This is a genomic window from Vibrio sp. T13N, assembly GCF_032970445.1.
Lineage (GTDB): Bacteria > Pseudomonadota > Gammaproteobacteria > Enterobacterales > Vibrionaceae > Vibrio > Vibrio diabolicus.
In genome coordinates, this window is the sequence record NZ_JAWJYE010000010.1 from 1 (window position 1) to 57,671 (window position 57,671).

49 protein-coding genes, 5 tRNA genes and 1 rRNA gene (1 of these 55 running past the window's edge) are annotated in these 57,671 nt (G+C 46.6%); 32 read left to right on the forward strand and 23 right to left on the reverse strand.

Annotation, left to right across the window (positions count from 1 at the left end; translation table 11 throughout):
- The first annotated feature begins 6 nt into the window (after positions 1-6).
- Positions 7-123: ribosomal RNA gene (gene rrf, locus R2S67_RS16275) — 5S ribosomal RNA — on the forward strand.
- Between the two features lie 94 nt (positions 124-217).
- Here rrf and ilvY read toward each other — a convergent pair.
- Complete coding sequence (gene ilvY / locus R2S67_RS16280) at positions 218-1,108, reverse strand: HTH-type transcriptional activator IlvY (RefSeq protein WP_134647525.1); 891 nt, start codon at positions 1,106-1,108, stop codon at positions 218-220.
- A 143-nt stretch (positions 1,109-1,251) separates the two neighbouring features.
- Here ilvY and ilvC point away from each other — a divergent pair, with 143 nt between their 5' ends.
- On the forward strand, positions 1,252-2,736 hold the full coding sequence (gene ilvC, locus R2S67_RS16285; RefSeq protein ID WP_005398179.1) for a ketol-acid reductoisomerase: 1,485 nt from the start codon (positions 1,252-1,254) through the stop codon (positions 2,734-2,736).
- 278 nt (positions 2,737-3,014) lie between these two features.
- Here ilvC and ubiK read toward each other — a convergent pair whose 3' ends face one another.
- The 4 genes from ubiK to R2S67_RS16305 form a co-directional block, all read right to left on the reverse strand.
- On the reverse strand, positions 3,015-3,266 hold the full coding sequence (gene ubiK / locus R2S67_RS16290; RefSeq protein ID WP_005398178.1) for a ubiquinone biosynthesis accessory factor UbiK: 252 nt from the start codon (positions 3,264-3,266) through the stop codon (positions 3,015-3,017).
- A gap of 131 nt (positions 3,267-3,397) precedes the next feature.
- Entirely contained in the window at positions 3,398-6,520 is a 3,123-nt protein-coding gene (vmeD, locus tag R2S67_RS16295) for a multidrug efflux RND transporter permease subunit VmeD (protein WP_048624578.1), read from the reverse strand.
- A 12-nt stretch (positions 6,521-6,532) separates the two neighbouring features.
- Positions 6,533-7,639, reverse strand: coding sequence for a multidrug efflux RND transporter periplasmic adaptor subunit VmeC (vmeC, locus tag R2S67_RS16300; RefSeq protein ID WP_005398173.1), 1,107 nt, complete (start codon positions 7,637-7,639; stop codon positions 6,533-6,535).
- 18 nt (positions 7,640-7,657) lie between these two features.
- Positions 7,658-8,239 (reverse strand): TetR/AcrR family transcriptional regulator, encoded by a 582-nt coding sequence (locus R2S67_RS16305; protein WP_005398171.1) that lies wholly within the window; start codon positions 8,237-8,239, stop codon positions 7,658-7,660.
- A 168-nt stretch (positions 8,240-8,407) separates the two neighbouring features.
- Between R2S67_RS16305 and rep the strand changes: the two genes are divergently transcribed.
- Entirely contained in the window at positions 8,408-10,423 is a 2,016-nt protein-coding gene (gene rep / locus R2S67_RS16310) for a DNA helicase Rep (RefSeq protein ID WP_005398170.1), read from the forward strand.
- 73 nt (positions 10,424-10,496) lie between these two features.
- Here rep and R2S67_RS16315 read toward each other — a convergent pair whose 3' ends face one another.
- Positions 10,497-10,910 carry a c-type cytochrome gene (locus tag R2S67_RS16315; protein WP_012841248.1) on the reverse strand — a complete coding sequence of 138 codons (414 nt, stop codon included), beginning with the start codon at positions 10,908-10,910 and terminating at the stop codon, positions 10,497-10,499.
- 335 nt (positions 10,911-11,245) lie between these two features.
- On the opposite strand from R2S67_RS16315, the gene R2S67_RS16320 reads away from it, so the two are divergent.
- The 5 genes from R2S67_RS16320 (at position 11,246) to R2S67_RS16340 (ending at position 11,801) form a co-directional block, all read left to right on the forward strand.
- A tRNA-Arg gene (locus R2S67_RS16320) sits at positions 11,246-11,322 on the forward strand.
- A gap of 34 nt (positions 11,323-11,356) precedes the next feature.
- Positions 11,357-11,432: transfer RNA gene (locus tag R2S67_RS16325), tRNA-His, on the forward strand.
- A gap of 69 nt (positions 11,433-11,501) precedes the next feature.
- Positions 11,502-11,578: transfer RNA gene (locus tag R2S67_RS16330), tRNA-Pro, on the forward strand.
- Positions 11,579-11,624: 46 nt separating this feature from the next.
- Positions 11,625-11,700: transfer RNA gene (locus R2S67_RS16335), tRNA-His, on the forward strand.
- A 24-nt stretch (positions 11,701-11,724) separates the two neighbouring features.
- Positions 11,725-11,801: transfer RNA gene (locus R2S67_RS16340), tRNA-Pro, on the forward strand.
- Positions 11,802-12,140: 339 nt separating this feature from the next.
- Here R2S67_RS16340 and R2S67_RS16345 read toward each other — a convergent pair.
- Positions 12,141-12,866 (reverse strand): HAD family hydrolase, encoded by a 726-nt coding sequence (locus R2S67_RS16345; protein WP_005394354.1) that lies wholly within the window; start codon positions 12,864-12,866, stop codon positions 12,141-12,143.
- A gap of 662 nt (positions 12,867-13,528) precedes the next feature.
- On the opposite strand from R2S67_RS16345, the gene R2S67_RS16350 reads away from it, so the two are divergent.
- The 5 genes from R2S67_RS16350 (at position 13,529) to R2S67_RS16370 (ending at position 20,144) form a co-directional block, all read left to right on the forward strand.
- Positions 13,529-15,244 carry an ABC transporter ATP-binding protein gene (locus R2S67_RS16350; protein ID WP_317345732.1) on the forward strand — a complete coding sequence of 572 codons (1,716 nt, stop codon included), beginning with the start codon at positions 13,529-13,531 and terminating at the stop codon, positions 15,242-15,244.
- Positions 15,245-15,336: 92 nt separating this feature from the next.
- Entirely contained in the window at positions 15,337-16,890 is a 1,554-nt protein-coding gene (locus R2S67_RS16355) for an ABC transporter substrate-binding protein (protein ID WP_005394355.1), read from the forward strand.
- Between the two features lie 146 nt (positions 16,891-17,036).
- Entirely contained in the window at positions 17,037-18,014 is a 978-nt protein-coding gene (locus R2S67_RS16360; protein WP_031780394.1) for an ABC transporter permease, read from the forward strand.
- Between the two features lie 2 nt (positions 18,015-18,016).
- Positions 18,017-18,973, forward strand: a complete 957-nt coding sequence (locus tag R2S67_RS16365; protein ID WP_005394358.1) for an ABC transporter permease — start codon at positions 18,017-18,019, stop codon at positions 18,971-18,973.
- Between the two features lie 157 nt (positions 18,974-19,130).
- On the forward strand, positions 19,131-20,144 hold the full coding sequence (locus R2S67_RS16370) for an SPOR domain-containing protein (protein WP_258686875.1): 1,014 nt from the start codon (positions 19,131-19,133) through the stop codon (positions 20,142-20,144).
- 75 nt (positions 20,145-20,219) lie between these two features.
- Here R2S67_RS16370 and R2S67_RS16375 read toward each other — a convergent pair whose 3' ends face one another.
- The 6 genes from R2S67_RS16375 to R2S67_RS16400 form a co-directional block, all read right to left on the reverse strand.
- Positions 20,220-20,363 carry a hypothetical protein gene (locus R2S67_RS16375; protein ID WP_012841245.1) on the reverse strand — a complete coding sequence of 48 codons (144 nt, stop codon included), beginning with the start codon at positions 20,361-20,363 and terminating at the stop codon, positions 20,220-20,222.
- Positions 20,353-22,674 (reverse strand): acid phosphatase, encoded by a 2,322-nt coding sequence (locus R2S67_RS16380; protein ID WP_317345737.1) that lies wholly within the window; start codon positions 22,672-22,674, stop codon positions 20,353-20,355. The genes R2S67_RS16375 and R2S67_RS16380 overlap by 11 nt, the downstream gene beginning before the upstream one ends.
- A 262-nt stretch (positions 22,675-22,936) precedes the next feature.
- Positions 22,937-24,499 carry a hypothetical protein gene (locus R2S67_RS16385; protein WP_317345739.1) on the reverse strand — a complete coding sequence of 521 codons (1,563 nt, stop codon included), beginning with the start codon at positions 24,497-24,499 and terminating at the stop codon, positions 22,937-22,939.
- Positions 24,499-25,071, reverse strand: coding sequence for a sigma-70 family RNA polymerase sigma factor (locus R2S67_RS16390; protein ID WP_005394366.1), 573 nt, complete (start codon positions 25,069-25,071; stop codon positions 24,499-24,501). Before R2S67_RS16390 ends, R2S67_RS16385 begins: the two co-directional genes overlap by 1 nt.
- 2 nt (positions 25,072-25,073) lie before the next feature.
- Complete coding sequence (locus R2S67_RS16395) at positions 25,074-26,546, reverse strand: chromosome partitioning protein ParA (protein WP_317345742.1); 1,473 nt, start codon at positions 26,544-26,546, stop codon at positions 25,074-25,076.
- 13 nt (positions 26,547-26,559) lie between these two features.
- Positions 26,560-27,912 carry a serine/threonine-protein kinase gene (locus tag R2S67_RS16400; protein WP_047009360.1) on the reverse strand — a complete coding sequence of 451 codons (1,353 nt, stop codon included), beginning with the start codon at positions 27,910-27,912 and terminating at the stop codon, positions 26,560-26,562.
- 219 nt (positions 27,913-28,131) lie between these two features.
- Here R2S67_RS16400 and R2S67_RS16405 point away from each other — a divergent pair, with 219 nt between their 5' ends.
- The 4 genes from R2S67_RS16405 to R2S67_RS16420 all read left to right on the forward strand — a co-directional run bounded on the left by R2S67_RS16405 (position 28,132) and on the right by R2S67_RS16420 (position 31,132).
- Complete coding sequence (locus tag R2S67_RS16405; protein ID WP_256954510.1) at positions 28,132-29,139, forward strand: LacI family DNA-binding transcriptional regulator; 1,008 nt, start codon at positions 28,132-28,134, stop codon at positions 29,137-29,139.
- A 55-nt stretch (positions 29,140-29,194) separates the two neighbouring features.
- Entirely contained in the window at positions 29,195-30,130 is a 936-nt protein-coding gene (locus R2S67_RS16410; RefSeq protein ID WP_301605205.1) for a LysR family transcriptional regulator, read from the forward strand.
- 271 nt (positions 30,131-30,401) lie between these two features.
- A complete protein-coding gene (locus tag R2S67_RS16415; protein ID WP_256964885.1) occupies positions 30,402-30,806 on the forward strand; it encodes an SMR family transporter in 405 nt (134 codons plus the stop codon).
- A complete protein-coding gene (locus R2S67_RS16420; protein ID WP_317345746.1) occupies positions 30,803-31,132 on the forward strand; it encodes an SMR family transporter in 330 nt (109 codons plus the stop codon). The genes R2S67_RS16415 and R2S67_RS16420 overlap by 4 nt, the downstream gene beginning before the upstream one ends.
- Positions 31,133-31,206: 74 nt before the next feature.
- On the opposite strand, the gene edd is transcribed toward R2S67_RS16420, so the two are convergent.
- Both edd and R2S67_RS16430 read right to left on the reverse strand, forming a co-directional pair.
- Complete coding sequence (edd, locus tag R2S67_RS16425; protein ID WP_226421425.1) at positions 31,207-33,003, reverse strand: phosphogluconate dehydratase; 1,797 nt, start codon at positions 33,001-33,003, stop codon at positions 31,207-31,209.
- Complete coding sequence (locus R2S67_RS16430) at positions 33,003-33,527, reverse strand: gluconokinase (protein WP_317345748.1); 525 nt, start codon at positions 33,525-33,527, stop codon at positions 33,003-33,005. Before R2S67_RS16430 ends, edd begins: the two co-directional genes overlap by 1 nt.
- Positions 33,528-33,680: 153 nt before the next feature.
- On the opposite strand from R2S67_RS16430, the gene R2S67_RS16435 reads away from it, so the two are divergent.
- Both R2S67_RS16435 and R2S67_RS16440 read left to right on the forward strand, forming a co-directional pair.
- On the forward strand, positions 33,681-35,057 hold the full coding sequence (locus R2S67_RS16435) for a GntP family permease (protein ID WP_012841240.1): 1,377 nt from the start codon (positions 33,681-33,683) through the stop codon (positions 35,055-35,057).
- 8 nt (positions 35,058-35,065) lie between these two features.
- Entirely contained in the window at positions 35,066-35,677 is a 612-nt protein-coding gene (locus tag R2S67_RS16440; RefSeq protein WP_317345755.1) for a bifunctional 4-hydroxy-2-oxoglutarate aldolase/2-dehydro-3-deoxy-phosphogluconate aldolase, read from the forward strand.
- A gap of 105 nt (positions 35,678-35,782) precedes the next feature.
- Here the strand turns inward: R2S67_RS16440 and xapA are convergent, their stop codons facing one another.
- Complete coding sequence (gene xapA, locus R2S67_RS16445; RefSeq protein WP_317345757.1) at positions 35,783-36,607, reverse strand: xanthosine phosphorylase; 825 nt, start codon at positions 36,605-36,607, stop codon at positions 35,783-35,785.
- A gap of 121 nt (positions 36,608-36,728) precedes the next feature.
- Here xapA and R2S67_RS16450 point away from each other — a divergent pair, with 121 nt between their 5' ends.
- On the forward strand, positions 36,729-37,634 hold the full coding sequence (locus R2S67_RS16450) for a LysR family transcriptional regulator (protein ID WP_005379156.1): 906 nt from the start codon (positions 36,729-36,731) through the stop codon (positions 37,632-37,634).
- An 81-nt stretch (positions 37,635-37,715) separates the two neighbouring features.
- Here R2S67_RS16450 and gorA read toward each other — a convergent pair whose 3' ends face one another.
- Together gorA and R2S67_RS16460 are read right to left on the reverse strand one after the other, a co-directional pair.
- On the reverse strand, positions 37,716-39,071 hold the full coding sequence (gene gorA, locus R2S67_RS16455; RefSeq protein WP_317345766.1) for a glutathione-disulfide reductase: 1,356 nt from the start codon (positions 39,069-39,071) through the stop codon (positions 37,716-37,718).
- A gap of 258 nt (positions 39,072-39,329) precedes the next feature.
- Positions 39,330-40,169, reverse strand: a complete 840-nt coding sequence (locus R2S67_RS16460) for a 23S rRNA (adenine(2030)-N(6))-methyltransferase RlmJ (RefSeq protein ID WP_005394390.1) — start codon at positions 40,167-40,169, stop codon at positions 39,330-39,332.
- Positions 40,170-40,564: 395 nt separating this feature from the next.
- Between R2S67_RS16460 and prlC the strand changes: the two genes are divergently transcribed.
- On the forward strand, positions 40,565-42,607 hold the full coding sequence (prlC, locus tag R2S67_RS16465; protein ID WP_317345768.1) for an oligopeptidase A: 2,043 nt from the start codon (positions 40,565-40,567) through the stop codon (positions 42,605-42,607).
- 74 nt (positions 42,608-42,681) lie between these two features.
- On the opposite strand, the gene asnC is transcribed toward prlC, so the two are convergent.
- Positions 42,682-43,146 carry a transcriptional regulator AsnC gene (asnC, locus tag R2S67_RS16470; protein WP_005394393.1) on the reverse strand — a complete coding sequence of 155 codons (465 nt, stop codon included), beginning with the start codon at positions 43,144-43,146 and terminating at the stop codon, positions 42,682-42,684.
- 113 nt (positions 43,147-43,259) lie between these two features.
- Between asnC and R2S67_RS16475 the strand changes: the two genes are divergently transcribed.
- From R2S67_RS16475 to R2S67_RS16485, 3 genes are all read left to right on the forward strand, one after another.
- A complete protein-coding gene (locus R2S67_RS16475) occupies positions 43,260-46,385 on the forward strand; it encodes an EAL domain-containing protein (RefSeq protein ID WP_317345770.1) in 3,126 nt (1,041 codons plus the stop codon).
- Between the two features lie 90 nt (positions 46,386-46,475).
- A complete protein-coding gene (locus R2S67_RS16480) occupies positions 46,476-47,255 on the forward strand; it encodes a class I SAM-dependent methyltransferase (protein ID WP_317345771.1) in 780 nt (259 codons plus the stop codon).
- Positions 47,256-47,441: 186 nt separating this feature from the next.
- Positions 47,442-48,014 (forward strand): hypothetical protein, encoded by a 573-nt coding sequence (locus R2S67_RS16485; RefSeq protein WP_317345772.1) that lies wholly within the window; start codon positions 47,442-47,444, stop codon positions 48,012-48,014.
- Between the two features lie 71 nt (positions 48,015-48,085).
- Here R2S67_RS16485 and R2S67_RS16490 read toward each other — a convergent pair whose 3' ends face one another.
- Positions 48,086-48,964 (reverse strand): carboxylate/amino acid/amine transporter, encoded by an 879-nt coding sequence (locus R2S67_RS16490; RefSeq protein ID WP_006741764.1) that lies wholly within the window; start codon positions 48,962-48,964, stop codon positions 48,086-48,088.
- 64 nt (positions 48,965-49,028) lie between these two features.
- Positions 49,029-49,454, reverse strand: a complete 426-nt coding sequence (uspA, locus tag R2S67_RS16495) for a universal stress protein UspA (protein ID WP_005379165.1) — start codon at positions 49,452-49,454, stop codon at positions 49,029-49,031.
- 281 nt (positions 49,455-49,735) lie between these two features.
- Here uspA and ftnA point away from each other — a divergent pair, with 281 nt between their 5' ends.
- The 3 genes from ftnA to R2S67_RS16510 all read left to right on the forward strand — a co-directional run bounded on the left by ftnA (position 49,736) and on the right by R2S67_RS16510 (position 52,052).
- Positions 49,736-50,263: a non-heme ferritin gene (ftnA, locus tag R2S67_RS16500; RefSeq protein WP_005379167.1), complete on the forward strand. Its 528-nt coding sequence runs from the start codon at positions 49,736-49,738 to the stop codon at positions 50,261-50,263.
- Positions 50,264-50,354: 91 nt separating this feature from the next.
- Positions 50,355-50,678: a universal stress protein UspB gene (gene uspB / locus R2S67_RS16505; RefSeq protein ID WP_005394407.1), complete on the forward strand. Its 324-nt coding sequence runs from the start codon at positions 50,355-50,357 to the stop codon at positions 50,676-50,678.
- Between the two features lie 180 nt (positions 50,679-50,858).
- Positions 50,859-52,052, forward strand: a complete 1,194-nt coding sequence (locus R2S67_RS16510; protein WP_317345803.1) for an NAD(P)/FAD-dependent oxidoreductase — start codon at positions 50,859-50,861, stop codon at positions 52,050-52,052.
- A 96-nt stretch (positions 52,053-52,148) separates the two neighbouring features.
- Here the strand turns inward: R2S67_RS16510 and R2S67_RS16515 are convergent, their stop codons facing one another.
- The gene (locus R2S67_RS16515) at positions 52,149-53,492 is read right to left on the reverse strand and encodes a sigma-54 interaction domain-containing protein (RefSeq protein ID WP_048624593.1); all 1,344 of its coding nucleotides are present in this window, start codon (positions 53,490-53,492) and stop codon (positions 52,149-52,151) included.
- A 435-nt stretch (positions 53,493-53,927) separates the two neighbouring features.
- On the opposite strand from R2S67_RS16515, the gene R2S67_RS16520 reads away from it, so the two are divergent.
- The 5 genes from R2S67_RS16520 to R2S67_RS16540 all read left to right on the forward strand — a co-directional run bounded on the left by R2S67_RS16520 (position 53,928) and on the right by R2S67_RS16540 (position 57,243).
- A complete protein-coding gene (locus R2S67_RS16520) occupies positions 53,928-54,479 on the forward strand; it encodes a BON domain-containing protein (protein ID WP_012841234.1) in 552 nt (183 codons plus the stop codon).
- A 45-nt stretch (positions 54,480-54,524) separates the two neighbouring features.
- The gene (locus tag R2S67_RS16525; RefSeq protein WP_012841233.1) at positions 54,525-54,701 is read left to right on the forward strand and encodes a DUF1328 family protein; all 177 of its coding nucleotides are present in this window, start codon (positions 54,525-54,527) and stop codon (positions 54,699-54,701) included.
- Between the two features lie 8 nt (positions 54,702-54,709).
- Complete coding sequence (locus R2S67_RS16530) at positions 54,710-54,907, forward strand: hypothetical protein (protein ID WP_048624594.1); 198 nt, start codon at positions 54,710-54,712, stop codon at positions 54,905-54,907.
- A 103-nt stretch (positions 54,908-55,010) separates the two neighbouring features.
- Positions 55,011-55,442 carry a hemerythrin domain-containing protein gene (locus tag R2S67_RS16535; RefSeq protein ID WP_193448006.1) on the forward strand — a complete coding sequence of 144 codons (432 nt, stop codon included), beginning with the start codon at positions 55,011-55,013 and terminating at the stop codon, positions 55,440-55,442.
- A gap of 142 nt (positions 55,443-55,584) precedes the next feature.
- Positions 55,585-57,243 carry a diacylglycerol kinase family protein gene (locus R2S67_RS16540; protein WP_317345808.1) on the forward strand — a complete coding sequence of 553 codons (1,659 nt, stop codon included), beginning with the start codon at positions 55,585-55,587 and terminating at the stop codon, positions 57,241-57,243.
- A gap of 222 nt (positions 57,244-57,465) precedes the next feature.
- Here R2S67_RS16540 and R2S67_RS16545 read toward each other — a convergent pair whose 3' ends face one another.
- On the reverse strand, positions 57,466-57,671 hold the 3' portion of the coding sequence (locus tag R2S67_RS16545) for a hypothetical protein (protein WP_005379193.1). 193 nt of this gene lie beyond the right edge of the window; the window shows 206 of its 399 coding nt (coding positions 194-399); the start codon falls outside the window, past its right edge — the gene reads right to left on this strand; it ends in the stop codon at positions 57,466-57,468.

Consider the following 57,671-nt stretch of genomic DNA (forward strand, 5'->3'; position numbering starts at 1 on the left):
TTGCTGCTTGGCGACCATAGCGTTTTGGACCCACCTGACTTCCATGCCGAACTCAGAAGTGAAACGAAATAGCGCCGATGGTAGTGTGGGGCTTCCCCATGTGAGAGTAGGACATCGCCAGGCTTTAAATTTGAAAAAGCCCACTCGAAAGAGTGGGCTTTTTTACGTTTCTGGGTTCTGAAAATTACCTAAGCACTCAGAACTCAAACATCTATCGTTAAGGTGTAATGTATTTACTTTCCGCTACTTTCCAAAAAGCCTTCACTAAAGGATTCTCTAACTGATTTTTGGTACAGCAGACACCAAGTTCAAACGGCTTAATTGGTAACACTTTTAAGCGATTTATCTTCTCTCTCACCGGGCTATTGTTGATCACGACATCAGGTGCGATACCCACACCGCATCCTAGTGCAACCATACTTACGATGGCTTCATGCCCTGACGTTTGCGCGTAGATATTCGGCTTTATTTTCATTTGTTTGAGCCAAGTATTGGCTCTATCTCTTGCTGTCCCTGCTTCTGGGAGAATGAATGGAATGACTGACCAGTTTGGTCTTTCTTTTTGTAGCTCTTCCGCAAATGAACTCACGCCGACAGGAGCGATGACAGAAAGCGGTATTTCACTGATCGTTTCAAATGCGATTTTGCTTGGCATCTGCTCAGATTTGGCTGAGATGGCAATATCTGCTTCATCTGCTAAAATTTTGTCGATCGCTTGAGCTGGATCGCCGGTTGATAGCTTAAATTCGATAAAAGGATGCTGCAGACGAAAATCAGAGATTAACTCTGGCAGGTGGCTGTAGCTTGCAGTAACCGAACAAAAGAGACGGATTTCGCCTTTCAATTCGTCCTCTGCTCCCTTTAGGTGACTTTGGTACTGCTGCCATTCGCCAAGAATTTTTAAGGCGACAGGAACCAGTTTTTTGCCTTGGCTCGTTAAATCAACGCTGCGATTGTCCCGCAAAAATAATTGTTGGCTAGTTTCTTCCTCTAGCTTTTGTATTTGTCTGCTCAAGGCTGAAGGACTCACATGCATCGCTGCTGCGGTCTTAGCGAAACTTTTACTCTCACACAGATGAATAAAAAGTTGCAGGCTTTTGATATTCATTAAATCTTCATTTCCATGTTGCACAAATTGCAATAACTAATTGTGAATATATCACTTTAAGCAATTTAATGTCTGTTTTAGTATGAAGTTATTCGGTAAGGCAATTACCGACCTCAATGGAAGAATCTCAAAGGAGCACCCAGATGGCTAATTATTTCAATACCTTAAACTTGCGCGAGCAGTTGGACCAATTAGGTCGTTGTCGCTTTATGGATCGTAGTGAATTTGCTTCAGAAGCGGATTACTTAAAAGGCAAGAAAGTGGTCATCGTAGGTTGTGGTGCTCAAGGTCTTAACCAAGGTCTGAATATGCGTGACTCTGGCCTAGACGTTGCTTATGCGCTTCGCCAAGCAGCGATTGATGAGCAACGCCAGTCATTCAAAAACGCAAAAGACAACGGTTTTGAGGTTGGTAGCTACGAAACGCTAATTCCACAAGCTGACTTAGTAGTAAACCTTACTCCTGATAAGCAGCACACAAACGTTGTTGAGACGATAATGCCGTTAATGAAAGAAGGCGCAGCACTGGGTTACTCTCACGGTTTCAACGTTGTTGAAGAAGGCATGCAAATCCGTAAAGACCTAACGGTAGTAATGGTTGCACCTAAATGTCCGGGCACGGAAGTTCGTGAAGAGTACAAGCGTGGTTTCGGTGTTCCAACTCTTATCGCTGTTCACCCAGAGAACGACCCTAAAGGTGAAGGTTGGGATATCGCGAAAGCTTGGGCTGCAGCAACGGGTGGTCACCGTGCTGGCTGTCTAGAGTCTTCTTTTGTTGCTGAGGTGAAATCTGACCTAATGGGTGAGCAAACTATCCTTTGTGGCATGTTGCAGGCTGGTTCTATCGTATGTTACGAGAAGATGATTGCTGACGGTATCGAACCTGGCTACGCAGGCAAGCTTCTTCAATACGGCTGGGAAACGATCACGGAAGCTCTGAAGTTTGGTGGTATCACTCATATGATGGATCGCCTAACTAACCCTGCGAAAGTAAAAGCATTTGAACTTTCTGAAGAGCTAAAAGAGCTGATGCGTCCGCTATACAACAAGCACATGGATGACATCATCACAGGTCACTTCTCTAGCACGATGATGGCTGACTGGGCAAACGACGATGCAAACCTACTAGGCTGGCGTGCAGAAACGGGTGAAACTGCTTTCGAAAACTACCCAGAAACTGACGTAGAAATTTCTGAGCAGGAGTACTTCGATAACGGTATCCTGATGGTTGCTATGGTTCGTGCGGGTGTTGAGCTAGCATTTGAAGCGATGACCGCTTCTGGCATCATCGATGAGTCTGCTTACTACGAGTCTCTACACGAGCTGCCACTTATCGCAAACACTATCGCACGTAAGCGTTTATACGAGATGAACGTGGTTATCTCTGATACGGCTGAATATGGTAACTACCTATTTGCTAATGTAGCAACGCCGCTACTGCGTGAAAAATTCATGCCTTCTGTTAGTACAGACGTCATTGGTAAAGGTCTAGGTGAAACTTCTAACCAAGTGGATAACGCGACTCTTATCGCTGTGAATGAAACAATCCGAAACCACCCTGTAGAATATATCGGTGAAGAACTACGTGGTTACATGACTGATATGAAGCGTATCGCGGTGGGCGGCTAAATTACTGGCCTTAAGGTTCCATTTCGGTGTCGAAGGTGCTCGTTTACTATCGTAAAGTCCGCGCCTTCTCCTAGAAATGAAACCTTAATACTGCGTAATTTACTTAGTCTCAAGTAACGCAGTAGATAAACTCCAGGCAGACTGGAGTGATAAATACAAAATAAAACACAACATCTAATCAAAAGGCTTGGTCGCCGTTGACCAAGCCTTTTTGTTTTTAGCCGATTTATCTGCGCGCCGATAAGAAAAACGCTCCTTTGTGAGGAGCGTTTTAACACTTATTTTTCTGCAAGCTTCTCTTCAAGCTCCGCCAATTTCTGTTCCATTTCTGTCAGCTTTTGACGCGTGCGCAGTAAAACTTGAGTTTGAACATCAAACTCTTCGCGGCTTACTACATCTAGCTTATTCAGTTGGCCTTGGATTACTTGGCGAACCTTCTGATCAACATCAGAGCCTAACTCTTTTACAGGTTGAGGCATTGAGTCGTGAATCTGTTTAGCAATTTGCTCTAATTTCTTTGGGTCAAACATAGTGGCTAAAACTCCTTTTGATTTGTCCTCATTTTAAGTAAATGATACGTGAAAGTCGCCATTTAGATGGCAAAAAAGAGAGCGGCAATAAAAAAGGTCACCGAAGTGACCTTTTTGAATGCCTTAAAAGCTTATCTGTTATCCGCTAATTCACGGTGGGCTGCTTTCGCTTCATCAACTCGTGCCAATTTCTCCAAGTCTTTGTCTTCAACAAATACTGGCAGTGGTTTGTGTTTTTCTGCTAGGTAGCTGTAAATCACAGGTAGTACGAATAGTGTGAACAATGTACCAATTGCTAGACCAGCAACGATGACGATACCGATACTGAAACGTTGCGCGGCACCTGCACCTGTTGCGTACATCAGCGGGATAAGACCTGCGATCATCGCTGCGGTTGTCATTAGGATAGGGCGAAGACGCACTTTCGCAGCCTCCATCACCGCATCGATACGAGACAGTTTATTATGTAACTGCTCTTCTTTGGCTACTTCACAGATCAAGATACCGTGCTTGGTGATTAGGCCGACCAGCGTGATCAAACCAACTTGCGAGTAGATGTTCATTGAGGCCGTACCCCACGCCAACGCGATCAAGGCACCACATATTGCTAGCGGTACAGATACCATGATGACAATAGGGTCGCGGAGTGATTCAAATTGAATCGCCAGAACGAGGAAGATGATCGCAAGTGCAAGACCAAAGGTTGCATACAAGGCACTACCTTCCGTTACAAACTGACGAGATTCGCCCATGTAATCGTGGTTATAGCCTGCAGGCAGTTTGGTTTGTGCGATGTCTTCAAACCAGTTAATTGCATCACCCATAGCAACGTTAGGCGATGGCACCGCACCTACCGTCGCGGAGTTTAACTGGTTGAAGTGTGGCAAAGAGCGAGGCTCTGCTATCACATCAATCGTAATCAAGCTGCTTAGTGGGACGGCTTTACCATCAACAGAACGCACATAGTAGTTCTTCATCGACTCTGGGTTTAGACGCCATTTACGTTCAACTTGAGGAATCACTTCATATGAGCGGCCGTTAAGGTCGATACGGTTAACGTAACCATCAGCCATCATGGTGCTGAGAGTGATACCAATATCTTGCATGGTCACACCGTAGGCACCCGCTTTGTCTTTATCGATCTTAATCTTCATGGTTGCTGAATCGTAGTTCAGGTCTAGATCGGAATAGACAAACATTGGACTACTTGCAACATCGGTCAGGATATCGCTAGCGATAGTAAACAAGCTTTCGAAGCTATTTGGTGTCGTAATTACAAACTGGACAGGTAGGCCTGAGCCCGCACCAGGCAGTTCTGGCATTTGGAACGCAGTGACAGACATACCTGGGACACTTGAAACTAGGCCTCCCACACGTTTTGTGATTTCAGATTGACTTGCTTCTCGTTCACTCCATGGCTTCAATGTTGCTAGACCAAACGCTTGGTTTGAGTTCGGCACACCGTTAAATACCTGAGCGTATTCTACTTCTGGCTGATCAGAGAGAATCTTATTCACGTCATCCATGGTGTTTTGGATGTAGTCCAAGTTCGCGTTTGATGGTGCGGTACCCATCAGAACAACTACACCTTTATCTTCGGATGGCGCCAGCTCACTAGGAATAAACTTAAACAGAATCGGTAAGCTCGCAAATACAATTATCGCAAATGCAATTACAACAGGACGGTGAGCCATGACTGCTGTAAGCATTTTCTCATAGCGATTGGTCATGCCATCAAGGATATGATGAACTTTTTGCTCAAACTTGCTCGGCTTTTCGTTCGCCTTCAGCATCTTTGAACACATCATAGGTGATAGCGTTAAAGCGATGATACCGGACACAAATACCGAACCTGCTAGCGTTAAAGCGAACTCTTTGAACAACGAGCCCGTAATACCGCCCATCAACGCGATTGGTGCGTATACCGCACCTAGCGTTAATGTCATCGCAATAACTGGCACAGCAATTTCGCGCGTACCAATGATTGCTGCACGGAATGGTGACTCGCCTTCTTTGATATGACGGTCCACGTTTTCTAGCACCACGATCGCGTCATCCACCACCAGGCCGATGGCAAGTACCATCGCTAGTAGTGTCATTAAGTTCCAAGAGAAGCCCATTGCCTGCATAACCATCGCCACACCAATCAAAGAGAGTGGAATAGTGACGATAGGAATGATGACCGCACGGAACGAACCTAGGAACAGTGTGATCACTACAAGTACGATAATTGCCGCTTCAAGAATCGTTTTCACTACTTCGTGAATTGACTCGTTGATCGCAATGGTAGAGTCGTACATCACGTTCATTTTGATGTTACTTGGTAAGTTGCGCTCAAGTTGAGGTAATAATTCAAGCACATCAGCAGCGATGTTGATTGGGTTGGCACTTGGCGCGGCGTTGATTGCAGCAACCACTGCTTCTTGGCCGTTTGCACTCGCACGGTAAACGTCGTGACTCTTCTCAAGTGTTACCTTCGCGATATCACCTAAGCGAATAACGTCCCCTTCACCCGTTTTTACGACCAACGCTTCAAGCTCAGCGACGTTTGATACCTGAGTATCCGCGCTGCCGTTATAAAGCACGAACTCACCCGTCGCTTGACCCGTCGCAGATTGGTAGTTGTTGGCGTTAAGAACGCTCATCACATCCGTTGCAGTCAGCTTTAATGCGCCCATTTTTGCTGGATCTAGCCATACGCGCAGCGCGTATTTCATACCACCGTAAAGGTCGACTTTTGATACACCATTTACAGTGAATAGCTGTGGGTTGATTACACGCTCAAGGTAGTCGGTGATCTGGCTGGAAGACAACTCGTCACTGGTAAAACCAATATACAATACCGCGGTAGTTGAACCAGTCGACATCGTTACAGTCGGGTCTTCAGCTTCTTTTGGAAGCTGGGAACGTACCGAGTTGGTTTTCGCTAAGATGTCAGCCAATGCCGCGTTCGGGTCGGTATTCAACTTCATGTTGACGGTAATGGTTGATTTACCTAACACCGATTGCGAGGTCATATAATCAATATTATCGGCTTGCGCCACCGCTTGCTCCAAGGGCTGAGTAATAAAGCCCTGGATCAAGTTGGCACTTGCACCGTAGTAACTGGTGGTCACGGTGACTACTGTATTCGTCATTTCAGGGTATTCACGAACTTGCATTTTGAACACGGCTTGCAAACCAAGCAATGCAATCAAAAAACTGATCGATACCGCTAAAACTGGACGTTTTATAAAAACATCTGTAAAGCGCATGATGCCTCCAACTTAAAGCATTGGTGTTTCAGCAGGTGGGGTAGTTGCATCGCTTTCAACAATGCTTACTTTTGCGTGGTTACTTAAACGGACTTGACCCGATGTCACCACTACATCACCTGGCTTCACGCCTTCTAGAATGTGTGCGATATCTTTAGAGCGTTCGCCAACTTTTACCACATGCTGCTTAACGCGTTTCTCGCCATCTTCTTCCGTTACTATGTAAACATTGTCGCCGTATAGCGTAAACGTGATCGCAGTTTGAGGCAGAGTGACCTGATTTTCTAATTTAGGCAGAATGATGTTTGCACGAGCGAACATACCACTACGCAGTTTGCCATCACTGTTAGGGATATCTGCTTGAACCTGAATCAAGCCACTTTGTACGTTAACCGCAGGCTCAATCGCAGAAATTGAACCTTTGAAAGGCTGATCTGGGTAGGCATCCACGAAGATATCCACTTCTTGGTCGATATTGATACGTGAAATATCGGTTTGCGGCACGGTAAAGCGTAAGCGCATCACGCTGGTGTCTTCCAGGCGAACAATATCGGTACCCGCTTGTAGGTACTGACCTAGGTACACGTTACGAATACCTACTACACCATCAAATGGCGCTTTGATCTCGCGTCGGTCGATGGTCGCTTTCAAGCTTTCAATGTCCGCTTTTAAGGAGAAGTAGTTCGCTTCTGCTTCGTCATACGCTTCTTTAGAAATAGAGCCTTTTTTAAATAGCCCTTGGTAGCGTTTGTATTTCGCTTCTGCTGCTGGCAACTTGGCTTGCGAGCTCTTTAAATTCGCTTTCTCAACGTCAGAGTCAAGCAGTACTAATGGTTGACCTGCTTTGACTTGAGTGCCGGAATCAAATGCGATTTTGTCGATAACACCACTGGTTTCGTTTGCGACCGTCACACCTTGGTTTGGTTCGATAAAACCGATAGCCTCGATCACTGGTACCCAATCAACCGCTTGTACTTCCGTCACGGTTACTGGGAACTCAGGTTCAGGACGGTTTGCCATGTATTCAGCAATCTTTTGTTGCTTAAATAAATTGAAACCTATCACGCTGCCGAACAAGAGAACGGCGATAAGTAACATAAAGAAAGTCCACTTTTTCATTCTATTAAGAACTCCAAGTTAGTGTTTAATAATTGCATCCCAACTGGCTTCAATAGCAGCTTCTAATGCCGCCTTATCCAGTTGATAAAATCCCAAAGCGTGTTTCCTAGCAAGTGCAACACTTGCCTCAAAACTCAACCCAGAAAGCACTTCGTTATCGAGAGGCTTGAATACGCCCTCTTCTTTCCCCTGATTAAAAAGAAGATCTACTTGGGCAAACATTTGTCTTTCAAGTTCCCGAGCTTTGCTACTATTTGAACAGGGTAGAGACTCATATTGAACTCGATTGCTGAGCGCATTTAAATTCGAGCTCGCTAGATTCCAAATATTGAGCCACATGGTTCGATATCGCTGTTTTAAAGGCATCTCTTCACTCACGCCCAGTTGCACAGCCGTAGCGACGCGCTTTGCAACGTTAAGGCGTAACTCCTCCAAAAGATGTTCTTTATCTGAGAAATAACGATAAATCGTTCCTGCTGCGACACCTGCTTCATTGGCGAGCTTTTGCATGGAAAGCCCTTGAAAGCCCGATTCAGCAATGAGTTGCTCTGCAGCGACTAAGATTTGTTCTCGCTTATCTACAGCAGGGTTATCCTTCATAATCCTACCACTAGTGAATGAACGTTCATTCATTATAGCTCAAATACCCGCCTTTTATGCAACAGAATGTTGCGCTTGTTGGTATGAAAATTACAAGAAATCAGCGTAGCTTTCACGAGGCCACCCCTTTATCATAGGCGCCACATTTATCACCCGCAGAGAATTTCTATGAAGCTGAACCCTAGTCAAGATGAAGCCGTGAAATACGTGTCTGGTCCATGCCTAGTGCTAGCTGGTGCTGGCTCGGGCAAAACTCGTGTTATTACCAATAAAATCGCTTATCTGGTTCAGCAATGTGGCTACAAAGCGCGTAATATTGCAGCGGTGACGTTTACCAACAAAGCGGCGCGTGAAATGAAAGAACGTGTCGGCCAAACGTTGGGGAAAGCTGAGTCTAAAGGTTTGATGGTATCAACGTTCCACACCTTGGGATTAAACATCATCAAACGCGAATACAAGCATTTAGGATTGAAAGCGGGCTTTTCACTGTTTGATGACCAAGACCAACTGGCGCTACTCAAGGAACTTACCGAAAAGCAGCTTGATGGTGATAAAGACCTGCTACGTCAGCTTCTGAGTTGTATTTCCAATTGGAAAAACGACATGTTGACGCCAGAGCAAGCCAAAGCGCGTGCGCAAGGTGAGCAGCAACAATTGTTTGCGTTCTGCTTTGATATGTACCAAAAGCAAATGAAAGCCTATAACGCGCTCGATTTTGATGACCTAATTTTGATGCCCGTCTTACTCTTGCGCAATCATGAAGACGTTCGTCAACGTTGGCAGAACCGTATCCGCTATCTGTTGGTCGATGAGTACCAAGATACCAACACGAGCCAATATGAGTTGGTGAAATTAATCGTCGGTGAACGTGGGCGATTGACGGTCGTAGGAGATGATGACCAGTCCATTTATTCATGGCGTGGTGCGAAGCCTCAGAACCTAGTCTTGCTGGGTGAAGATTACCCGAATTTGCGATTGATTAAGTTGGAGCAAAACTACCGCTCTACGAGTCGAATCCTGCGTGCGGCCAACATTTTGATAGCCAACAACCCTCACGTCTATGAGAAGTCCTTATTTTCAGAAATTCCTGACGGTGAAAAACTCAAAGTGTTGTTGGCTAAAAATGAAGAGCACGAGGCTGAGCGTGTCACGGGGGAGTTGATTGCACACAAATTCTTGAATCGAACCGACTATCGTGATTACGCAATTTTGTACCGTGGTAACCACCAATCGCGCTTAATTGAAAAGTCTCTGATGCAAAACCGTGTGCCTTATAAAATTTCTGGCGGCACCTCGTTTTTTGCACGCGCAGAAATTAAAGACATCATGGCGTATTTGCGTGTTTTGGTTAATCCAGATGACGACAATGCATTCTTACGTATTGTGAATACACCACGACGTGAAATTGGCCCAGTAACGTTAGAAAAGCTAGGCAGTTATGCCAATATGCGTGGGAAGAGCCTGTTTGAGTCGAGTTTTGAAATGGGGCTCGAACAGCACTTAACGGGACGCGGCCTGGAAAACTTACGTCGTTTCACCCAATGGTTAGTGGCGATTGCTGACCAAGCTGAGCGTGGCGATACCGTCGAAGCGGTTCGCTCCTTGGTTCGCGATATCCATTACGAAGATTGGTTATACGAAACTTCAGCGAGCCCGAAAGCCGCTGAAATGCGAATGAAGAACGTTTCAGATCTTTACTCCTGGATAGTGGCGGACCTAGAAGGTGACAACTACGATCAAGAAGAGAAAACGTTAAAAGAAGTCGTTCAACGTTTGACCTTGCGTGACATGATGGAACGTGGCGAAGAAGATGAAGACAGCGATGCAGTACAACTGATGACGCTGCATGCATCAAAAGGCCTTGAGTTCCCATATGTATACTTAATTGGGTCTGAAGAAGGTATTTTACCGCACCAAACCAGTATTGATGAAGACAACGTCGAAGAAGAGCGTCGTCTGATGTATGTTGGCATTACCCGTGCGCAGCGTGAACTGACTTTCACTATGTGCAAAGAGCGTCGACAGTTCGGCGAGTTGATCAAACCGACGCAAAGCCGCTTTTTGGATGAGTTGCCATTTGATGATGTTGAATGGGAAGTAAACAAAAAGCCAGTATCAGCAGAAGAGCGTATGGCGAAAGGTCAGGCACACATTGCCAATATTCGAGCAATGTTTAAGAAGTAGAGTAACCTTGTTCTCACTGACTGAAAACAAAAAGGCTTGCCARYTGGCAAGCCTTTTTCGTTGATGTCTTTACTTATAGACCTTCAATCATGTGGTCGATTGCTGCGATGATTTCATCGTCAGAACAGTCCATACAGGTTCCTTTGGCAGGCATCGCATTGAAGCCTTCTAACGCGTGCTTCACTAACGTCTCTTTGCCTTGTGCAATACGCGGTGCCCAGTCATCGGCATTACCTGTTTTAGGTGCGCCGTTTACGCCAGATGCGTGACAAGCAATACAAAAAGTACCATAAACTGTGGCGCCATCACGTGGACCGGTTGGTTCTTCTTTCACTGGCTCAGAACCCGCTAGATAAACATCACCGACAGGTTGGATGCGTTCTGCGATCGCATCGTATTCAGTTTGGCTGATGTCAGAAGCTAAAGCTGCCGTAGAAAACGTTAAGGCAGCGAACAAAACGCTAATCATTTGTCGAGACATATCCATTAAACCCACTTCACATTCCCGAGGTAAGTGACTTACCTATTTATATAGTTAGAGTATTAATGCCGAGCAGAGAAATCACTAAATTCCACTGAATGGCATAGAATGATTAGACAACTTGGTTGCAGCTGTTAAATCAATGTAAATAATGGGTGATTATATCCCGATAACTTGTTGCAATAAACAACAAGTTATCCATGACAGGGCGTGAATCACATCAAAAATTCAGTTTAAAGGAAGATAACTGTCGAAAAAGAGACCAAACGATAAAAAAAGTAAAAAAAGTACTAGACGGCATAGTGTGATATCCGTATTATTCCACTCCGCCGATAGGGCATGCGCCCGTAGCTCAGTTGGATAGAGCGTTGGCCTCCGGAGCCAAAGGTCGAAGGTTCGAATCCTTTCGGGCGTACCATTGCCTCGGAGGATACATCGGTAAAAAATCAGTGGTGGCTATAGCTCAGTTGGTAGAGCCCCGGATTGTGATTCCGGTTGTCGCGAGTTCAAGTCTCGTTAGCCACCCCATTCTTTCTTTTTTAGATTGAATGCGGTAGCATTGCTCCCAATCTTGATTAAATCAAGATAAAACATCGTCGGTGAATAGCGCAGTTTGGTAGCGCATCTGGTTTGGGACCAGAGGGTCGGGGGTTCGAATCCCTCTTCACCGACCACTATTTAGTTTATGGCTGAGATAGCGGTAAACATGACAATTTGATGGTGGCTATAGCTCAGTTGGTAGAGCCCCGGATTGTGATTCCGGTTGTCGCGAGTTCAAGTCTCGTTAGCCACCCCATTCTTTATTTAAAGAATACATGCTCGGTGAATAGCGCAGTTTGGTAGCGCATCTGGTTTGGGACCAGAGGGTCGGGGGTTCGAATCCCTCTTCACCGACCACTATTAGAAAGCCTGCTTTTTAGCAGGCTTTCGTCGTTTTAGAGTTTATGATCTCGCTTGGACTGTATTAGTCGGCAACGTATCAATGGATTTGAACCCAAGTGGGGTTCGCCTGAAGTTAGAATTCGGCTCTTCACCGACCGCTATTTAGAGCCCCAGTCGAAAGACTGGGGCTTTTTTGCATCTATCCTCTTAAAAGCATCTGCATTCGATTTCAATTTCACCAAAAGTGTACAGCTCTAGGGGCTTTTGACCACCTATGATCCAAATGCTTTTCGAGCTGACAAAATAAACCCCAGAACGACGTCTGGGGTTTTGTGTTTTTCTAATCCGCTATTTTTATTGGGCGAGTGTTTTAAGGATTTCTCTCAGCTCTACCGTTTCTTGGATTTCAAAATTTGGCGTTATATCTGTTGAGTTACTTGCGCCTGTCGCATTTACCCACACACTCAAAATGCCCATATTGTTAGCGCCTGCTATATCTGCTGGTAAAGAGTCGCCAATGTGTAGAGCTTCTTCTGGTTTTACTTCGACCAAGTCGAGCGCTTTTTGGAAAATACTCGCAGCAGGCTTTTCCTCAGGCTCTTCTCCCCCCACAATAATATGGTCCACCCAGTCGCTCATCTGTGTCGCGCTGAGTTTTGGGTGTTGAGAAAAAATCGGGCCGTTAGTGATCACGACGAGTTTATAATGCTGACGAAGATCGCTGAGCATTTCTTTTACACCAGGGAAGAAAGTGAACGCGCCCATACGTGCAGAGTCAAAGTAGTCTTGAGCTTGTTGAGCCTCTTCGGCATTAATGCTGACTCCGTGCTCCGCCAATATGTTTTGGATCAGGCCACAACGGAACGCGTTTTCATCAGGTAGCAGAGCCACAAGGTGAGGGAATTCCGCATTCAGCTTCTTGTACACACCCTGTAAGTAGCGCTGTAAAAAAGCTTGTGGTTCGGTAACTTGCGGGTAGGTCTTATGAATCCAAGTCGTAAACTTTTGCCCTGCAACTTTATCGGCTTGTGACGTCGCACATAAAGTCTCGTCCATATCAAAAAAAATCGCTTTAAGCACAGGGGCTCCTTTCATTTACAGCTTGGCTCTAACATTGATTATCTATTATCCCACTCTGAATGGTGCCGTAAAGGGTTAAAACCGACGTGTTTCACCTACAATGGGAGAGTGATGGTAACCGCACTTTCTTTTGTTTAGTCAACAAACCGCTTAAGCGGCGCATAATCGTCGTCGACAGAGGATTTGTGTGGTTTTGCTGTTGTGTTCACGTTTTAGCCTATCCTTTCTCTTTCTAAGTTTGGCTTTTTATATTTGCCGACTATTTTATTAATAGTTTTTTATGTTGAAAAATTGCTTTTCGCATACGATATTGTTTGTTAAATGTTAATAATTGCACATGAATAGTATGGTTAATGGTTCTGGTTGGCTCATGCTTATTTTTAGAGCATTTTTCTAGTTTTATTGGTGCATGGCGCACAAAAATAGTGTGATATGAAAATGGTTAAATACTTGTTAATGCATTTTTATTCGCCCATTGTGCGTTTATTTAATGTTTTCTCGGCGGAATATACTTTAATTGTTGCTTTTTTGTGTGATTTTTGCCAAATTGTTTCCGCATTAAGATTTCAGAGTATTATTCTGAATTTGAACGGATTCATTCAGGTGATGAATGGTGCCTTTGGCGCGATTCGATACCACAGACAAGGCAGTAGAGGTCTGAAATGTCACTATTAGAAGTGAAAAACCTTCGTATTGAATACCCATCCCGACACGGCGTTCACGCTGCCGTGAAGTCACTTTCTTTTCATATTGAACGTGGTGAAATCGTGGGTGTTGTTGGCGAATCAGGTGCGGGTAAATCCACCGTTGGTAACGCCGTTATTGATTTGCTTAGCCCTCCAGGTCGCGTTGCTAGCGGCGATGTTTTCTTGGATGGAGAAAAAATTTCTGGTTTATCACCAGAAGCGATGCGTAAGGTTCGCGGATCGAAGATTGGTTTTATTTTCCAAGATCCAATGACCTCACTTAACCCACTTTTTACGGTTGAGCAGCAACTGAAAGAGACGATCCACGCCAACATGAAAGTCTCTGATGAAGAGGCGTATCAGCGTGCGCTTTCTCTAATGCAGCAAGTTGGCATCCCGCAGCCAGAAAACCGCTTAAAACAATACCCACACCAATTCTCTGGTGGTATGCGTCAGCGTGTCGTCATTGCGATTGCTTTGGCTGGTGATCCAGATCTGATCATCGCCGATGAGCCAACCACGGCACTGGACGTATCAATCCAAGACCAAATCCTCAACTTGATCCGAGAATTGTGTATCAAGAATAATGTCGGCTGTATGCTGGTTACTCACGATATGGGTGTGGTCTCCAACGTCACTGACCGCGTCGCGGTAATGTATCGTGGTGACTTGGTGGAGTTTGGGCCAACAGCCAAAGTGTTGGGCGACCCTGATCACTCCTATACTCGCAGCCTAATTTCAGCCGTTCCACGTTCAGACAGAAAGCTAGATCGCTTCCCTTTGGTCAGCTACATCGAAGAAGCGGCAGAAATGGAGCCTCTCGACATTAAGAATCACTGGCTAGGACAAAGTCAGGATGAGCGCGAGTACACAGGCCCGCTTTTAGACGTGAAGAACGTTAATCTGCGCTTTGTCACCAAAGACTCTTTATTTGAAAGCCGTCGCGAATACGTGCAGGCATCCAATAATGTGAGCTTTGAAGTGCATGAAGGCGAAACCTTTGGTTTGGTGGGTGAGTCTGGCTCTGGTAAATCAACCATTGCGCGAGTTATTGCTGGTTTATACCAACCTAACTCTGGTCAGGTGAAGTTTGAGGGTATTGACCTGACAGCTTTAACCTCTGAGAAAGAACGCCGCCCAATGCGTCGTCAGATGCAGATGGTGTTCCAAAACCCGTATACCTCAATGAACCCTCGTATGAAGGTATTCGATATTATTGCTGAGCCAATCCGTTTTCATAAACTGACGAAAAACGAGTCGGAAACTCGCCAAATCGTGAATGACCTTCTCGATCATGTTGGTTTGGGTCGCATGGCTGGGCTTAAGTACCCTCATGAATTCTCCGGTGGTCAGCGTCAGCGTATTTCTATTGCGCGTGCGTTGGCGACTCGTCCTCGACTTTTGATTTGTGATGAACCGACATCGGCACTGGACGTATCGGTACAGGCACAAATTCTAAACTTGCTGAAAGATCTGCAAAGTGAGCTGAACTTGACTATGTTGTTTATCAGCCACGATTTACCTGTTATTCGCCAGATGTGTGACCGAGTAGGTGTGATGCAAATGGGTACACTTTTAGAAGTGGCACCAACAGAACAGTTATTTACGGCACCCCAACACGAATACAGCAAAAAATTGATTTCTCTGATGCCTGAATTTACAGGCTTGCGAGAAGAGATCGAGACGGCATAAACCAAGCACCTCGCTTGGCTAACCTTTAGTCATAACAAAGACGCAAACACAACAACAAGGGATCCGTATCCCCGCATGAAGGAGTTATGCAAATGAAAACCATGAAAAGCAAATTAGCAGTGGCGCTAATGGCGGCGGGCCTAAGCTTTAATGCACTGGCAGCAGATATCAAAGTTGGCTACGCAGCTGACCCAGTATCGCTTGACCCACATGAGCAGCTATCAGGTGGCACACTGCAAATGTCACACATGGTATTTGATCCGTTGGTTCGCTTTACTCAAAAAATGGATTTCGAACCTCGCCTAGCGGAAAGTTGGGAACGCATTAACGACACTACCGTTCGTTTTAAATTGCGTGAAGGTGTGAAGTTCCACTCTGGTAATACCCTAACGGCTGACGACGTTGTATGGACGTTTGAGCGTCTACAAAGTTCTCCTGATTTTAAAAACATTTTCGATCCGTACGAGAAAATCGTCAAAGTGGACGACAACACGTTCGATCTTGTAACCAAAGGTCCTTACCCACTAGTGCTGCAAACTGCAACGTACATTTTCCCTATGGATAGCAAGTTCTACACGGGTAAAACAGCAGACGGCAAAGATAAGTCTGAGCTAGTGAAGCACGGTAATTCATTCGCATCGACTAACGTTTCTGGCACGGGTCCGTTCATCGTGACATCACGTGAGCAGGGCGTAAAAGTGGAATTTGAACGCTTTAAAGATTACTGGGACAAAGAGTCGAAAGGTAACGTTGATAAGCTAACGCTTGTTCCAATCAAAGAAGATGCGACTCGTGTAGCTGCGCTACTTTCTGGCGGCGTTGACATGATTCACCCGGTAGCACCAAACGATCACAAACGTGTGAAAGACGCAGATGGCATCGATCTAGTAACGCTACCAGGTACTCGTATCATCACGTTCCAACTAAACCAAAACAGCAACGAAGCACTGAAAGACGTTCGCGTTCGCCAAGCGATTGTTCACGCAATCAACAACGAAGGTATCGTGAAGAAAATCATGAAAGGCTTCGCGACAGCAGCTGGTCAGCAGAGTCCAACTGGCTACGTTGGTCACGATGACAAGCTAGTACCTCGCTACGATCTGAAGAAAGCAAAACAACTGATGAAAGAAGCGGGTTACGAGAACGGCCTGACGCTAACTATGATTGCGCCAAACAACCGCTACGTAAACGATGCGAAAGTAGCGCAAGCGGCGGCGGCAATGTTGTCTAAGATTGGCATCAAGGTTGATCTGAAAACTATGCCAAAAGCGCAATACTGGCCTGAGTTTGATAAGTGTGCGGCAGACATGCTGATGATCGGTTGGCACTCAGATACGGAAGATTCAGCGAACTTCAACGAGTTCCTAACCATGACTCGTAACGAAGAAACCGGTCGTGGTCAGTACAACTGTGGCCACTACTCAAACCCAGAAATGGACAAAGTGGTTGAAGCTGCAAACGTAGAGACGGACCCTGCGAAACGTGCAGCAATGCTGAAAGGTGTCGAAGCGACGCTATACAACGATGCCGCATTCGTACCGCTACACTGGCAAAGTGAAGCGTGGGGCGCGAAGTCTAACGTGAAAGCCGCAGACATCGTGAACCCAATGGTAATGCCTTACTTTGGCGACCTAGTTGTCGAGTAATCATACTTAGTCATGACAGAGAGGGGCGCCAGTCCTTCTCTGTTTTCGACACTTGGCTCGGTTTTGTTTCAGTCGGATTGAGCCAGTTTTACAGACTGAATTTTCTCTCTAAGTTTAGAGATCTATGGATAGTTAAGGGGCAAGGAATGTTTTCGTTTCTGGTCAAGCGCCTGTTTCAGGCACTGATAGTGATGTTTGTGATCAGTTTGGTGGCGTTTGCCATTCAGGACAACCTGGGTGATCCGCTGCGTGAGCTTGTAGGTCAGTCGGTTTCGGAATCGGAGCGCCAAGCGCTACGCGACGAATTGGGCCTGAACGATCCCTTTATCACAAAGTACACGCGCTTTGTGGGTAATGCACTGCAAGGTGATTTGGGTACATCATACTTTTTCAAGCGACCTGCGGTTGAGGTGATCCTCGATAAGCTGGTGGCAACATTAGAGCTCGTGTTTGGCGCGACGCTCATCATTATCGTTTTCTCTATACCGCTCGGGGTGTATTCCGCGATTCACCCGAAGAGTGTCTTTACCAAATTTGTTATGGCGATGAGTAGTGTCGGCATCTCGATTCCGGTGTTCCTAACCGCAATCATGCTAATGTACGTCTTCTCCATCGAACTCGGCTGGCTGCCTTCCTACGGGCGAGGTGAAACCGCTAACGTGCTCGGTTGGGAATCTGGCTTCTTTACCATCGATGGTATTAAGCACCTTATCCTGCCGTGTATTGCGCTAGCGTCTATCATGCTGCCGTTGTTCATCCGTCTGGTACGTTCAGAAATGCTGGAAGTACTGAGCTCGGAATACATTAAGTTCGCCAAAGCAAAAGGTTTGAACTTACAAAAGATTTACTACCAACATGCACTTAAGAACACCATGCTGCCAGTACTGACGGTAGGTGGCGTGCAGATTGGTACCATGGTGGCTTACACCATCCTAACCGAAACCGTATTCCAGTGGCCGGGTACAGGCTTTCTTTTCCTAGAGGCAATCAACCGTGTCGATACACCGTTGATCACAGCTTACGTTATCTTTGTTGGTCTGATTTTCGTGGTAACCAATACCATCGTTGATTTGCTGTACGGCATCATCAACCCAACTGTGAACTTAACTGGAAAAGGAGCTTAATCATGAGCCAATCAAATGTAACACCAGCTCCTGAAGCCGCTCCATCTGCATGGCAGCGTTTTAAAGAGTCGGACTTCTTGTATTACTTCAAGCGCGACAAAGTGGCGATGGCAAGTTTTACGGTCTTTATGATGTTCTTAGTGTTGGCATTAGCTGCGCCAATTCTAGCTCCGACTGACCCGTATGATCTGACGTCTATCGACATCATGGATTCAGAGCTACCACCGTCTTGGATGGAAGAGGGCGATGAGCGTTTTGTTCTTGGTACGGATGAGCAAGGCCGTGATATTTTATCGACCATTCTTTACGGTTCTCGTTTGTCTTTGACGATCGGCTTTTTAGCCGTCGGTCTTCAGTTGATTCTGGGTATCATCATTGGTTTGTCGGCGGGTTATTTCGGTGGTCGTATCGATAGCTTCTTGATGCGCTTTGCGGATGTTCAACTATCGTTCTCAACCATGATGGTGGCGATCATCGTATCGGCCATTTTCAAAGCCAGCTTTGGCAGCGATTTTTACAGCCAATACGCGGTGGTGATGCTGGTGGTGATCATCGGTGTGGCTGAATGGCCGCAATACGCACGTACCATTCGTGCTTCAGTACTGGCTGAGAAGAAGAAAGAATACGTAGAAGCGGCACGCGTGATGGGCTTTAAAGCGCCACGCATCATGTTCCGTCACATCCTGCCAAACTGTCTATCACCAATCTTGGTTATCTCGACGGTACAGGTAGCGAATGCGATCATGTCGGAAGCGGCACTGTCATTCCTAGGTTTGGGTCTTCCTGTTGATCAGCCGTCACTAGGTGCGCTGATCAGCATCGGCTTTAACTACATCTTCTCAGGTGCGTGGTGGATTACTGCCTTCCCAGGCATCGTGTTGGTTACACTGGTTCTGGTTATCAACTTATTGGGTGACTGGTTACGAGATGTATTCAACCCGAAACTGTACAAAGGTTAAGAATTTTCCCGCCAAGCGTTGTAAATTCGCTTAATTCCTTCCTAAACTGAGAGCCGGATGCAAATTCCGGCTCTTTTTTTGCTAGTTATTCTTTGTTCACATTTTTTTGGCGCTTTGCCGCCATAATGACCTTACCCACTAATTTAGAGTGAAGTGTATGGAAATGAAGAAGGCACAACACCCATCTCGTATCTTCCAAGCAAGCCTAGCTTTCGGCTTGTTGCTGGTATGCGCCCAGTTTTCTAGCCCAGTATCGGCGGAGGAGTTCCTTTGCCAAGCTACTCAAGCCAGCGAGAAAGAACTGCCGATGCTTGAGAAAACGTGCCCAATTGGTAACGGAGTATGGGGAAAGAAAGTGCCGCAAGGAGGCAACTACCTCTACTGGATTCAATGCGGATTACTACCAAAGCCAATGTCACTCGCGAAAGCAAAGCCGCTTTACAGCAAGATTACGACCGACGTGTGGATGAAGCCGGAGTCCCAAGGTTATCGCTGTTTGATTGGGCCTTATAAAGATCTGTCTGATGCGAGGGGAGATTTGCGGGGAGTCAAAACCTTGTCGAATTACAAAGAGGCTTTCATCCGCGTGGTTGGAAAAGAGAATAAACAGTCTACGACACCATCTAAACCCGCTGTGCCGTCGAAATCAGCCGCATCTTCGGTTAAGCCAACACCGACGGTGACCCCGAAATCCACGCCAGTTCCTGCCGTGCGAGCTGATACCGACGCCTTTACAGCGCCGGCAGAGAAGTCAAAGACCAAGGCAAAAAATACACGTGATAATTCTTCTTCCAAGCCTGTTGCTAAGACCAAAGCGAAGCCAGTTGTGACCGGGAATGATGACATTGAAGTTCGGTTGAGAACCTCCTTACAAGGCAAAACGTACGTGGTGCCATATTTACTCGATCACCACAATCAGTTTTACATGGAATACGGCAAGCCGTGGAATCGTCTCAACTACGAAAACTCGCAAAAAGTATGTCAGCAACTGGGTATGAGCTTAGCCAGCCCTGCAGAATTCAAAGTGTTGAGGGCGTCTGGTGTGATGGAAAAAAATCAATGGCCACTGCAACTGCCGTATTGGGGCAAAGATAAGAAAGGTTTGTTCGCAGATCGTGAGCCAAACCAGCTCACCGGAACCTCATTATTGAACGTAGTGTGCGTGAAATAACGACTCAAATATTGCGGTCAAAAGATAGAAGAAAGCCCCGAGTTCGGGGCTTTTTTGCGGTCTCAAATATTATCGCTATTTGAGTGGCGTTTCTTTGTGACAGTTGGAGCAGATATACACTTCTTTGATGCCGACCAAGCGTTCCCAAAGCGTTCTGCGTCTTCTACGCAAATGCACGCTATCACAGCAAGGGTTAACGATGGTTGCTTTAGTCATCATCGCCAGGCTCCAAAATCGGGAGTGAACTCGCGATGCTTGTCATGGCTTCTTTGTTGTGAGAGTACAGACCATATTCCGGCGCGGATTCATGACCGTTTTGCTCTTTACTCCAACGAATACCGATGTAGAAGTCACCAAAATCACGGTTGATGTAACGATGACGAGTTTTGTAATCTGACTCTGAGCCTGTTTCTTTTAGAATCAGCAGCTCACGGCCTTCATCATTCTGGATTTCCCAATTACCTGGAGTTTGGAATCCTGTTGGCATGAACGACGTGTAGTTGTAAGTATAAGCGTCGTACTCGTACGTACCTGACGAGTATTTCAGGACTTTGTCGTCGCCCGAGCCTTTACTTTCTACCATCAAGTCATGCTCTACCGTGCCGTGTTTGATGTGTTCTGCAACCGAAAGTGATTCTGCAAATGGTGTATTGCTTGAATCCATCCAGAACAGCTCATCATCTGAGATTTTAACGATCATCTGAGTGCCGTTATGCTCGGTTTTGTGCTGGTACAGCATTTCATACTCTTCGCCGTAGCTGTTGTATAGCTTGCCGTCTTTCAGCTCGACGTCTTTACAGCCTTTATTGTGGTATTCCGCGTAACCAGTTTGTTGGTCCAAATCGGAAAGAATAGCGTAGGCATCGTGTTCCCATGTGTTTTCTAGGAAGTCGCTGATGCTCGCTTTGTACTCTTGATTCATCTCATCATGGTTTGAGCCCCAGCAGAATAGTAGGCCTTCAGAGTCTTGCATCAGCATGGCGTAGCCAATTTCACCGTCTTTTTGTGCAAAGCTACCCATTTTCCACTCTTGACCGTTGAAGTGCTCGTGAGTGAAGCCCAAAGTCGGCACTACTGGTGGTGGCGTGACGCCTTCGATAACCGTTGGCATGCTGAGCGCAATCTGTACCGCGGTATGGCCATCTGTTGCGCTAATCGCAAGTGCTGCACCAGCTTCGCTCGCTTTTGTCGGTGTGCCTTTAATGGTGACAATCGCATTGCCATCCTCAGATACTGTTAGACCTTCAATGTCCACATAGTCCGCTGAGTAGTCGGTGATATGACCGTCTTTATCTTGGAACAAGCTAGAAATATCGAGCGTTTGTTCAAATACTTCACCTTGTTGTAGGTACCAACCATCAACGATGGACTGTAGACGCGCTTGTTCTGTTTCCACAACCGTTGGTGGTAAGTTTGCCGATTCGATTTCGAACTTAAATACGGTGCTTACCGTACCCAAAACCTTACCTGAAGAATCAATGTCTTGCGCCGTTAGGACTATCTCAAAATCACCAGCTTTTTCTACGATAGCAGTCGGATATAGAACAATCAGATTTCCAGTTTGCGCAACTTCAATGCCTGTGCCTGCTAAGTTGTGCGTCAGTTTGGTTGTCACAAGGTTTTGGTCTTTGTCTGTGAAAAGACCTTCAATGTTTAGTTCAACGCCATCAAAGCCTGCGCCTTGTACGATTTTTGGTAATTTGCCAAGCTTATCTTCAGCCGATTCTTCGATGGTTTCGTTTACGGTTAGCTTGTTATTGATTGCCGTTTCAGGTGCTAAGTTGTCGCTATTTGGGGTCGCGTCAGTGATGATTGGGCGTAGGCTTGCATCATTGATGTTTTCGCCGGATGCGATAAGACGATCGACTTCTTGGTTTGCCGCTTGAGCAAATTCAGTGGCCTTTTTCTCGTAGTTAGCTGGGTTTTGCGCTTTTGAGTCGGTCAGAATCTGAGCGGTTTTATGTAGTTCGGCGTTTTTTGTCGCACCTTCAACAAAATCACTGTACAGATCAATTGGTGCTTCTTCTGAGCCTCCTAGCGCTTGGTTTACCTTGGCTTTTGCGTCTTCTTCACTAATGGATGGATCTTTTGCCATTTCAATCGCAACAAGGTCTGTGATAGGTGAAATCACGTTTGACGATGTTGGTGCACGGAACACGATTTCGTGGGCCATGGCTTGGCCTGGATGATCCATATCAACCGTGTATTTGCCAGCGTACTCTTTAGCATCCAAAGCGATAAGCTGTTTCTGCTTTGCACCGTTTGGTGTAATGGTCTGCAGTGCTAGAGTGTTTTCTGGTTTTGCATCCAATTTAAGCTGACCTTTCTCATCGGTCAGACCAAGGAATGTTTCTTGAGTGTCCCATTGGCCGTTGTTGTTCGTATCTTCAAAAACAACTGCATGTTTGAAGTAGCCGTCAAAGCCAGTGATCACAACACCGTTGTTAGCACTGTTTGAACCACCATCTGAACCGCCACAGCCAGTAAGAGCGATAGCCACTGACGCTGCTAATAAACTCACCTTATTCATTATTCATTTGTCCTTGTTTCGTTTCCGAATGAGAAAGTCGCTTTTTTATTGTTTTTATCTTTCAATCTCACTAGTGAGATTGAAGAGAGTGGTGTCTTTTTAATGACTATTGAGCCTAGGTTCAAGACACGAAAAACCGCACAAAACCCGTAAAATTTATTTCTATTTTTTGTCTATGATGGAAAATTGATAATTTGATCACGGTTCCAGTTTTGTTTTTGGGATGATTGTTTTGTCAAAATAACCATCTGTAAAGAAAGGTTTATTGGGTGTTAGTAAGGACTGGGGCGTGATAAATCATGTTGATCTTAAATTCCTCAACGCGATCAGCAAATTGAGGGTGAGGTTTAAGCACATAACTGTAGACTTCGCCTGGAATGAATATGTCGTAATCTGTGTATTCAAGGTTGTAAAACATAAATGTTCGTTGCCAGTAATCATCTGGCCATTCAGCACAATGTATTGGAGTTATGCCGTCAAAATCCATTGAGCTAGAGATAATATCGGCAAACTCTCCTCGCCCCGCTACGATAGAGCTGTACCAGTAAAATAAATAATCATGACAAAATAGGTCATGTTGGTTTGATTTCATATTGAGATCAGAGTCCAGTTTGTGCACAGGTTCGTTACCCTGAACACTTCTATCAAATATGTAGTTGCTAGCAGTCCCGTTTATATAACCTCCTCCTGAAATGGGAAAGAGGTAGTCAAACAACGTTCCTTGATATTCGTACTCACCAGTGTGGACATTGATGCGTTTTTCCATCGATTGCTTGTTTTTTTGCATGGTGTAGCTTTCGAATTGTTTGCCATCAAATACGGTGGTGAAATAGTTCTGAGTCTCTTTATGAACCTGAGATGCGTATACTTTTTTGGTGGTCCAAATTTGGCGTACGCCATGGACATAAACAATCAACGAGTCATCACTGATTTTGTACTCACCCACCTTTTTTAAGTCTCCCTTTTCAGGACACTGGTGTTTGTTGTTTGAGGCGGCATAACGTACCTCGTCATCCTCAAACTGAAACGCTTCGCAATAAACCACTTCATACGCGTACGCGGTACCGCCAAGGTTTTGCGTCGTCTCCAAGCGATAGACAATGCCGCCAATTAACGGGTGTTCCGTGTCATTGTGACCTGGAGTGACAACAGGCAACTCAAAACGTGTTGTGACCCACGCATGGTCGCTGTCGCCGTGGTAATCATCACGCGCCGCTACCGCCAGGTATGTGGTGGTTTTAATCTTCTCTGGTGCACCTAGCACCATCATTTGTCCTTGGTTTAGCACCCTTAATCCATTGGCGTTTTCGAGCCAAATCCGAGTGGTGAGGAGATCACCATCCGGGTCTTCAAACAGTTGGTTAAGATTGAGCGAGTAGCTAATCGGAGAGTTTTGGTTGAGCTCCCAAGCATAAATAATGGTTTGTAGCTGTTGTTCCACCGTGAGGTTGATGATGGGTTTATTGTTCTCTGATGGGTCCTCTTTTGAGCGGCTGTCTTCATAACCCAATGACGAGTCGTAAAAAGAGCCGTCTTCTGTAGTATGAAATGGGTTCGTAATTGGCCCTGGTTGTCCTAAAATGGCAGAATTGAAGGCGTCATCACCGTCTTTTGTGTGGGCGTTCTCCAACGCAGAACCTGTCAACGCTTGCTTTACTTCAACTAAAGATGTGCGCTCATATTGACGATGTGTTCGCGTGGTTGATTGGCTCGTGCTGTCTGATGAGTCCGCCGCTGATGCCAAGTTGGATTCGTCTGACATGCAGTATACGCCGAGCAAACCAACGCAGATTGCGCCGATTATCCAAAACTTTTTGCTTCTCATTACGCGTGCGCCATTCGTGATTGCAACCAGCTGCGAGAGAATTTTAGGTCTTTCTCTATTAAGCTTGCGCTGCACTCGAGCAGTTCACTGATTTCTTGGTTTTTCATTCCCATTAAATACTTGAGTTTGAGTGCACTTGATTGGCGTGGGTAACGGCTACTGAAGTTATCCAGCGCTTTATCCATGATGATCAATTGTTCGAAGCGATCTTCTTCATCTCTCATCAATGTGATGTGTTGACGCTTTTGTGCTTGGTGCGAGCGTGCGTTATCGATCAAGATTTGACGCATCACTTTGGCGGCCATCAAAAAGAAATCACGTTTTGTTTCAATTTCACTCATGTCGCAGTTGGACATCTTCAGGTAAGCATCATGAATTAATGCCGTGGTGCTGTTGACGCTATCGGCCAATACTTTGTTGTCGGTGCCGTACTTTTCCGCGTTTCGTTCACGCTCGTGTTGGGCGATCTTACGTAACTGCAAATACGCAAATTGGTAAAGCTCACTCTCAGCTTGTTTATCACCAGATTGCCATTGTTGAATGATTTGTGTCAGTGCTACTGCTGTTGCCATGGTTATACATCCTCGCTCACTTTGACAAATTCAGAAATGGTGTGGGTTTCAATGCGATCAGAGCCGTCTCGGTTGCGGAGAACATCTTGTTGATAGCGATATAAAATGCCTTGTTCCCAAGTTGTGCCAGCGGGCAAATATTCCCAAGTGGTGTAATTGATTTCGGCAGGGGTCGTTGACCAACGTACCATGACATTCATTTGCGCAAGCTCGGCTTTGGGTTCGTCATTGTTGACCCACCACATGTCCGCATACTCTTGGGTGACATCTTGTGTGTATAGGCTTGCGTCGGTTGGACAGGTGTCTGCATTGTGCGGCAGTCGCATGACTTGTTGGTGGCGCATCAATAGGCACGATTGTGTCATGGACTGCTGGTGGTATTGGGTCTGCTGCCATACCCCGAGGTAGTCGATGTCGTGTTCGTTCGTGTTGGGGTAGGTAAACCACAGCATTTCTGTACGATTGTGGTGGTGGATGTTTTTTTTACGCCCAAGGCCTTGTACTTTTTCCATCAGTAGCTCAGTACTTGGATCAAAGTTGAGTGCAACGGAGCGGTATTTCCAGTCGCCTTCATCATCAAAGTCTTCGAGAGAGAAACCATTCAAGTCGTTGCGGGTGCACCCAGTGATTGAGCAACCGACGATATTAAACCAATCCGCAAACTTGCTTATCGGTTCGACAACATCTTCCGTGATAGGGCGCTTCATCGAGAGGAAGCAACCTTGAAAATGATCGCCAATGCTTGGATGCTCAATCAATGAATCTTTGGTGATGGTGAATCGAGTTTCACCAAACGGAGGGCGATATTTAGGATGATGTTGATAACGTAAGTCGTAAGCACAAGCTCGGCCTTGCCAATCTTTCTTTTTGATCACGATGTTTTTGAACGTCATGCCGCGAGGTTCGAAGATGATCTCATCTGAGGCAAAGTTTTTTTCAATGTACTGCTGGCTTTCGTTTAGGTGCTCGATTGCCTCATCGACAGATACCCAGTCGAGATTGAGGTGACGTTTGGCGTCATCCAGATAATTGAGGTCAAGGCCCTTGAGCTGGTTTTGAAAGCGAGCATCAGACAACACGCGGTTGGCTAAGACAATTTCCTTACGATTCTCAGGCGTGCTGTCGAGAGAGAGCAGCAGACGCGTCATATTGATGCTACGACTGGGTTTGGTTGTTGCCATCGTCGGTGTAAGCACTTCTTGGCTCGATAAGGTTGTCAGCAGATAACCCTTATCATCGTTGCCAAGGAAGAAGCTAATCACATCACCAGGTTGGTAGTGAAATGCCCCTTGTTGGGTAACGCCAGTGATATTGGAACTGGTTTTGTAATACAAGCCAGTCACTGGCGCATCGATAAAGTAGCCTTGCTTCAAGGTTGAAGTGGGCGGGTGTGAAGTGGCAGCAGAAGTGTCTGCTGCTAACGTGGAGGTAGCCGTCAATGCAGACAGCCAAAATACCACTGAACGTGTATACATCTTGTTTTAAGCCTTATTGGTTGGTGCTGTCCTCAGACGCACAATTTGGCTGACAACTCATTGGAGTAGTTAGGTGCTTCTTTGGCACCGGTGTCATCATCGCCAACAACATTTTTTGTTTTATGTGTTTGGGGATATCTGGATTAGAGAGTATCCGCCTTCGTGTTAACTCCATCATGGAGCTCACTGAGAGGTGTTCGACATTCTGCCCCTTCGCGTGGAAGATAAGGCGAGTCATTTCGTACATCATATCTTCTGCAATCTTCTTCTCTTGTTGCAGTTGGATATTCTTTTGCATCATGGCGCTGCCAAATAGCACACCTGATAGCACGATGATGCCTGACAATGCAGAAGCAAGAGGGCGCCGTTGCACCAAGCGAAAGGCGCTATACAAAGGCCAGTGTTTTTTCTGCTCGATAGGGCGACATTCGATAATTCGCTCGATATCAATGCGTAGCGCTCGCACATCTGGGTATCGCACTTGGGTGGCTGGACGCGTCGCCCGTCTTATCACCCAATACACATCAGACCAAACCGCTGGTGACGGAAACATCAACGCGAGGATTTTGCCCAATGAATAAACATCGCTTTGCTCTGTCAGTACTTGTCCTGCCTGCTGCTCAGGGCTGGCAAAATTTTGGCTAAACGCAATCAGTGCCGAGGGTGCTCCCTCTCGGGTGGAGTGCGCTTTTTGAGTCAAGTTGAAGTCGAGCAGTTTGGGTCGTTTGCTACGATCGATCAGTATATTTTCTGGTTTTAGATCGGCATGCAAAACATGATGCTGGTGGGCGTGCTCCATCGCCTGACAAATCTGCTTAAACAGCAGCAGTTTTTCCGTCTTTTCCAGCTTATTTTCTGACAGGTATTCATCTAAGGTTTGACCAAATACCCGCTCCATCACGATGTAAACTGAATCTTGATGAAGGCCGCCATCAAACACTTTCGCTATGTACGGATGGTTTAGGCGCGCGAGCAGTTGTGCCTCATCGAAGAGTGCACGTTGTCCCAGCACATTACTCAAATTGCTTTGAATAAACTTGATGGCCAGATCTTGTTCGAACGTTTCATCTGCACGTAGGGCGGCGTAAACGACACCCATGCCACCGCGACCCAACTCATGAGTTAGGCGATACTTACTGATGACTTCTCCGCTTAGATCGACGTCTCGGTTCGTAGCCTGGTGAGCACCAAAGTAAAGTAACTGCGTTAGTTGTTCTTCAGGTGTCTCGTGGGCTAAAAGAGGAACGAGTTGTTGATACAGCTCAGGTTGACTTTGTTGCAATGCTTGGAGGTATTGCTGCTTTTGGGAGTCGTCCAGATCAAGCAAGTGATAGTAAATCTGGGTTTCGCTAGAGCCTAACTGCACTGTGCCTAATGTCTTATTCTTTTAGGTACGGCATTTTATAAGAACTTTGATATAAATGTCATTTATTTATTCGGCTTTGACTCACAATGTATGAAACGCAATTTGGTGGCTAATAGAATAATAACATCATGATTTTGCGAATTATTTTCACTGAGCTTGTCGGCAGAGAGTCTATTCGTCATAATGTTACTTGTAACATTACTGATAAATCACATATTTATGGCTCAACAGAATAAGAAAACTCGCACGACATTGCAGGATGTCGCAGACCAAGTTGGTGTCACGAAGATGACGGTTTCACGTTATATGCGTAACCCTGAATCGGTGGCAGAAAAGACTCGGGCCAAGATTGCGACTGCGATTGAAGAGATGGGATACATCGAGAACCGCGCCCCCGCTATGTTGTCAAAGTCGTCCAGTAAAGCCATTGGTATTTTACTGCCCTCATTGTCCAACCAAATTTTTGCTTCCTTTGTTCAGGGCATCGAGATGGTGACCAAAGCCAATGGCTATGAGACGCTTTTAGCGCATTTTAGCTACGATGAGCTTGAAGAAGAACGCAAGATCGCATCATTACTCTCTTATCAGGTCGATGGACTTATTCTAACTGAAAGCCATCACACGCCGCGTACATTGCAAATGATAAAAAATGCAGGGATCCCTGTGGTGGAAACCATGGAACTACCACCAGAGCCGATTGATATGGCGGTTGGGCTAGATCATGAAGATGCCTCGTACACGGCGGTTAAGCAGATGCTAGATTCAGGTAAGCGTACAATCGTTTATTTTGGGGCGCGTTTGGATACGCGAACCAAGCTGCGTATGCAAGGCTATGATCGCGCGATGACGGAAGCAGGGCTAAAACCTAAGCACGTATTAACGGGTGATCACTCTAGCTTCTCTTTAGCGCATGATTTGCTTGAACGCGCGCTAGAAACTCACCCAACGCTTGATGGCGTATTCTGTACCAACGACGACATCGCGATAGGGACTATGCTGAGCGCGCAACAACGTGGCATTCAAGTTCCGCAGCAGCTGGCGGTTGTGGGCTATAACGCGCTGGATATTGGTCAAACCATCAGCCCGAAACTGACTAGCGTCGATACACCGCGTTTCAAAATCGGTGAAAAGAGCGCAGAGCTTTTGATCGCGCGTCTGAAAGGTGAAGCGCAAGAAGAAAAAGTGGTTGATATGGGGTATCAAATTACCTCAGGAGAGAGTGTTTAACTCGCAGTTATCCGCTCTCTGTATTCGCTCATCAATGGTATTAGCAGGTTAGGGTATGGCACATCAGCTGGATGCATTGGATCTCAACTTAATGCGTTTATTAAAGGCCGTGGTGGAAAACCGCAGCATCAAGCTGGCCGCGATGCAGTTGGGCATTTCTCAACCGAGCGCCAGCCGCGGCGTGATGAAGCTCAAGCAAGTGTTTGATGACCCGCTGTTTGTGCGTAAAGCGCATGGGGTTGAGCCGTCACCGATGGCGATACGTCTCGCCGCCGAGTTCGACAACATGATTGCACCACTGGAAAAAGTGGTGCAAGAGTTTGAAGTGTTCGACCCACTGCAATACCAAGGGCAGATCGCGATTGTGACCGACCCTTATTTGATGGATGAGCAAGGGCAGCGATTGCTAACTGGCTGCCATCGAGCCTTTCCCAAAGCGCACTTTGCCTTTTCCAGTTGGAACAGTTACTCGCACGATGAAATGTTAGAGGGTGTGCACGATTACTGCATTCTAGACCAAGAGACCGAGCTGTCGAAAGACATTTATATGCGTCCGTTGTTTGTTGAAAAACGGGTGATTTTGGCACGTAAAAACCACCCGACTTTGTCGAAAGTCAGCAATGATTGGGACACGGTCTCCAAACTGCCTCTGGTGTCTCTGCCTGCGCCCGCCTCGTATAAACCACTTTGTACCGTGGAGTCCGAATATCGTCGTATGGGCTATGAGCCTGTGGTGTTACTGAAATCCTATAATTTGCGTGTGGCGTGCCAAATGTTGCAAGAAACCGACGCGATTATGTATGCCAGTCAAAGCTCAGCAGTATTGATGCCGGAGCTGGACTCTTACGCGATGCCTTTGGTCAACCGTGAGTTTAGCCAGTTTGTCGTCTCTGGCGGTTTCTTACAAACCAATCGCAACCATCCTTTGCACCGACACTTACATAAAGTGGTACGCCAAACTCTGAAGACGCCATTAATTTTCGCACAGTGACGACTGATTATTGTCTCTCGTCAACGAGATTCTCTGCACAATTTAACCATGAAGAAAATGTGTGATTACATAGACAACTCGATCCTATAGATATTCAAAAATGAATATCTCAATTACCTGTCTCTTTTTCCTGCTCAGCGCTAACCTTATCTAAAATAGTCAGGAGAAGTGGCTCATTTTTATCTTTTTAACTTTTTGAATGTCGATATAGATGCGTGACATTCACCATTCTCCGTTATGCAGTTTTTTAATTTCTGATGGAGGATTCATCATGCTAGTTGCACGTCTATTTTTATTGCTCGCCATCGTTGCCGAAGTAGCAGGCACCAGCACCATGTCTTTTATCGGACAAGGTCATGGATGGTTGGGCTACATCGTGATGTACCTATTGATTGCGGTGTCGTACTACTTCCTCTCGATTGCTGCGAAAAAGATTTCTATCGGCGTGGCATACGCTGTTTGGGAAGGGTTGGGTATCTCATTGATCACGGTCGTTTCAATCGTGTTGTTTGATTCTGACTTAAATACCCAAGAGCTGCTTGGTTTGATGTTAGCTGTCATCGGCATCGTTTGTGTGACTTTAGGTGAGTCACACGGTCAATCTAACACCAAGAAAAACGCCGATAAACTGGCAAAAGAACGTTCATTTTCTACAAGTGTAAGGTGTGAATCATGAGTCAATTTTTTACGATGTCATTTGGATTTGTCGTGATGGCTGCCTTGGTCGACATCGTGGCCAATATGGCGCTCACACGTTCTCACGGCTTTAAATACAAAGGCTGGGGCATTGCCGCGATTGTGTTGGTACTGGCTGCGTTCACGCTATTGGCGCAAGCGGTGAAAGAGATCGACTTAGCCATTGCTTACGCCTCTTGGGGCGCGATCGGTATCTTGGGTACCGCAGTGGGTGGAACCTTGCTGTTTAAACAGAAACTCAAGCCAATCGGCTGGTTTGGTATCTTTGTGGTGATTGCTGCGGTCGTGGTGATGAAGACGGCTTAATCAAGCCAAACAAAAACAACGAAGACAAATACAAAGAGCGGAGTATCAAACTCCGCTCTTTTTGTTTTTCTGGCTTACACAATGAAGCTTGCGCCTTCTTCTGCGCTAGAGACGTTTTGGCGGATCACGCTAAACAAGCCTCGTCCCCATGTTTGTTGGGTAGATTCGGTATCGAAATGAATCAACTCACGATCAGTAGTGTCGCTTAAGTTGTTCAGTTCGCCTGTTTGGCAATCAAGGCGAATCAAATCACCGTTGCGCACCAAACCAATCGCGCCACCACGAATGGCTTCTGGAGAAACATGAATCGCAGACGGAATTTTACCTGACGCGCCAGATAAACGACCGTCAGTAACCAGCGCCACTTTAAAGCCCGCTTTCTGCACGTTACCTAAAATTGGCATCAGCTTGTGCAGTTCAGGCATGCCGTTTGCCGCTGGGCCGTTGTGTGTGACCACAACGATGCAGTCTTTGTTCAGCTCGCCACGTTTGTACGCGGCTTCCACTTCGTGTTGGCATTGGAATACGATCGCAGGTGCCACAATCACGCGTTGCTCTTCTTTCACCGCAGACACTTTCACCACGGCTTTGCCTAAGTTGCCAGTCAGTACGCGAGTGCCGCCAGTGTTTTGGAAAGTGGCGTCCGGTTTGGCGATCACGTCACTGTCTTGGCTACCTTGGCACGGTGTCCAAGTCAGTTGGCCATCGACAAGGCTCGGTAGCGTCATCTGATCTTCAAATTCACCAAACACGGGTTTCACATCGCGATGCAAAAGCTCGGATTGGTTCAAGCGGTGTAATAACGCAGGCACGCCCCCCGCATCTTGGAACGCGTTCATATCGGCTGGGCCGTTCGGGTAAACGCGAGCTAACAAAGGAACCACATCCGACAGATCGCTGATGTCTTGCCACGTGAGCAAGATGCCAGCAGCACGCGCCACGGCGATCATATGAATGGTGTGATTGGTGCTGCCGCCAGATGCGAGTAGAGCGATGATGCCGTTGACCAAGCTCTTTTCTGTGACCACCTCGGCCAGCGGACGGAAGTGTGCAGAACCCGCCGTCATTGAGGCGATTTTCAGAGCCGCGTGATCGGTTAACGCTTTACGCAGTTGGGTATGGGGATGAATGAATGCCGAGCCTGGCAGCATCAAGCCCATGGCTTCGAACACCAACTGGTTGGTATTGGCGGTGCCGTAAAACGTACACGTCCCCGCAGAGTGGTAAGCGCGACACTCCATATCCAGCAGGGCGTCTTTGCCGACTTCACCCGCTGCGTATTTTTGGCGCACGTCGACTTTCTCTTCGTTGCTGATGCCCGTTGCCATCAGACCCGCTGGCACAAACGCCGTTGGTAGATGTGCGTAAGACAGCGCGCCCATCAGTTGCCCCGGGGCGATTTTGTCACAGATGCCAAGCAGTAATGTGGCATCAAAGACATTGTGGCTCAAAGACAACGCCGTTGATTGCGCAATTAAGTCTCGCGAAAACAGCGACATATCCATGCCTGCTTGACCTTGGGTCACCCCATCGCACATCGCTGGCACACAACCTGCGACTTGCGCTGTATGGCCGTAGTCCGCCAGCACTTGTTTGATTTGCGCTGGGTAGTCTTGGTACGGCTGGTGGGCGCTCAACATGTCGTTGTAGGCGCTGATCAGCGCGACATTGGCATGAGTAAAATCGAGAATATTTTTCTTTTCAGAAGAGCAAGAAGCGGCGACTGCATGGGCTAAGTTACCACAAGATAAACCAACACGGCCTTTGCCAGCTTCGGCTTGCACTTCGGTGCGAGCAAGAAACGCAGCGCGCGCTTCACGGCTGCGCTCGGTCAAACGTTGTGTGACCTCAAGAACAACAGAGTGAGTCATTACGCCACCTCGATCGCTTGCATTTTGATTAGCTCAGTAGCAGAGCGTTCCACCACGTCGCTGATGTCTCCTTCGATACTGACGATCAGCGTTTGAGGCTCGTTGTCTGGACGCTCTAGCGTCTCGAATTGGCTCTTCACCATGTTTTCTTTCATGAAGTGGCCTTTGCGCATACGCATGCGATTAAGGATCAACTCCATATCGCCATCAAGGAACAGGAAGGTCACGTTGTCGTTGCCTTCGCGGATCTGATCGCGGTAAATCTTTTTCAGTGCTGAACAGACAATAATGCCGTGTTCGTTTTTGCTTTCTAGGCTGTACGCCGCATCACGAATGCGTTCTAGCCATGGCTTGCGATCATCATCGTTCAGAGGCTGGCCCGATGCCATTTTCTGAATGTTCGCTCGTGGATGAAGATCATCACCATCAATGAATTTACGCCCTAGCTTTTTCGCTAGATGCTCACCAATTGTGCTTTTACCACTAGCACAAACGCCCATAACGATGACACTACTACCAGCCATAACTTATCCTCATAACCAAATTTGCGCGTGATCTCAATTTTTGAATTCACTTTAAAATATGGGTTTATCTTATTCATGTTATCGGTAACATGTTACCGGTAACTGAAATAAATGTGAACCATAACACAAACAATAATTCTTAAAGGTGAACCTATGGAGCAATTAACCCAAGCCCCAGATCCTACGTTCCTACTGACGATTGCAGGCCTTGCCATTGCAGCGTTACTCGTTCTGATCATTAAACTGAAAGTCCATGCTTTTGCTTCCCTTACTATGGTGAGTTTAGGCACAGCAATCGCCACTGGCGTTCCTTCTGAGAAAGTCGTATCGACCATGATGGGCGGCTTCGGCGGCACACTGGCTTCCGTGGCATTGCTGGTTGGTCTTGGTGCGATGATCGGTAAAATTCTTGAAGTGACTGGCGGTGCGAAAGTGCTGGCAGACACTTTGATTGGTCGCTTTGGTAAAGAGCGCGCACCATTTGCTTTGGGCGTCGCTTCATTACTGTTTGGCTTCCCAATCTTCTTCGATGCTGGCCTTGTAGTGATGATGCCAATCATCCTAAGTGTGGCGGCTCGTTTTGGTGGCTCACCAATTAAATACGCGTTGCCTGCAGCTGGTGCTTTTGCGGTTATGCACGCGTTTGTTCCACCACACCCAGGTCCGGTTGCAGCGGCAGAATTTCTTGGCGCAAACATCGGTCTGTTATTGGTGGTGGGTATTCTGGTGGCTATTCCAACTTGGTACCTTGGCGCTTACTTATTTGGCTTGTACGCGGGCAAAAAATTCGATATTCCACTATCTAAAGCCTTCTTTAATGGCGAAGCGATGGTGGATGAGCGCAACGCACCAAAATTTGGCACGGTTATGACCATCCTTGTGCTGCCAGTCCTGCTAATCTGTTTGGATACGGTATTGAACACACTGGCGGTTGCGGGTGTGATTGATGGCAAAACGGCACTGGTTGAGTTCCTACGTATGCTAGGTAAAACCCCAGTTGCGTTGCTGATTACTTTGATTGTCTGTTTGGCTGTGTTTGCCAAAGACTACGGCATGGCAAAACTAGAAAAATTGTGTGGTGAGTCATTGGCTCCTATCTGTGGTGTTATCCTAGTAACGGGTGCAGGTGGCATGTTTGGCGGCGTACTGCGCTCAAGCGGTATTGGTGATGCACTGGCTGACGTTCTTACAGACACAGGTATGCCTGTGATTGTGGCGGCGTTTGTGATTTCAACCTGTCTGCGTGTTGCTCAAGGCTCGGCAACGGTAGCGCTAACCACTACGGCGGCTCTTATCGCGCCAGTTGTGGCTGCATCAACAGGTTTGAGTGAACTAGACCTTTGCTTTATCGTAATCGCGATTGCGGGTGGTGCAACGGTACTGTCTCACTTCAATGACTCTGGTTTCTGGTTGGTATCTCGTCTGCTTGAGATGGATGAGAAAACCACGTTAAAAACTTGGACGGTAATGGAAACGTTACTTGGCGGTATCGCGTTTATTATCGTCGCAACATTAAGCTTTATTCTTTAGAGGTTCCCATGACAACACTTGAACAACGATTAAGAGAAATCAAAATCGTCCCAGTTATCGCAATCAACGACGTAGCACACGCTCTGCCACTGGCAAAAGTGTTGGTAGAAAACGGTTTACCATGTGCGGAAGTGACATTCCGCACCGACGCGGCGGCGGAGTCGATTCGCATCATGCGTGAAGCGTACCCAGAATTGTTGATTGGCGCGGGCACCGTTTTGACCACAGAACAAGTGGATATCGCCATCGAAGCGGGTGTGGACTTTATCGTTAGCCCAGGCTTCAACCCAACCACAGTGAAATACTGTCAGCAACGTGGCGTGACTATCGTACCGGGTGTAAACAACCCAAGCTTGGTTGAGCAAGCGATGGAAATGGGTCTGCGTACGTTGAAGTTCTTCCCTGCTGAGCCATCAGGCGGCGTAAACATGCTGAAAGCACTCACGGCGGTTTACCCAGTGGAATTCATGCCAACAGGTGGCGTAAGCCCATCCAACGTGGAAGATTACCTAGCGCTGAAATCGGTTGTAGCTTGTGGCGGTACGTGGATGGTGCCAACCGCAATGATGGACAACGGCGATTGGGAAGGCATTGCTGAATTGGTTCGTGCAGTTAAGTAAAACGCACAAACGGCTCCGAAATCCCCCCGAACGTTAGAAAACGTGACACAAAAAAGGGTCATCAAGTTACTTGATGACCCTTTTGCTTTTGGGAATGAAACGGCTTTAGAAGTGATGCTTCATAAAGCGCTTAATAAAGCGAATGAAATCTGCTTCGGCTAGCTTCGCGCACTTCAATGTTTGGGCGTGAGACAATTCTACATCTCCCAAGCCTTCTGCCATGTTGGTGATCGCACACACTGCCAATACGGGTAAGCAGCAATGCGCCGCAGAAATCACTTCTGGCACGACCGACATGCCCACTACATCACCACCGATGATTTGCATCATGCGGATTTCGGCTGCGGTCTCAAAGTTGGGGCCTGTGTAAGAGACAAACACGCCTTCATTGAGGTGAATACCATTGGCTTTGCCGACTTCAAACGCTTCTGCGCGCAGGTCTTTGTCGTACGCATTGGCGAGGCTGAAGAATCTCGGGCCGTACTCTTCATCATTCGGACCGATCATTGGCGACTCAGGCATGGTATTGATGTGGTCATGAAATACCACCAGAGAACCGACGTCGATGCGTTCAGGGCGAAGTGAGCCTGCCGCGTTGGTGACGAGCAGAAACTCACAGCCCAGATTTTTAAAGGTGCGCACGGGCGTTGTCATGACCTTCATTGAGCCGTGTTCGTAGTAGTGACCGCGACCTTTCATGCACACTACGTCTACGCCGCCCATGGTACCAAGTACCAACTCACCAGAGTGGCCTTGCACGGTGCTAACTGGAAAGCCTTCGAGCTCTTCGTGTGGAATGACCACTTTGTCTTGTAGTTCGTCTGCCAATACGCCTAAGCCAGAGCCTAAAATAAACGCCGCTTTAGGTTGGAAGTTTGGTTTGCGTTCGCGAATGGTTTGTAGCGCGCCGATTACTGGATCGTGATTCATGTTAGTCACCTTCTGGTTGTGTGTTGATTCCATTGTGTGATTTTCTGCGCTGGTTATCTTTGCTTTATTCGCTACTATCATCCTTAAAAAGAGGATGATGAAACTCGCTAGGACCTAATGCATGAAGTCAGAACCATTTGAGCGCGTGACGCTGAAGATGCTGCGTTACTTTTACGAGGTCGCACAAACCAAGCATTTCACTAAGGCGGCCGAGAACCTCAATATCACCAATTCGCCGTTGAGCAATCGCATCAAAGAGTTGGAAGAGGTACTTAACGTCAAACTGTTTGAGCGTGATTCAAGAAACGTCATGCTAACGGAGGCCGGGCGATTGTTGGAGTCCAAATGCCAACTGATTTTTCAGACCTTAGATGTCTCGCTCAATCAAGTGCAGCAAGTGGGTTTGAACCAGAGAAACATCTTGCGAGTTGGTGTGGTAAGTAGCGCATTTTGGGGCGGATTTGATCGTCTGTTACAGCGCTTCCATGCTGAGCATGACACTTATCACGCCGACATTTTTGACCTTAACCCAGAGACGCAAAAGAAGCATCTGAGCGAGAAGAAAATCGATGTGGGCATTGTGCGTTTTGCCGATGCACTCAACATTTATCCGTATCAGTCGGTGTCTTTGGGCAAAGATGTGTTTGTGGTGGCGGTGTCGGAGCAACATGAGTTAGCCAGCAAATCTTTGCTGCGGCTTCAAGATTTAAAGACGTGTGAGTTTGCGTTTATGAGTTTGGCGAATTCTGCCTCGGCAAACTTCATCATCAATGCTTGCCTGCAAGAAGGCTTTTCACCCCATATTGGCAAACAAGTGGTGGAGCCAAGCACCTTGATGGCGTATGTAGCAAACAGCAACACCGTGACGTTGGTGCCGTCGACGTTTTCTCAGCATCATTGGCATGGGATTCGTTTTATCAAGCTGAAAGAGTCACTGCGTGCAGACTTGTGTCTGATTCATGACGGTAAGCAGGAGAGTGCTATCAAAGCCGAGTTTATTCGCACGTTATTGGAGAATGCGAGTTAAGCATGGGCTAACAAAAAAAGGTCATCCTAAGATGACCTTTTCAAACGATTCGCTGAAATCAGCAATGCGATTAGCGCGCAATTAACGCATCGTTACGAACTCTTCAGAGCCCGTTGGGTGGATAGCCACAACAGAGTCGAAGTCAGCTTTGGTTGCGCCCATCTTCATTGCAACGCCGAAGCCTTGGATCATTTCATCTACGGTGAAACCGATGCCGTGTAGACCAACAACCGTTTCTTCTTCGCCCGCGCAGACGAGCTTCATCTTACATGGTTGACGGTGCTTAGTGACGGCGGTGTACATCGCGGTAAAGCCAGAGGTGTACACTTTCACGTTGTCTTTGCCGTACTTCTCTTCCGCTTCTTGCGTGGTTAGACCGATAGTGCCTATTGGTGGGTGGCTGAATACCACGGTCGGTACCAAATCGTAGTCCATCTTCGCGTTTGGTTTGTTGTTGAACAGACGCTCAGACAGTTGACGACCCGCTTTCACTGCCACTGGCGTTAGCTCGATACCGCCTTCCATGATGTCACCCACACAGTAGATGCCGTTCACGTTGGTTTGTTGGTATTCGTCTACCTTGATGTAGCCTTTGTCGTTGGTTGCCACGCCGGTTGACGCTAGGTTGATTGCGTCTGTTGCTGGGTGACGACCGATTGCCCAAATCAGTTGGTCAACGTTTTGGCTCTCACCGTTTTCTAGGTGCAGAGTTAGGCTGCCATCGGTTTCTTTTACCACTTCTTTTGGTACAGAATGGGTGTGCAGTGTTGGGCCTTCTGCTTCCATCACTTCAACCAACGTATCGATGATCATTGGATCGAAGCTACGCAGTGGTGACTCTTTACGTACGAACAGGTGCGTTTCTGTACCTAGTGCGTGCAGCACGCCAGCAATTTCAACTGCGATGTAGCCAGCGCCGACAACCGCAACGCGTTTTGGTTGCTCTGCTAGGTCGAAGAAGCCGTTTGAATCGATGCCGTATTCAGCGCCTGGAATGTTTGGAATAGTAGGACGACCACCCACCGCGATCAGGATGTGATCCGCTGTGTAGTGTTCACCGTTTACTTCGACAGTTTTTTCGTCAACAAACTTAGCAAAGCCTTTAATCACGTTTACTTTGTTGTTGCCAAGAACGCGATCGTAAGATTGGTGAATACGACCAATGTACGCCTGACGGCTCTCAACCAGTTTGCTCCAGTCGAAACCTTTCACGTCGACATCAAAACCGTAATCTTCTGCGTACAGGTTCATTGCTTCTGCGATTTGTGCGCCGTGCCACATCACTTTCTTCGGTACACAACCTACGTTGACACAGGTACCACCGAGATCTTGAGCTTCGATTAGCGCAACTTTCGCGCCGTACATCGCCGCACGGTTTGCAGATGCGATGCCGCCACTGCCGCCACCGATACAGATATAGTCAAAATGAGTCGCCATTACTTTCTCCAAGAGCTTATAAATTTTATCTGGTACATAGATAGATTGGGATGACCTTGCCCGAACTCAATGCCACCGTTATCCCACTATCATAAATCTAATTCGACTAATTCCTAAATGGGAAAAAGCGACAATACTTATGACAAATAGCGATGAGAGGCACAAAAAGAAGAATAAGCGCGACTGGAGGGAGAAGGTGAGAGCATAAAAAGCGCAACGAGCATGTCGTTGCGCTAGAAGGTTTCGGTGCAGATGAGCTTACTCTGGCACAATCCAGTCCACTTTCCAGTGGCCAGTTGCTGGCGCGATCGCGTCTTGCAGGAATGGCAGAATCTCTTTCATCTGGCTTTCCAGTTTCCACGGCGGGTTAATCACAATCATGCCGGATGCCGTCATGCCGCGCTCGTTGGTATCGGGTGCGACACCTAACTCGATTTGCAGAATTTTACGAATACCGAGTGCTTCCAAGCCTTCGATCATATCTTCGATGTCGTGACGGTTTACCACTGGGTACCAAATCGCGTAGATACCGGTTGCCCAACGCTTATGGCTCTGATGAATCGCGCGCACTACATCGCGGTACTCTTTCGCGAGCTCGTATGGTGGGTCAATCAGCACCAAACCACGACGCTCTTGTGGCGGTAAGCTTGCTTTTAGGCGTTGGAATCCGTCCTCTTTGAAGATGCTCACTTGTCGATCGCGATGGAATTCTTGCTCTAACAATGGGTGATCGGCTGGGTGCAACTCGGTCAGCACCATGCGATCTTGTGGGCGGATTTGCGCGCGCGCCACACGTGGTGAGCCTGGGTAGTAACGCAGCTTCTCGCCGTTGTTGAGCACTTTGATGGCATCGATGTAGCTTTTGATGTCTTCAGGAATGTTTGGGTTATCCCAAATACGTGCGATGCCTTGTTTGTATTCGCCCGTTTTTTCAGACCATTCGTGAGTCAGATCGTAACGGCCCACACCCGAGTGGGTATCGTGATAAACGAATGGCTTATCTTTTTGTTTCAGCGCATCAAGAATGAGGCTTTGAACGATGTGTTTGACCACGTCGGCATGGTTGCCAGCGTGGAAGCTGTGGCGGTAACTTAACAAATTAAACTCTCGAAACACTCTTTGGCTGAGTGTGGTCTGTGATTTTCACTCTATGGCGGTATTATACTCAAGTAACTTAAAGATGTAGAACTTCCAATCAAATCTGTTCCTCTGATAAGGGGACGCTATTGAAATTTCTTTAAGTCACCCACACTTACTATTGGTAATCGAATTGAACTAGGTGAGTTTCTCGTGCTCAAAGAGTGTGAAATCTCATTTAGGTATAACAAGACTCAAGGACAGAGTAGCGCTCGTTGACTATATGGTCATCGCAGCATAGAGAAAGGGAACGGAGCTCCCCCAATCCATGTTGCTGGCTCGTCTGTACATTGAGTTGGCCTATCTACACAAAATAGACAGGCAATCACAGAGTCAAAACACAAAAGGAATTATTCATGTCTAATCCTCTTCTGACGTTTACGGACTTACCTCCGTTTTCTCAAATTAAACCAGAACACATCAAGCCAGCCGTTGAACAAGCGATTGCTGACTGCCGAGCGAAAATCGATGAAGTTCTAAAAGATAATGCTCACCCAACTTGGGACAGTGTGATTGCGCCAATTGAAGAAGCGGATGACCGCTTAAGCCGCATTTGGTCGCCAGTGGGTCACATGAACTCCGTGGTGAACAGCGAAGATCTGCGTGAAGCGTACGAAAGTTGTTTGCCAATTTTGTCGGAATACGGCACTTGGGTTGGTCAGCACAAAGGCCTGTACGAAGCGTACAAAGCGATTAAAGCCAGTGATGCATTCGCAACGCTGACTCGCGCTCAACAAAAAACCATCACCGATGCGTTACGAGACTTTGAGTTATCGGGTATTGGTTTACCATCCGATGAGCAGCACCGTTACGGCGAAATCAGCAAGCGCATGTCTGAGCTCAGCTCTAAATTCTCTAACAATGTACTGGATGCCACCATGGGTTGGACCAAGCACATCACGGATGAGAAAGACCTTGCTGGCATGCCAGAATCGGCGCTGGCAGCAGCAAAAGCCGCGGCAGAAGCAAAAGAGCTCGATGGTTACCTCATTACGCTGGATATCCCATCTTACCTACCTGTCATGGCGTACTGCGACAACCAAGAGTTGCGTAAAGAAGTGTACGAAGCGTATGTGACGCGCGCCTCTGATCGCGGTCCAAATGCTGGTAAGTGGGACAACTCAGAAATCATTACTGAGCAACTGAGACTGCGTCACGAAATTTCACGCATGTTGGGTTTCAATACTTACAGCGAGAAATCGTTAGCAACGAAAATGGCCGAAACGCCAGATCAAGTGTTGGGCTTCTTGAATGACCTAGCGACACGTGCGAAACCGCAAGGTGAACGTGAAGTCGAAGAGTTGCGTCAGTTTGCGAAAAGTGAGTTTGGCGTTGAAGAATTGAATGTGTGGGATATCGCTTACTATAGCGAGAAACAAAAGCAGCACTTGTTCCAAATCTCGGATGAAGAACTGCGCCCGTACTTCCCAGAGTCAAAGGTTGTCAGTGGTCTGTTTGAAGTGCTAAACCGCGTGTTTGGCATGACAGTTACTGAGCGCGAAGGCGTGGACACTTGGCACGAATCTGTGCGTTTCTTCGATATCTTTGACGCTGAAGGCGCACTGCGTGGCAGTTTCTACTTAGATCTCTACGCACGTGAGCACAAACGTGGAGGCGCGTGGATGGATGACTGTCGTGGTCGTCGTATTACGCTCTCTGGCGAACTGCAAACGCCGGTGGCTTACCTAACGTGTAACTTCAACCGTCCAGTGGGCGACAAGCCAGCACTGTTTACGCACGATGAAGTTGTGACACTTTTCCATGAATTTGGTCACGGCATCCACCACATGCTGACTCAAGTCGAAACTGGCGCGGTATCAGGCATTAATGGCGTACCTTGGGATGCGGTTGAATTGCCAAGTCAGTTCCTGGAAAACTGGTGTTGGGAAGAAGACGCACTGGCGTTTATTTCTGGTCACTATGAGACAGGCGAGCCGTTGCCAAAAGCGATGCTAGATAAGATGCTCGCGGCGAAGAACTTCCAGTCGGCGATGGGCATTTTGCGTCAGCTAGAATTCGGTTTGTTCGACTTTACTCTGCACACCGAATACGACCCAGAAGTGGGTGCACGCGTTTTAGAAACGCTGGCGAAAGTGAAAGAGAAAGTCGCGGTGGTTCCAGCTGTTGAGTGGGCGCGCTTCTCGCACAGCTTTGGTCACATCTTCGCTGGTGGTTACAGCGCGGGTTACTACAGCTATCTGTGGGCTGAAGTGCTGTCGTCAGACGCGTATTCTCGCTTTGAAGAAGAAGGCATCTTCAACAAAGAAACGGGTCAAAGCTTCCTGAATAACATCCTAGAAATGGGTGGCAGTGAAGAGCCAATGGAGCTGTTTAAGCGCTTCCGTGGTCGTGAACCACAAATTGATGCGCTATTGCGCCATTCTGGTATTGCAGCGTAAGCGCACGCTGTCTTTCCAAAAATACTAAGGCCAACCATTCGGTTGGCCTTTTTTGTCTATTTTTTATAAAAAATTCACGGATTCACACTGCGGTTAATTGGGTTCTGCAGCGATATTAATGTCTCCGTAGACTGAACCTCATCAATGGCTTGCAGCTTATCAATCAGCACAAATTGCAGTTCTTCAATCGATTTGCACATCAATTTGACGAATATGTTATACGCGCCCGTGGTGTAGTAAGCTTCAACGACTTCGTCGAGCGCGTTGAGTTTTTCTAGCGCGGAATGGTAATCACGAGCTGCGTTTAGGTTAATTCCAATGAAGCAGCACACATCGTAGCCGAGCTTTTTGGTGTTTACGATCACCTCCGTTCCTTCGATGATATCAGCCGATTTCATCTTCTCAATACGCACATGGATAGTGGCAGGGCTGACATCGAACTGCTTTGCCATTTCTGCGTAGGGCGTTCTGGCGTCAGCCATCAGTGTTTTTAATATTGCGCGGTCAAGGTCGTCGAGTTTCGGCAGGCTCGCATTCATACTATTATTTCCGTTAGGGATAGAGTTTTACCTCCCTTTTATACTCATAGCGGATAGGATTCACAAGGTTTGGCAGGAGTAACTGCGGGTTAACTCCGAGCTATGGAGATAATGTGCAGCGTTTTCTGGTTATTGTCGCGCTATGTTGGAGCGCGTTTGCCGCGGCCTCAGATCCGAAAGTTTTGGTCGTGCACTCCTATCATCAAGGTTTTTTCTGGACGGATTCCATACAGCGAGGTATCGAGCAGCAATTGGGTGATCGATCGCTGGATATGCGCGTGCTCTATTTAGACTCGAAACGTAACCAGAGTGAGCAGTTTTTCGCTCAGCTTGAATCCTTATATCGTACGAAATTAAGCACAGAACGATTCGATGCCATTTTAGTGAGCGACAACAACGCGCTTGAACTGATGCAGCGTTTGGCACCAATCATCAAAGACACCCCGGTTATATTTAACGGCATCAACAATTATCATCCTTCTTTGCACCAATCTCTGAACGCAACAGGAGTAACAGAAGATGTCGATTTGGAGGCAAATTTAGCCCTCATAGAGCGACTACACCCTGATTACACCCAAATTCTTATTGTCAGTGACCATTCCGTAACGGGAGAGGTATTACGCTACCAAATCGACGATTTTGTACATGAACATCCGCAATATCGCGACAAAATCGTGCAAGTTATTCCCGATAGTATCATTGACTTAAAGCAACAAGTAGCGAAGCTGAATAAAGATAAAGTCGTCCTGTTTTGGACCTATTACCGAGATAAACAGGGTGTGGTTGGCAGTGAACGTGACTGGATTGGCGTTAACAGAGCCTCAAATGCGCCGCTGTTTATGGTGCACGATATTGGCTTAGGGCACGGTGCGGTTGGTGGCGTGATCCAAAGTGGTTATCGGCATGGCATTGAGAGCGCTGAGATACTTGAGTTTGTGTTGGATAACCCTGACCAATCTCTGCCAGCCGTGAAGAAAAGTGATTCTGAAATCAAGCTCGATTATCAAGCTGTAGTGCGCTGGGGGTTGGGTGCTGAGCAAGAGGTCTCTGCGGTATTTTTTAATAAACCGATGAAGTTTTCTGAGCGTTTTGCCAAAGAAATTCGCTTGTTTGGTAGCCTGTTTGTAGTGATGTCGGTGGTCATTTTGTTGATGGGTTACTATTTACAGCGGATGCGTCGCAGCGAGAGTGCCGCGCGAGAAAGCCAAGCCATCTTAGAATCGATTTTTGATCAGAGCATGCAGTATATGGGCATTTTGGATGCCAACGGTGTACTTAAATCGGGCAACGATCACCTGCAATCTTTGCTGTATCACCAAGGGCTGTGTTTAGACCGACCACTTTGGTTTCATCCCAATTGGAGTGAGAAAGCACAAGCGTTGCTTGAGGCGTATTTCCACGCGCCTCACCATCAAGTGTCGACGTTTGAGGCTGAAATTTGGAGTAAAGAGCACGGTACATTGGTGTTGGAAATTTCACTCAAGCCTTTTTCTCAGCAAGTAGGAAATCAAAACCAATACTTGTTTGAAGCGCGCGATATCACTAGTCGTAAGTTGATGGAAGATAAGCTCTATCAACGCGAATCAACCCTGCGTAACTATTATGAGCAACAGCCAGTCATGATGGTGACGCTCGACAGCAACAATCGCATTCAAGAAGTGAATCGATTTGCTCAGCTACTCCTAGGCTACAAACCGATGGACATGCTCGGACACCGCCTAAGGGAGTTTTATTTTGATGACAAGGTACTGTTTCCTCGCCAAGTGCTATTGCAACCCAATCAACAGGTGCATGGGGTCTGGCGACGGGAAGTCGAGTATCGCCATGCAAACGGTCATCGTGTTTGGGTACGCGAGAACATTCGTCCACTGAGTGAATCTGATCAGCTATTGATTGTAGGTGAAGATATTACAGAAACCAAACAGCTTTCCGAGAAGTTGGAATATCAAGCGCGCTATGACTTACTGACAGGGACTTATAACCGAAACCACTTTGAACTAGAGCTCAAGACCGCACTGCGTGAGGTGGACAGCCATCGTCGCGTCCACGCCATGCTGTACCTCGACTTAGATCAGCTAAAAGTCCTCAATGATACGGTTGGGCATGATGCGGGTGACGCGGCGATTCAATTTTGCGCCAGCATGTTAGAGGAAGTGCTGCCATACAATTCCATCTTGGCTCGAATGGGAGGCGATGAGTTTGCGGTACTACTCAAAGATTGCGACGAATACGGCGCGATTAATATCGCTAAACTGATCATCTCGACGTTGAGTGAACATCTCTTTATTTGGGAAGATACACGCTTGTTCATCAGTTGTTCTATTGGTATTCGTATCATCGATCATACGGCAGAGACGCCGCAAATGGTGCACGCTCAAGCGGACTCTGCGTGTCATGCCGCCAAGGAGCAAGGCCGTAACCGCTACAATCTGTTTAGCTTAGATAACGAAGAGCTACAACGTCGCCAGATGGAAATGCAGAGCGTCAATTTGGTGCATGAGGCATTGTCGAATCAGCGTTTAGAGCTATTTGCTCAACCTATCAAAAGCTTACAAAAGCACGATGCTCAGATGTATTTTGAGATTTTAGTGCGCATTCGCAATGGATATGGTGATTATGTTTCTCCTGCATTGTTTATTCCTGCCTCCGAGCGATACAACATTGCGCATTGGATTGATAAACAGGTCATTACTCAAACGCTAGAATGGTTTGAGCAACGCCCGGAGGTGGTTGAAAAACTCGGTCGTTGTTCGATAAACCTTTCAGGTCAATCTATGGGGAATCAAGAGTTTATCGATTTCTTATTGGAGCGATTGGAAAGTTCGTCCATGCCGTGTGAAAAAATCTGTCTAGAAATCACCGAGACAGCAGCGATGAGTAATCTTGAGCAAGCCATTGAGCTCTTCACCAAGCTCAAAGCGTTGGGTTGCATGATTGCATTGGATGATTTCGGCTCGGGCTTGTCTTCATTTGGTTACTTAAAGAAACTTCCCGTTGATATCGTGAAAATTGATGGTCTTTTCGTGCGAGATATCAACGTAAATGAAATGGACCGTGTGATGGTTCGCTCGATCAATGATCTGGCAAAACAGCTAGGCAAAGTGACGGTGGCGGAGTTTGTCGAAAACGAACAAGTCATGCAGCATTTGATCGATCTTGGTGTGGATTATGGCCAAGGCTACGGTATTGGGCATCCTCAACCGCTTTCTGAGTTAGTTGAGCGACTGACGGCTGAGTAGTCTTGTCATATCAAGCTCAACCTAGCATTGAGAGGTAACTTAGGTATACACTCAGCGCCAGTTACCGCGATTTTTTATTGGAGCCTCCTTTTGCAACTGCAATTGATCTGTGAAGACCCGTCTCAACAACCTCATCTGGATGAACTGGCTGCGCGCTGGCAGCTTTCTCACACTGACGAGAGCGATTTTGCTTTGGTGCTGACCACCGAGCGTTTAGAGCTGCGTAAAGTGGATGAGCCAAAGTTGGGCGCTATTTTTGTCGATTTAATTGGTGGCGCAGTGGGACATCGCCGAAAATTTGGTGGTGGTAAGGGCCAAGCCATCGCAAAAGCCGCAGGTTTGAACAAAGGGGCAACGCCAACCGTTCTAGACGGCACGGCGGGGCTGGGACGTGACGCATTCGTTTTGGCTTCGCTCGGCTGTAAGGTACAGATGGTGGAGCGACACCCGGTAGTCGCAGCGTTGCTGGATGACGGGTTAGCGCGTGCGAAACAAGACTCTGAAATTGGAACTTGGGTATCAGAGCGTATGTCGCTGATCCATGCCTCCAGTCATGATGCATTGGAACAGCTGGCACAAGATGAAGACTTTGTTCAGCCAGATGTGGTGTATCTCGACCCTATGTATCCGCACCCAGAAAACAAGAAGAAATCGGCGCTCGTAAAAAAAGAGATGCGCGTTTTCCAATCGTTGGTTGGCGCCGATTTGGACGCCGATGGTTTGCTAGATCCTGCCATGGCGTTAGCCACAAAACGCGTGGTGGTGAAGCGCCCAGACTATGCAAACTGGCTGAACGAGCAAAAGCCGACTATGGCGATTGAAACCAAAAAAAATCGCTTTGATGTCTATGTTAAAGCCTCAATGGCATAACTTCCTGACCGCTCAACTTTTCTTGTCACAGTACGGTGTATCGTGCTGTGATCAAGCCTCTCTTTCTGAACCGTTACTGATAGTTTTCTCTTGCTAATTCTCCTCCCTGACTGTATATCTAACTAAGAATTATTATTATTTCACTTGTTGTGATGCGGTCGATAATTGGGAAGCTGGAGTAGTAGAATGGCTAAACGCTTATGTAAAATGAGTCGTAAACAGATCGCGGCGGAGCTTGGCGACATCCATCGTTTAGTTGTCGCACCAAAGTTTGTTTGTCGCTCTTGCGCACGCTCTTCAGCGGCCAAAGATACCCTGTGTAAGCCAGCCGCTATTCCGCCGCAAAAATGCCAAGACAAGCCATTGAACGAGCAACAATCATGTGGCTTATTGGCTGAAGCGCTGCCAGTACAACCGATTCCTGTGACAACAAAACAAAGCAACGAAAAAGCAGCGATTGTGAAGCGTGTTGTTGAGCGAGTGAAAGAGAAAAAGCAAGCCGAAAAATCCCTGGAGCCAGTAAGAAGCGACGCATCAGTATGGTTTGATTTAGCAGATAAAAAATCGCTTAAGAAAGCGAAAAAAGCACTGAAAAAGCATTATAAGCAGCAGAAGAAGTTGTTAAAAGTAGCGAAAAAGCAACAAAAGTTACTTAAGCGTCAGCGCAAGCTTGAAGCGCGCAATGCCACGCTAGAGGTGTTGCTATCAACGCCGCCTAATGCGTTGATGAGCACAAGCTCGCAAGTCAAAGTGCATTAATCTAATCCAAAAAACGCTCTCCARYTGGAGAGCGTTTTTTATTGTCGGTATGTGTGTTGGGAGTGGTCGCTTTACTTCTTGGCGTAGCTCATTTCGACGCGCTTTTTCACCCAGGTTTCGTTAATCCATAGCGATAGCATGATGATCGCACCGCCAATGGCGAGTCGCATGACATCAACATCGCGGTTCCAAATCACAATGTTCACAATCAAACCCGCCGGAACCAATGCGTTGTTCATTACTGCAAGTGCTCCTGCGTTCACCATGGTTGCGCCTTTGTTCCACGCGAAGTAACCAAAACCGGAAGCAATTAAACCAAGGTACGTCAGAATGCCCCATTGCGTTGCGGTGGTGGGTAGTTTGTCGAGGTTGCCCATCAGAGCGAAAGCCACGGTTGCTACACAAAGCGCACCTAAGTAGAAGTAACCAAACACGGTGTGTTGTGGCAAATCAACCGGCTCACTTTCCATGATGTATTTGTAGCCTACCTGACCAATGGCAAAACAGAGGTTTGCTCCTTGTACGACCAAAAAGCCCAGCAGGAAGTCTTCATTAATGCCTGCAAACTTAATCCAGGCTGCGCCAAATACAGCAATCGCCGCGGTAACCAAATACCAAGGTGAAAAGCGACCTTTCAAGAAGTCATAGATCAGCGTGACGTAAATGGGTGTGAATACGGTGAACAGCAATACTTCTGGCACGGAAAGGAGCAAAAAAGATTGGTAGTAGAAGCAGTACATCAGACCAAGCTGAAAGCCACCGACCGTCATCAGTTTCGCGATTAAGGATTTGCTAACGCCACGGAATTTTAAAAAGGGAATGAAAACCAGACTCGCCAGTGCCACGCGCATGAACACCGAGAACCAAGAATCAACCTGACCAGCGAGGTAAACGCCGATCAGGCTAAATGAGAATGCCCAAAGTAGGGTAACTGCGGATAGATAAGCCATGGATGAGAATCTTTATCAACAACAAATGTGCCCGCAGTCTAACCAAGTTTTAACGTCGCGCCAATCAGTCTTTTAGCGGTACGACCAGCATATCGACTGGAGAGCAGTTAATCAGTTGTCGAGTCGAAGACAGAATCTTGCTCCAGAAATCTTGGTGATGACCACAAACCACCAAATCGATACTGTAGTCTTGAATGGTATCGCACAGCTCATTACTCAAATCGCCACTACCGACCAACGTATGGGCTATTGGGTATTGCGCATATTCTGCGAAATTCGCCAATTGTGTGCGCGACGCTTCCATTGCTTGATGTTGCGCTTCTGCCATATTGATGTCGATAAGCCCGGTGTAGAGCTCTGCGTAGTTCACGTCGATGTGAATAAAAGAGACTTTCGCATCCAGAGGTTTAGCCAGTGATACGGCTTTTTTAATCAACACTTTACTGTCGTCTGACAGGTCGACTGCCACAAGTATGTGTTTGTAACTCATATTGCTATCTCCTTGTAAGGTCATAGTTTTAGATTAGCACTAACCCCCAAAAAAATTTGCTGAAGTGATCTCATATCAGTGTCGTAGGTACAAAGTCTTGTCTCAGTAATCATGTTATAGTGGCGTTATACCCAAGTGACTTTGAGATGCGGAGTTCAGCGCTCCGTTACTGACTATAGTTCAAGTAAAACCTTGCCTCTGATGTAGAGCAAGTCAATCTCGCGGCGTCGTTTATCTCGAGGTTACTTGGGTATATTGCATGCACATTAATAGGAGTTAACATGCTGTCTCAAACTATGGTCGAACAATTGAATGAGCAAATTAACCTAGAATTTTTCTCATCCAATCTATACTTACAAATGAGTGCTTGGTGTGAAGACAAAGGTTTTGAAGGTGCGGCTGAATTTTTACGCGCTCACGCCGTAGAAGAAATGGAGCACATGCAACGCCTATTCACCTACGTAAGTGAAACTGGCTCAATGCCAATTTTGGGCGCTATTGATGCACCAAAGCATGATTTTGCTAGCTTAGGTGATGTTTTCCGCGAGACCTTCGAACATGAGCAAATGATCACGGAAAAAATCAACAAATTGGCACATGTTGCATTTACTAGCCAAGACTACTCAACGTTTAACTTCCTACAGTGGTACGTGTCTGAACAGCACGAAGAAGAGAAGTTGTTTAAAGGGATTTTAGATAAGATCGAATTAGTAGGTGAAGATGGTAAAGCATTGTTCTTCATCGACAAAGATCTAGCACAAATGGCGAAAGAAGGTTCATCTTCAATCATGGATGCTCCAGCTGCGTAAACGCGTTTTTTGACGCTATAAGTAGCGGATAAAGACGAAGCATTGATCGTCTTTTTCTCTTGAGCATTGTTGAAGATGTAGGGAGGAAAAGATGATTAGTGGAGACACAATCTTATTTGCGCTAATGGTGGTAACTGGAGTCAACATGATCCGGTATCTCACCGCTCTTCGTTCTCTAATTTACATCATGCGTGAAGCGCATCCGTTGTTATATCAGCAAGTTGATGGCAATGGCTTTTTTACCACCCATGGAAATGTCACCAAACAGGTGCGTTTGTTCCACTACATCAAAAGTAAAGAATATCACCATCACCACGATGAGATTTTTACTGGTAAGTGCGAAAGGGTGCGTGAGCTATTTGTTTTATCGACCGCTTTGCTCGGTGTTACCCTACTCGCGGCCTTCATTCTTTAAAGAATCAATAATCTAGCGAGTTAATCTCCTAGGATTGTACGGGTATGCATAGCGCTTACCGTTTAAGCGCTTTTCCCCTTCGAGATTTGTCGGTAGAATGTCGCGCCTAGAAAGCAAGGATGTGCAATGTGCACATCCTTTTTTATTTCGATTCGATCCCAATCAGTCTAAGAGCTACCGATGAGTAAGAAATTTGATGTTGTTGTAATTGGCGCAGGTGCAGCGGGTTTGATGTGTGCTGCAGAAGCCGGCAAGCGAGGCCGCCGTGTTTTGGTGCTCGATCATGCTAAAAAGCCAGGACGTAAAATCCTTATCTCAGGCGGTGGCCGTTGTAACTTCACTAATTACGACGTCTCAGCCAGCAACTACCTATGCCAAAACCCGCATTTCGTTAAGTCGGCGCTTTCTCAATACACCAACTGGGATTTTATCTCGATGGTGTGTAAGCATGGTATTGAATTTGAAGAGCGCGATCACGGTCAGCTGTTTTGTGTCGATGCGTTTACGGCGAAAGACATCGTGAAGATGCTGTTGGCTGAGTGTGACATGCCGAATATCGAGCAGCGTTACCAATGCGATGTTCACTCAATTGAGAAAATCGATGAAGGCTTTCGTTTGCATGCTGGCACTGAGATTGTCGAGTGTGAGTCTTTAGTTATCGCAACCGGTGGCTTGTCGATGCCAAAACTGGGGGCGACACCATTTGGCTATAAAGTCGCGGAACAATTTGGTCTTCGAGTTATCCCAACTACGGCAGGGCTTGTACCATTTACGTTGCATAAAGAAGACAAAGAAGACTTTGCTGAGTTATCTGGTATCGCAGTACCTGCGGAAATTACAGCTGAAGATGGCACGATGTTCAAAGAAGCCCTGTTGTTCACACATCGTGGTTTATCTGGCCCAGCCGTTTTACAGATTTCATCATTCTGGCGAGCGGGGCAAAAGGTGTCGATTAATCTGGTGCCAAACGATGATGTTGCCGAGTTATTAGAACGCAGCCGTGAAAAGCATCCGAATCAGTCGCTCAAAAATACGCTCGCTAAAGTGCTACCAAAGCGCTTGGTTGAAGTCTTGATTGAACGTAAAGAGCTGGTCGATAAACCGCTAAAGCAGTTCAATCACAAGGAGCTTGCGGCGATTGTGGATCGTTTAGAGCATTGGGATATCGCCCCGAATGGCACTGAAGGCTACCGAACCGCGGAAGTGACACTCGGCGGTGTGGATACCGATCACTTATCTTCGAAAACCATGGAATGCAAAGACATCAAAGGGCTGTACTTCATTGGCGAAGTGATGGATGTGACTGGCTGGTTAGGGGGCTACAATTTTCAGTGGTGCTGGTCGAGCGGCTTTGTCGCGGGTCAGTGGGTGTAATCAAACGCTACACATCCGCATAAAAGATAAGATAAAAAAGAGCACTGAATCGTATTCCGTGCTCTTTTTATATTCTCATTGTATTCCCACAGCGAGTTACTCGTCTTGATACTTTTCGAGTTTGTTGTAGAGCGTTTTAACGCTAATGCCTAACTCTTGCGCAGATTCCGTTTTATTGCCTTGATTCTCTTCAAGCGTATTGAGAATGGCGGCTTTTTCTAGCTCTTCTAGTGAAACGCCCGCTGGAACAAGGTCTTCGATGCTTGTGCCTGTTTCCAATGGCGGTGTATCGAATATCAGGTGTTCATCTCGGATGGTGTCATCAGCCAAAATAAATGCACGCTCGATCGTGTGTTTGAGCTCACGGACATTACCTGGCCAATCGTGTGCAGCGATTTTTTGGATGGCAGAATCAAGAATGGTTTTGGTTTTAGCCTCATTTGCGTTGCGGTGCGCGATAAAGTGTTTAGCCAGACCGACGATGTCACCGCCTCGATCTCGCAGTGGCGGTATCGTTAATGGGAAGTGCGATAAACGGAAAAACAGATCTTCACGCAGGAACTGCTCTTCAATGGCGACTTTAGGATCACGGTTGGTGGCGGCAATGATGCGAGTGTTGGCGATATGCACCGTATTACTGCCCACTGGGCGATACTCTCCGGTTTCCAACACACGCAATAGCTTCACTTGATGCTCGATAGGCATCTCGGTGATTTCATCTAAAAACAGCGTGCCGCCTTCTGCCTGTTTAAATACACCTTGGTGAGTTTTATTCGCTCCGGTAAAGGCGCCTTTTTCATGACCAAACAGTTCACTATCGACCAACTCTGGGCTAATCGCACCACAGTTAATCGCGATAAAGGGTTGTTGCTTGCGATCACTGGCTAAATGAATGGTCTGTGCCACTAACTCTTTACCCGAGCCGCTTTCACCGACAATGAGGACGTTGGCTTCTGTTTTTGCGACGCGTCGGATCATGCGATAGAGCTGATGCATTGGCGATGAGGACCCCACCAAAAGGCCAAACTGGTCGAGATCGCTAGTGGACACTTTACGTCCTTGATCTTGTTTTTGCTGATAGTACTGGCTGACTTCGCTTAGGGTGTCCGTCAAAATGGCAATATCGACGGGTTTTCTGTAGTGAAAAATTGCACCTAAGTTCATTAGCTTATCCAAATTTTCGTTTGGAGCACCAGAGCTAATGATGATCAAGTCCATATCGTAGATGTCTTCGATATTAGAAAGGCGCTGGTAATCTGCGCTAGTAAAGTGGGCGACTTCAACAATCGCAACTTCCGGTTTGAGTTGTAGGAAATCTTCAATCCAACCATCTGCGGCATCGGTATTATGCAGACGAAATTTGTTCAGTTCCTGGCAAGAGGCAATAGCATCTTTAAGTGTCGGGTCTTGTATTCGTAGAAACAGGCTTGGCAACGACATAGAAATGTCCTCTTTACTATGACAGAAACAATGTACGTGGATTATTCTAAGTGCACAAGACAAAATATTGTCAGCAGAGATTTAAGGGTCTGTAGGCTATTTTAATTTTGTTGATCCTCTCTTGGTATATATCAGTAATAATTCTGATAAATATTGCTTCTTTATTCGGGTGTCTCACATTTTAAATAATAATTCTGCGATTAAGTGAAGTCGAAGAAATAATGTCTCATCTTTTATTGGCGTATTATGTAATTGATTGCGAAATTATTAACGATTAAAAATTACATTTCTTCTGTGTAAATAATTCATGCTTATATTTTCTTGTTTGTCTTATTTTTATCTCTTGCTTTTATTATTCATTTAAAAACAACGAGTTAAAAACTTGGCACATGGTTTGCTCCTATGGAAATACAACGTCAATAAAGGAGAATTACCATGAATAACATCGCAGCTAAAATTGTACTTACGTCAGTTCTTGCTACTTCATCTACAGCAGTCTTAGCGAGTGATAAATGGGAAAAAGAATCCATGGACGCTTGGCTAGATGGTAAAGCCGAAACGACGCTGCTGCTAAACAGTAACCTCAACTCTTTTGATATCAACACCGATGTTGAAAATCAGGTAGTTACCCTTTCTGGTTCGGTAAACAATGACCTTGAAAAATCGCTTGCCGAAGAGCTTGTAACAGGTCTTGATGGTGTGAAAAAAGTAAACAACGAATTGTCAGTGGTGAATGAAGGTAAGAAAGAAACCGATTCAGAGGCATTAGCCACACTGACCGACTCTAAAATCACGACTATAGTTAAAACGCGCCTACTGATGGATACCAATGTAAGTGGTACGGACATTGATGTAACGACGGAACGTAAAACGGTAACGTTGGCAGGTAAGGTTAATTCAGATGCGGAGCATGATCTTGCACTTTCAATTGCAAATAATACCAATGATGTAAATAAGGTGATTGATAAGCTAGAAGTGGTTCAATAATAACGAGCCGAGTGACCTAACCCACTTTTATTAGGAGGTAACACTATGGTTCGTTGGATGTTTATTTTTCTGGCTTTGGCACTGGTTTCTGCACTACTAGGTTTTACTGGTATTGCAGGGGCGGCGGCCTCTATCGCGCAAGTGATATTTTACCTATTCCTATTGTCATTAATTGTATCAATAGTGATTGTTCTGCTAGGAAGAAAAAACGTAAATAGATAGGAGATTTCATGCGACTTACGTCATTAATTTACCGTATCGCCGCAGTATTTGGTTTGGTGTTCGCACTGGCTGCTTGTAGTGAAGAAGGGCCAATGGAACAGGCAGGCAAGAAGATAGATGAAGCCGCCGAAGAAACTCAAAATGCGATTGAAGATGAGTGTGAGAATATTAAAGAGAACTTGAACGCAGAAGACCAAGATTGTTAGTCGAGTCAGGTCAGCTTTTTGTTCACAGCAATGTAAGAGAAGGGCGGTCAATCACCGCCCTTCCTTTTATCCCAAGTGTTTACAATCAGATGAGGAGTCAAAGATGAAAAACATATTTGATGTACTAAAAGAGAGTCATGAAAAGCAACGCCTTTTACTCGATGCTCTGATGGAAACGTCTGGAGATTCCCCTGCACGCGAAGAGTTTTATCACAATCTTAAGGATGAACTCGAACAGCACGCCGCCGCAGAAGAGCGCTTTTTCTACGCGCCTTTAATCGAGAGTGATAAAACCATCGATCTTACTCGTCATGGCATCGCAGAGCACCACGAGATTGATAAAGTGATTGCACAGCTTGATGCAACCGACATGAGCTCGCCAGGATGGCTCAACCTCATGAAAACTTTGCGTCACAAAGTATTGCACCACCTCGAAGAAGAAGAGCATCGTTTTTTCCAATTGGCCGGTAAGGTGATGACCGATCAGCAGAAAATGAAACTAGCGGATAGCTACGTCGAAGAAATGGCTAGTTAGGTGGAGTATTGGTCCTTTTCGTGCCATTTCGGCACGGGAAGGGGCCCAATCAAAGCGTTTACCAAGCTAATTAGCCTAAACTAGAACCAGCTTATTCTCACTTTCACTAAAAAAGCGCACTCGCTGAAGGCAAGGAGAGCGAATGTTTATCATCAAATATTATATTCTTGGCGCTCTGATCAGTTTATTGGCTGCTATTTATATTCCCCAAATCATGGTTAGCCTGTTGTTCTTGTGGGTATCTCTTTCTTTAGCATTAGTCAGCGTAGCCTACGTTTTCGACATTCCCTCCATTTTTAGAAAAAACCAAGACGGTAAGATTGTCAGGTGGATCCGCTGGGCATTCATCCCCTTTTTGCTGGGCGCTAGAGCGTATAATGCCTGGGAAAGACGGCGCGATACTGTGCCTCCAATCCAAAAAGTCAGCGATAATTTATACCTCTCCCGTCGGCTATTTCAGAGTGACTTAGATTTTCTCGAATCCAATGATATCTCTTGTATTGTCGATGTCACCGCAGAATTTGCTGGGCTTGAAAGTGCGATGACCGACAAGCAGTTTCATTACCTTTCGATTCCGGTACTCGACCACAAAGCCCCAACGTTGGAACGCTTGCGTCATGCGATTAACTGGATTGATACGCAAATCTCGTGCTCGCGAGCTGTGGTTGTGCATTGTGCGTTAGGGCGCGGTCGTTCGGTGTTTGTTGTTGCGGCGTATCTACTGAGCAAAGACTCGTCGCTGACGGTTGAATCTGTGATGAAAAAAATCAATGACGTGCGCAGTACCGCGAGATTGAATAAATTGCAGATCAAAACGTTACGAGCGATAAGTGAAAAAGGCGTACTGGGTCTGGATCAATCCACTTGGATGGTGGTCAACCCTGTTGCAGGTGGTGGCAAATGGGAGGAAAACGAACAGCACTTGATTCGTGAACTAACCAAAAAATATCGTTTGAGTATTCATCAAACCACGACAGGCCTCAGCGCCGAGCAGATCACGCTTCAGGCAAAAGAAAGTGGTGCTAAGCAAATTATCGTAGCGGGTGGCGATGGCACAGTGACGGAAGTGGCGAGCCAGCTGGTAGGTACTGATATCAAACTCGGTATTGTTCCGCTCGGGACCGCCAATGCGTTATGTCATGTGCTCTATGGAGTTGGCGCAAAATTCTCACCAGTCGAAAAAGCGTGTGAAGCATTGCTAGCAGGTCACTGTCAACGTATTGATACGGCGGAGTGTAATCAGAGGCTTATATTGTTAGTCCTAGGTATTGGCCTAGAGCAGAAAATGATCGAGCATGCGCAGCGAGAAGAGAAAAACACCTTTGGACAATTGGCCTACTTAACGGGCTTTTTTAACGCGGTGGTGGCGGAAGAGACGCAGACGTTGACTGTTGCGATGGATGCGCCATTTGAAGATGAAAACCGCGAAAATGGATCACAAACGCTAGAAGTTCATAGCTTTGTCGTTGCGAACATCGCTCCTTTTAGTACGTTGCTCGCGCAAGGTGGTGGTGCTCCGCAGCCTGACGATGGCAAGCTGCATATCACGTATTTAGATAACACCGAATCTTTAGGTGGACGCCTCATCGCATTGTCTGATCTGACATTAACCAGCGTAGGTGCGCAGGAGGAATCGACTCATTTTCAATACGCGACGGCTCAGAATGTCACTATTTCTGCGAACAAACCGATTGAGTATGTGATTGATGGTGAGCTTTATTCTGATGAGCAATTAGCGATTAAGCTTCGTCCAAAATCGTTGAATGTATTTGTCCCAAGCGGGAGAAGTAAATCGGCTTAGCTTTAAAACAGATAAGCAGTGGATAATGCGCGATTTGCCTAGTGCTTTGATTTGCCTAGTGCTTTATAGCGTGCCTTTGTTTACCGGTTTAGTCGTAGTTTTGAAGGAACCAATAAGGTCGCTGCGTAGGTGCAGCGGCTTTTTTTATATCGGTATTTTTTGTATCTGAGAGAGCGTCTATTTATCGTTCTCGAAGTGAAAGGAAGAAGGGGGTGAGTATGACTACTCACCCTGGGGTAAGTGCTTTTCAATTTCATCGTTTTCGACTTGTAAAGCAGCTAACCAGTAAGAAACAAGCGCCGTTAAGTTAGTGTCGTCAATGGCTCTGAGTAGCGCTTTTAAATCATCTAACAACAACTTGTTCATGAAATGCATTTCTTTGTAATTACCTAATTCGGCAACGCCGTATTCGGTGGCATTTTCTGCAA

What these genes read in the sequence shown, in the direction of transcription:
- R2S67_RS16365 (WP_005394358.1), top strand. Translation starts at nt 18,017, where the DNA reads ATGAGCCAATCAAATGTAACACCAGCTCCTGAAGCCGCTCCATCTGCA.
- rep (WP_005398170.1), top strand. Translation starts at nt 8,408, where the DNA reads ATGAAGCTGAACCCTAGTCAAGATGAAGCCGTGAAATACGTGTCTGGT.
- gorA (WP_317345766.1), bottom strand. Translation starts at nt 39,071, where the DNA reads ATGGCGACTCATTTTGACTATATCTGTATCGGTGGCGGCAGTGGCGGC.
- R2S67_RS16375 (WP_012841245.1), bottom strand. Translation starts at nt 20,363, where the DNA reads ATGATGACTAAAGCAACCATCGTTAACCCTTGCTGTGATAGCGTGCAT.
- R2S67_RS16410 (WP_301605205.1), top strand. Translation starts at nt 29,195, where the DNA reads ATGGCACATCAGCTGGATGCATTGGATCTCAACTTAATGCGTTTATTA.
- prlC (WP_317345768.1), top strand. Translation starts at nt 40,565, where the DNA reads ATGTCTAATCCTCTTCTGACGTTTACGGACTTACCTCCGTTTTCTCAA.
- R2S67_RS16395 (WP_317345742.1), bottom strand. Translation starts at nt 26,546, where the DNA reads ATGTATACACGTTCAGTGGTATTTTGGCTGTCTGCATTGACGGCTACC.
- R2S67_RS16360 (WP_031780394.1), top strand. Translation starts at nt 17,037, where the DNA reads ATGTTTTCGTTTCTGGTCAAGCGCCTGTTTCAGGCACTGATAGTGATG.
- ubiK (WP_005398178.1), bottom strand. Translation starts at nt 3,266, where the DNA reads ATGTTTGACCCAAAGAAATTAGAGCAAATTGCTAAACAGATTCACGAC.
- R2S67_RS16510 (WP_317345803.1), top strand. Translation starts at nt 50,859, where the DNA reads ATGAGTAAGAAATTTGATGTTGTTGTAATTGGCGCAGGTGCAGCGGGT.
- R2S67_RS16305 (WP_005398171.1), bottom strand. Translation starts at nt 8,239, where the DNA reads ATGAAGGATAACCCTGCTGTAGATAAGCGAGAACAAATCTTAGTCGCT.
- R2S67_RS16530 (WP_048624594.1), top strand. Translation starts at nt 54,710, where the DNA reads ATGCGACTTACGTCATTAATTTACCGTATCGCCGCAGTATTTGGTTTG.
- R2S67_RS16380 (WP_317345737.1), bottom strand. Translation starts at nt 22,674, where the DNA reads ATGAATAAGGTGAGTTTATTAGCAGCGTCAGTGGCTATCGCTCTTACT.
- R2S67_RS16515 (WP_048624593.1), bottom strand. Translation starts at nt 53,492, where the DNA reads ATGTCGTTGCCAAGCCTGTTTCTACGAATACAAGACCCGACACTTAAA.
- R2S67_RS16435 (WP_012841240.1), top strand. Translation starts at nt 33,681, where the DNA reads ATGGAGCAATTAACCCAAGCCCCAGATCCTACGTTCCTACTGACGATT.
- uspA (WP_005379165.1), bottom strand. Translation starts at nt 49,454, where the DNA reads ATGAGTTACAAACACATACTTGTGGCAGTCGACCTGTCAGACGACAGT.
- R2S67_RS16450 (WP_005379156.1), top strand. Translation starts at nt 36,729, where the DNA reads ATGAAGTCAGAACCATTTGAGCGCGTGACGCTGAAGATGCTGCGTTAC.
- R2S67_RS16405 (WP_256954510.1), top strand. Translation starts at nt 28,132, where the DNA reads ATGGCTCAACAGAATAAGAAAACTCGCACGACATTGCAGGATGTCGCA.
- R2S67_RS16370 (WP_258686875.1), top strand. Translation starts at nt 19,131, where the DNA reads ATGGAAATGAAGAAGGCACAACACCCATCTCGTATCTTCCAAGCAAGC.
- asnC (WP_005394393.1), bottom strand. Translation starts at nt 43,146, where the DNA reads ATGAATGCGAGCCTGCCGAAACTCGACGACCTTGACCGCGCAATATTA.
- ftnA (WP_005379167.1), top strand. Translation starts at nt 49,736, where the DNA reads ATGCTGTCTCAAACTATGGTCGAACAATTGAATGAGCAAATTAACCTA.
- vmeD (WP_048624578.1), bottom strand. Translation starts at nt 6,520, where the DNA reads ATGCGCTTTACAGATGTTTTTATAAAACGTCCAGTTTTAGCGGTATCG.
- R2S67_RS16440 (WP_317345755.1), top strand. Translation starts at nt 35,066, where the DNA reads ATGACAACACTTGAACAACGATTAAGAGAAATCAAAATCGTCCCAGTT.
- R2S67_RS16525 (WP_012841233.1), top strand. Translation starts at nt 54,525, where the DNA reads ATGGTTCGTTGGATGTTTATTTTTCTGGCTTTGGCACTGGTTTCTGCA.
- R2S67_RS16315 (WP_012841248.1), bottom strand. Translation starts at nt 10,910, where the DNA reads ATGGATATGTCTCGACAAATGATTAGCGTTTTGTTCGCTGCCTTAACG.
- ilvY (WP_134647525.1), bottom strand. Translation starts at nt 1,108, where the DNA reads ATGAATATCAAAAGCCTGCAACTTTTTATTCATCTGTGTGAGAGTAAA.
- R2S67_RS16415 (WP_256964885.1), top strand. Translation starts at nt 30,402, where the DNA reads ATGCTAGTTGCACGTCTATTTTTATTGCTCGCCATCGTTGCCGAAGTA.
- vmeC (WP_005398173.1), bottom strand. Translation starts at nt 7,639, where the DNA reads ATGAAAAAGTGGACTTTCTTTATGTTACTTATCGCCGTTCTCTTGTTC.
- edd (WP_226421425.1), bottom strand. Translation starts at nt 33,003, where the DNA reads ATGACTCACTCTGTTGTTCTTGAGGTCACACAACGTTTGACCGAGCGC.
- xapA (WP_317345757.1), bottom strand. Translation starts at nt 36,607, where the DNA reads ATGAATCACGATCCAGTAATCGGCGCGCTACAAACCATTCGCGAACGC.
- ilvC (WP_005398179.1), top strand. Translation starts at nt 1,252, where the DNA reads ATGGCTAATTATTTCAATACCTTAAACTTGCGCGAGCAGTTGGACCAA.
- R2S67_RS16390 (WP_005394366.1), bottom strand. Translation starts at nt 25,071, where the DNA reads ATGGCAACAGCAGTAGCACTGACACAAATCATTCAACAATGGCAATCT.
- uspB (WP_005394407.1), top strand. Translation starts at nt 50,355, where the DNA reads ATGATTAGTGGAGACACAATCTTATTTGCGCTAATGGTGGTAACTGGA.
- R2S67_RS16520 (WP_012841234.1), top strand. Translation starts at nt 53,928, where the DNA reads ATGAATAACATCGCAGCTAAAATTGTACTTACGTCAGTTCTTGCTACT.
- R2S67_RS16385 (WP_317345739.1), bottom strand. Translation starts at nt 24,499, where the DNA reads ATGAGAAGCAAAAAGTTTTGGATAATCGGCGCAATCTGCGTTGGTTTG.
- R2S67_RS16485 (WP_317345772.1), top strand. Translation starts at nt 47,442, where the DNA reads ATGGCTAAACGCTTATGTAAAATGAGTCGTAAACAGATCGCGGCGGAG.
- R2S67_RS16540 (WP_317345808.1), top strand. Translation starts at nt 55,585, where the DNA reads ATGTTTATCATCAAATATTATATTCTTGGCGCTCTGATCAGTTTATTG.
- R2S67_RS16430 (WP_317345748.1), bottom strand. Translation starts at nt 33,527, where the DNA reads ATGGCTGGTAGTAGTGTCATCGTTATGGGCGTTTGTGCTAGTGGTAAA.
- R2S67_RS16350 (WP_317345732.1), top strand. Translation starts at nt 13,529, where the DNA reads ATGTCACTATTAGAAGTGAAAAACCTTCGTATTGAATACCCATCCCGA.
- R2S67_RS16355 (WP_005394355.1), top strand. Translation starts at nt 15,337, where the DNA reads ATGAAAACCATGAAAAGCAAATTAGCAGTGGCGCTAATGGCGGCGGGC.
- R2S67_RS16420 (WP_317345746.1), top strand. Translation starts at nt 30,803, where the DNA reads ATGAGTCAATTTTTTACGATGTCATTTGGATTTGTCGTGATGGCTGCC.
- R2S67_RS16490 (WP_006741764.1), bottom strand. Translation starts at nt 48,964, where the DNA reads ATGGCTTATCTATCCGCAGTTACCCTACTTTGGGCATTCTCATTTAGC.
- R2S67_RS16535 (WP_193448006.1), top strand. Translation starts at nt 55,011, where the DNA reads ATGAAAAACATATTTGATGTACTAAAAGAGAGTCATGAAAAGCAACGC.